This window comes from Bacteroides sp. 1001302B_160321_D4, from assembly GCF_015667765.1.
In the GTDB taxonomy this organism is placed as follows: domain Bacteria; phylum Bacteroidota; class Bacteroidia; order Bacteroidales; family Bacteroidaceae; genus Bacteroides; species Bacteroides xylanisolvens.
Genome location: NZ_JADPLO010000058.1, coordinates 1 through 46,017 on the forward strand (window position 1 = coordinate 1; position 46,017 = coordinate 46,017).

Consider the following 46,017-nt stretch of genomic DNA (forward strand, 5'->3'; position numbering starts at 1 on the left):
TCAGGGCTTGTGGCTGGTGTGCTTTTTTCGTAGGGCGTTGCCCTACGCTATATAATTAAGCCCTTTCAGGGCACCCCCAATAAATATATAATTGTAAAACCGATAAATTCTTATTTAACCGATAAATTCCCATTTAACCCTTAAATACCCATTCGTGAAACGAATTTTGAACTATTACTTATGAGGATTATATCTATATTGACATTTGTCCTGTTTTTTAGCTGTTTCTCTATTCATGCGGAAGATGGGAGCGCTTTGTGGCTTCGTTATCCAACGGGAGCAAAAGCAATAATAATGAATAAGAAACAGTCTCCCACATTAAATATCGCCGTTTCCGAATTGCGGAACTTCTGGCAGGGAGGAATCCCCATAACGCTGGAAATACAGAAAAATAAGGAACTGCGTGCATTAGGAAATGACGGGTACATCATCCGCGCTTCTAAAGACGGTAACCATCTGACAATCACTTCTTCCGGTGAGCAAGGAATACTTTACGGAACTTATCATCTGCTTCGTCTGCAAGCCACCGGGCAATTATCCGAATCAACATTGAAGTCTTTAAATGTCTCCGAAAAACCGGATTACCGGATTCGCGTCTTGAATCATTGGGACAATCTAGACGGTACAATCGAACGTGGCTATGCCGGACATTCGCTTTGGAAATGGGACGAACTCCCGTCGGTTGTTTCTCCCCGTTATGAAGCTTATGCACGCGCCAATGCTTCCATCGGTATCAATGCTACTGTGATAAACAATGTCAATGCAAGTCCTAAGATACTATCTGATGATTATTTGCAGAAAGTCAAAGTTCTGGCAGACATCTTCCGTCCTTATGGTTTGAAAATATATCTTTCAATTAACTTTTCTTCCCCGGCAGCTTTAGGTGGTTTATCCACCTCCGATCCGTTGGATAAAGAGGTGATTGCCTGGTGGAAGAAAAAAGCCAAAGATATCTATTCGCTGATACCCGATTTCGGAGGCTTTTTGGTGAAAGCAAACTCCGAAGGACAACCCGGACCGTGTGACTACGGGCGTACTCATGCCGAAGGGGCGAACATGCTTGCCGATGTATTGAAACCTTATCGCGGCATCGTCATGTGGCGTGCTTTCGTTTACTCGCCCACGGACAGCGATCGGGCCAAACAAGCCTATCTTGAATTTGAACCTTTGGACGGAAAGTTCCGCGACAATGTCATTGTGCAGATAAAGAACGGCCCGATTGATTTCCAGCCCCGCGAACCGTTCAGCCCGTTATTCGGAGCCATGAAGAAAACACCCGTGATGCCGGAATTCCAGATAACACAGGAATATCTCGGTTTTTCTAACCATCTTGCTTTTCTTGCACCTATGTGGAAAGAGTGTCTGGATAGCGATACATACATACAGGGTGAAGGCTCCACCATTGCCCGTGTGACGGATGGTTCTTTGTTTCCCCATTCATTGACAGCTATTGCCGGTGTCACCAATATCGGTGATGACATCAATTGGTGCGGACATCCTTTTGCCCAAGCCAACTGGTATGCTTTCGGTCGTTTGGCATGGAAACATTCACTTTCTTCCGAGCAGATCGGTGAAGAATGGTTGAGGCAGACTTTTCTTCCAGTTGCCGTACAGCCGTACAACGATTCCGTCAATGAAATATCTCCAAAAGAGAGACAACAACTTCACTCTCAACTCTCCCTTCTCAACTCTCAACTTCTCCAAGAGTCGAGAGAAGCAGTGGTAGACTACATGATGCCGCTCGGTTTACATCATATTTTTGCTTGGGGGCATCATTACGGACCGGAACCCTGGTGCGATATTCCCGGTGCCCGTCCCGACTGGATGCCTTCCTATTATCACCGTGCTGACAGTTTAGGAATCGGTTTCGACCGTAGCAGTACGGGAAGTAATGCTACCGGGCAATATCATTCCCCGCTGTGTGAAGAATTGGACAACGTGGATACTTGCCCGGAAAACCTGCTTCTCTGGTTTCACCATGTTTCCTGGAACCATCAGATGAAGAGTGGACGTACGCTTTGGGCAGAAATGTGTTATGCGTATGACCGTGGCGTAAAAGAAGTGAGAAACTTTCAGAAAGTGTGGGATAGTATGAAGCCGTATATCGATTCCGAACGTTTTCAGGAAGTACAACATCGTTTGAAGATTCAGTCACGTGATGCAGTCTGGTGGCGGGATGCCTGTTTACTTTACTTCGGGCAATTCAGCAAGCAACCGATACCCTATGAACTTGAACGTCCGGTACACGAATTGAAAGACATGATGGAATATCAACTCGATATAACCAATTTTGAATGTCCTCCTTACGGATTTACTAAATAAAGGAAGCTTTGTTTTTCCATGAACTAAAGCTATCCAATCAATAGAAATGATAAGAATATGTTTGTATATAGACGGCTTTTATGATAAAATTGTTACCTTTGCGGGCAATAACGAAACAGAATAAAAGAATATGAGTCAAAATACATTCTGCATGGCGGGGGGCGTAGCACGCAACCCGCTTGTGCGTTTAGCCAAACCTATCACGGCAACTATCGGAGCGAACGAACACATAGCCATTGTAGGTCCCAACGGTGGTGGTAAAAGTCTTTTTGTAGACACTCTCATCGGAAAATATCCATTGCGTGAAGGAACTGTACAATATGATTTTTCCCCTTCTGCCACCCAGACTATTTATGATAATGTGAAATACATTGCCTTTCGCGATACTTACGGAGCAGCTGATGCCAATTACTACTATCAGCAGCGTTGGAACGCTCACGATCAGGATGAGGCTCCCGATGTTCGTGAAATGCTGGGAGAAATCAAAGACGAACAACTGCAACATGAACTGTTTGAACTCTTCCGTATCGAGCCGTTACTTGATAAGAAAATCATTCTTCTTTCCAGTGGTGAATTGCGTAAATTCCAACTTACCAAAACTTTATTAACAGCTCCCCGTGTCTTAATAATGGATAATCCGTTCATCGGACTGGATGCTCCTACACGCGAATTGTTATTCTCTTTACTTGAACGCCTGACGAAAATGTCGTCCGTGCAGATCATTCTGGTACTTTCCATGTTGGATGATATCCCTTCATTTATCACTCATGTTATTCCTGTGGATAAGATGGAAGTCTTTCCTAAAATGGAACGTGAAGCCTATCTGAACGCTTTTCGTAGCAGAGATGTGACTACCTCTTTCGATGACTTGCAGAAGCGGATTATTGATTTGCCTTATGACGGCAACAATTACGACTCGGATGAAGTAGTAAAACTGAATAAAGTCAGCATCTGTTATGGTGACCGAACCATTCTGAAAGAACTGGACTGGACGGTGTCTCGTGGCGAAAAATGGGCATTGAGTGGCGAGAACGGTGCAGGAAAGTCTACATTATTGAGTTTGGTTTGTGCGGATAATCCGCAATCGTACGCTTGCGACATCAGTCTTTTCGGACGTAAACGCGGAACAGGAGAAAGTATTTGGGAAATCAAGAAACACATCGGTTATGTAAGTCCGGAGATGCACCGTGCTTATCTCAAAAACTTGCCGGCTATTGAAATCGTAGCCAGCGGTCTGCATGATAGTATCGGTCTGTACAAACGTCCTCAACCGGAGCAGATGGCTATCTGTGAATGGTGGATGGATATATTCGGCATTGCAGACTTGAAAGATAAACCTTTCCTGCAACTTTCCAGCGGAGAGCAGCGTTTGGCTTTGCTGGCAAGAGCTTTCGTCAAAGACCCCGAACTGCTCATTCTGGATGAGCCGCTTCATGGATTGGATACCTATAATCGTCGCCGGGTAAAGAAAGTTATCGAAGCTTTCTGCCAGCGTAGGGATAAGACGATGATTATGGTGACGCACTATGAATCGGAACTTCCGAACACTATAACAGACCGTATTTTCTTAAAGAGAAATCGATAACTATTTTTTGGCTGGTTATATGTAGTGAGCACCGGTTGAAATTCGCTTCTAATGAAGCGGATGTGTAAACCAAAAACAAGAACCTTTTCCCGGTTCCGATTCTACTCCGATCTTACCTCCCAATTGTGTGATGATACTTTGACAGATAGGAAGTCCCAGACCGGTACCGGGAATGAAACTATTCAGTTTCACAAACCGGGTGAAGATAGCTTCTTGTTTTTCCGGAGCAATGCCTATTCCTGTGTCCTTGACGGAGAATCGTACTTCATTCCCATTAATCCGGTAATCAATAATGATACTGCCTTTAGAAGTAAACTTCAAAGCATTGGTTACGAAATTTAGCAATACCTGATATAATCTGTTTTTGTTACTTGTGAAAATAAGTTCCGGTAATTCCGGAGCCAGAAGAATTTTTACTTGTGGTGTCGCTTTCATTTGCATAGCCTGAAACAGTTCGTTGCAGAGCTGCTGTGCATTCACCTGTTCCGGGATAACATCGAAAGTCCCGGCTTCGATTTTTGACAAGTCGAGGATATCTGATATGAGTTGTAGCAGTAACTTATTATTTTCTTCAATGATGGTAACATACTGGTGTTTCTCTTCTGCATCCTCCGCTTCTTCAAGCAGACTAGAAAAACCTACTATTGCATTAAGCGGAGTACGTATTTCGTGGCTCATATTTGCAAGAAAAGCAGATTTTAACCGGTCGGCTTCTTCGGCTTTCTCTTTGGCGCCGATCAGCATCCGTTCAGTTTCCTTCAATTGAGTAATATCAAAATTGATGCATAACATTTCGATAATGTTGTCCTGCGGCTGATAATTTCTGACTAATACATTCACCCGTGTCCAGGTATAGTTACCATTTGCCCTGCGGATGCGGACATCCCGGCATAATTTGGAACTTTCCCCTTTCACTACTTTATCCAGAAAGTCAATCATGACCGCTTGATCTTCCGGATGGAAATGAGAATGAATGCCGATGATTTCCGGTAATGGAGTACCTTCTTCTTCACCAACATTTCTATACCAGCTTCGCAAGGCATACCCATCCCGGCTCAAAGCATCGAAGTGGGCATAACCTACTTTGGCATAATCTCCCACCAAATCGAAGAAACTCTCGAATTCCTGAATTTTATTATAGGCAATTGTATCTTCGGTCTTGTCTACATTAATCAAAAGATAATTGATAGGCTCGTGATTGTGATCGTATAGAGTAGTTGCTTTGGTTACTAAATCGAGGAATCCTGTCGATTTCTCCGGTGAATAATAGCTGTCAACCTTGGAAAAGTCATACCGGAATGTGAAATCTACATTTTCATAATCTCTAAGTTTCTGCTTTATTTCATCCGGTAATATAGGATTATCGAAAAGATTGATTCCTAGAATATCTTCTTTGGTACGTATGTGGAACATTTCCAGTTCCTTCTTATTCAGATCAATCAGGCGGCCTTCTCTGTCATATAATTCAATGCCTACCGGGAGATTCTTATAAATATTATGTAGGATACGCTCGCTATTTTGTAGAGCCTGATGAGCAGATGCTATACGAATTCCCTCTTGTGTTTCGGCTATGCCATATACTTTGGTATTGCCGTCTTCGTCTGTTTCTTCAAAACACACTTTACTGCGAATCCATATGCTACCTTTAGGGGTGTCAAATAAATAGACTTCTTCAGTTGTCTGTTGCAGTTCGTCAAAAGAAGGAAAAGTGGTGTAGCTTTGATCTTCCCTAAGGATACGTTGATTGAAATCTTCAAAACTGATTACGCCGTCTTCCTCTAATCCGAGCAACTCGGAGATCAATTCAGAACATTTATACGTCTCTGTTTTTAAGTCAGCCTCCCACCAGCCTATATTCGCCTTGCTCATCAACTTATGCAGGAATGCACCTTTGTTTTGTTCGCTTATTTTCAAAATGAATTTGTATTATTGATAGTTAGACAATAATTAGCTCGTAAAAATAATCATTTTTGTTGAATTTTGCTTTAAAAAGGAAAAAGATAGTATTGCTTCATCCTAAAGAAAGTTGGGAAACAAAGTGTTTACCTATATGAGCAAGTTATTCTTTGCATATATTCTTTCAATGATTATCGAGTGGATTCTTTTTGCAGAAAGAATCATTATTTCTGGGTATTGACAACTATTTGTTTTCTAGTGAACTTTGTGAAGAAACAATCTGTTGTATATATAAAAAGAAGAAAGGAGAATTTTAGAAATGAAAAAGATAGTATTACTTCGTCACGGAGAGAGTGCATGGAATAAAGAAAACCGCTTCACGGGCTGGACAGATGTCGATCTGACAGAAAAGGGAGTTGCCGAAGCTGAAAAAGCCGGAGAGACATTGAAAGAATATGGTTTCAATTTCGATAAGGCTTATACTTCCTATTTGAAGCGTGCGGTGAAAACCTTGAACTGTGTTCTCGATAAGATGAATCTGGACTGGATACCTGTAGAGAAAAACTGGCGCCTGAATGAAAAGCATTATGGTGAATTGCAGGGATTGAATAAAGCCGAGACTGCCGAGAAATATGGAGAAGAACAAGTGCTTGTGTGGCGTCGTAGCTATGATATAGCTCCCAATCCGCTTTCGGAGAGTGATTTGAGAAACCCGCGTTTTGATTACCGTTATCATGAAGTGCCCGACACGGAGTTACCTCGTACCGAATCATTGAAAGATACCATTGAACGTATCATGCCTTACTGGGAAAGTGATATATTCCCCAGCCTGAAAACGGCCCATACTTTATTGGTTGTGGCTCATGGTAATAGCCTGCGGGGTATCATAAAACATTTGAAAAATATCTCCGATGAAGATATCATAAAACTGAATCTGCCTACTGCTGTGCCTTACGTTTTTGAGTTTGATGAAAACCTGAATGTGGCCAACGACTATTTCCTGGGAAACCCGGAAGAGATCAAAAAACTGATGGAAGCAGTAGCCAATCAGGGAAAGAAAAAATAGAAAAGTTACACATTAAAAAATGAAGTTATGAGTAAAGTAGTAGAATTATTAAGAGATAAGGCCTGTTATTACCTGGACCACACTTGCGAAACCATTGATAAATCACTGATTCACGTTCCGTCTCCCGATACAATAGATAAAGTATGGATTGATTCGGACCGGAACATCAGAGTATTGAACAGTCTGCAAACGCTGTTGGGACATGGCCGCCTGGCAAATACCGGTTATGTATCCATACTTCCTGTCGATCAGGACATCGAACATACTGCCGGAGCATCGTTTGCTCCCAATCCGATCTATTTCGATCCGGAGAATATCGTGAAACTGGCTATTGAAGGAGGCTGTAATGGAGTCGCTTCTACCTTTGGTATCCTTGGTTCCGTAGCACGTAAATATGCCCATAAAATACCTTTTATCGTCAAGTTGAATCACAATGAACTACTTTCTTATCCCAACACTTTCGACCAAGTACTGTTTGGTACAGTCAAAGAAGCCTGGAATATGGGAGCAGTAGCGGTAGGAGCCACCATCTATTTTGGTTCGGAACAGAGCCGCCGTCAGCTCGTGGAGATTGCCAATGCTTTTGAATATGCTCACGAACTGGGGATGGCAACCATTCTTTGGTGTTACCTGCGTAATAATGATTTCAAGAAAGGTGCTGTCGATTATCATGCGGCTGCCGATTTAACAGGACAGGCCGACCGTCTGGGAGTGACTATTAAAGCTGATATCGTAAAACAGAAACTTCCTACTAATAATGGTGGTTTCAAAGCCATCGGCTTCGGCAAGGTAGACGAACGTATGTATACCGAACTGGCTTCCGAACACCCGATTGACCTTTGCCGTTATCAGGTTGCCAATGGCTATATGGGACGCGTTGGTTTGATTAACTCCGGTGGAGAATCTCACGGAGAATCAGATTTGCGTGATGCTGTCATTACAGCCGTTGTCAACAAACGTGCCGGTGGTATGGGATTGATTAGCGGACGTAAAGCGTTCCAGAAACCAATGAACGAAGGGGTGGAATTATTGAATACCATTCAGGATGTATATCTTGATTCGTCAATTACGATTGCTTAATCAGGGATGAATAAAAATAAATTCTTATCTTTGACTATTAGATCGTTAACCATTAAAAATTAAGAGTATGAAGTTTTTTATTGACACAGCTAATCTGGAGCAAATCCAGGAGGCTTATGACCTCGGAGTACTTGACGGAGTGACTACCAACCCTTCGCTGATGGCGAAAGAAGGTATCAAAGGAACGCAGAATCAGCGTGAGCATTATATTAAAATATGCGAGATCGTCAACGGAGATGTAAGTGCCGAAGTGATAGCAACCGATTATGAAGGAATGATTCGTGAAGGCGAAGAACTTGCCGCGCTCAATCCGCACATCGTAGTAAAAGTTCCCTGTATTGCCGATGGCATTAAAGCTATCAAGCATTTCACGGAAAAGGGAATCCGCACGAACTGTACATTAGTCTTTTCAGTAGGGCAGGCATTGCTGGCAGCTAAAGCCGGAGCTACGTATGTTTCACCTTTTGTCGGCCGTCTGGACGATATTTGTGAAGATGGAGTAAGGCTTGTGGGAGATATCGTACGTATGTATCGTACGTATGACTATAAAACACAGGTATTGGCTGCTTCCATCCGTAATACGAAACACATTATCGAATGTGTAGAAGTAGGAGCTGACGTTGCTACTTGCCCGTTGAGCGCTATTAAAGGATTGCTCAATCATCCGCTGACTGACTCGGGATTGAAGAAGTTCCTGGAAGACTATAAAAAAGTCAATGGTTGAGTAAGCAATGAAACTTGCAATATATTAAAATGTTAGGCACGAATTACACGGATTTCACGGTTTTAAAAATGGTAGTTATCATAAAACAACTATAAAAAAAACGTGAAACCTGTGTAATCCGTGCCTAAAAAATATTTATTTTCCGGGTAGCTTCTTATTGCTCTTTTTTCCTTTCCTGTTTCTGCTTTTCTTTGTATTGAGTCGGCGTTTCTCCCGTATATTGTTTGAAAGCCGTACTGAAATAGCGTGAAGTAGTAAAACCGACCTTCTCGGCAATTTCCGTGAACGACAGGTCAGTACTGGTGATTAAGGTGATCGCTTTCTCCATCCGGAATTTATTAATGTAATCATTGGCTCCCATATCGGTCAGAGCTTTCAGCTTATTGTAAAGGGAGGCTCTGCTCATACCTATCTCTTTACAAATAAAAGTGACATCCAGATGACTGCTATCCAAATGCTCCAGGATAATTTTATTCAGTTTCAACAGGAATGTTTCATCTGCCTGGCTAAAGGTGCTTTCTTCCGGCGCAGGGACTAGTCCTGTATTCAAATATCTCTTCTTGATAGATTCGCGGTTCTTCAACCGGTTGCGAATGATTTCCATCAGCATTTCTATCTCAAAAGGTTTAGTCAGATAAGCATCCGCCCCGTTCTTGTAACCACTCAACTGGCTTTGTTTATCATCTCTTGCTGTCAGCAGAACGATAGGAATGTGACTGATCGTAATATCTTCCTTTATATTTTTGCATAGTTCATATCCATTCATTCTCGGCATCATCACGTCGCTGATGATAATATCCGGGGCATGGCTTTTGGTCAGTTGAAGGGCTTCCACACCATCCGAAGCAATCACTACCCGTTTGAAATATTCTCCCAGTGACTTTTTCAGGAAGTCCGTCAAGTCCGGATTATCATCCACTACTAAAACACTGTAAGGACTCGTGTCGAAATTATCTTCCTCCGGTTGTTGTTCTTTACTATCGTCACTCATTAATTCGTTCAAATATGCTTTCGGTTGGCAGATAATCTCTTCCGATTGTTGTCTTAAGGGCAGTTCAAAGAAGAATGTCGCACCGGCATCCTGATTATCTTGTGCACCAATGGAACCTCCGTGTAGTTCTACCAGAATCTTGGAATAAGACAGTCCGATCCCTGTGCCGCTCTGCTCTCCTGTACCCTGATAGAAACGGGTGAAGAGTTTCTGTGTATTTACTTGTTTCAATCCGTTTCCCCGGTCAATGATGGAGATACGTACGCTATTCCTTTCGGAAAGCAACTCCGACATAATTGTTATTTCTGCATCCTGCGGACTGTGTTTCAAGGCATTGATAAGCAGATTACTTAGAATAATCTCACACTTATCTTTATCAAAACTTACAGTATCGATATGTGGATCAAGCTGATAACGGATATGGACGTTCTTTGCTTCTCCTTCACTGATGAAATCTTGGGATACATGTTCAATCCATTGATTGAGAACATACGGTTGTATCTGCAATTTGCTTTCTCCAACCTCCATCTTGCGTACATCGAGTACCATATTAATAAGGTTTTTCATTCGCTGCGCTTGACGGTAGATCGCTTTTATTGGCAAATACTGTGTATCTTCGGTAGAAAGGGATTTCAACATCCGGTTAAGTGGTGCGTATATTAACGTTAAAGGTGTACGCAACTCATGACTGATATTAATAAGAAAACGTACTTTTTCTTCATATACCTGTTGCTCATGTTCTTTCATTGCCCACTTTAACTTCTCTTCTTTACGTTTCCATGCTCTTCGGAAAGCTTCGATAATAGCGGCAGCAATAAAAACGGCACAACAAAGAATAAACCACCATGTCCGATACCAGGGAGGAAGGATGGTCAATTCCAGTACTTCCTGACTGGGAATCCAATTACCATCCTTGGCGGTACAGGATGCCATGATTTTATAACTTCCCGGAGGAAGTGAACGTATGGCCAGTTCGGGATTGTATGATTCGATTTGCTGGTCATTCAGCCCCTCTATTTGGTATCTGTACACTTTCTGTCGAAAAATATCTTTCTCTTTCGACATGATTCGAATAGTGATATTACTATTCCAGGGAGCAGAAATCCCTGTTGGATGATTCGTTAATTCGTTATTTACTGACTCTCCATTAATGATGACATCTGATAATTGGAGTTGGGGAAGTTCGGAAGTGGTTAATGGTATTTTGCTGTTAATATGCAGTAACCCTTTCACTCCACCCATGTAGACGTCTCCCCGCATACTTAATAGACGAGGTTTGGAAAGATATTCGTTTTGGATTACACCGTCTGATTCACCGAATAGAACGAATTTTTTCTCTTTGATGAGCCAAGCGAAAAGCATACTGTCGGCTCCTATCCATACTTTTCCTTGCTGGTCGCATGCGATCAATGTGATTTCACTAAATAGAGAGGTCGGGATTGGTGTCTGTATTTTGGTGGCAGGATTGTAGTGTACCAATCCGTAGTTGTTTCCAATCCAGAAATTTCCCTCTTCGTCTCGTGCAACAGAGTTGATCGTTGTATCTTTCCAACATCTGTACAGGGCTTTCAGTCGGTTGGTATGGTTGTCCAGTTCATATATGTGCTTCGTATCATTTAGATAAGTGATATTCTTATAATTGTCGATCGGTAAAAGAGCACCGATAATTTCCTGCTCTTTTTGTTCTATAACGGTACTGAAAGTACGTGTATTCAAATCATATATATAGATATGTTCTCCAAGGAACAGAATATTGTGATGAGTGTTCCGAAGTAGATTTACAGCCTTGCCTCGATTGCACAAGAGTGCTGTCGTTTTAGCGTCAACAATGGTGAAAGGCTGTTTTTCTCCTGTTGCCGGGTTGAAAATAAATACTCCCTGTGAGAAAAGAGAAATTAATAATTTGCCGGGAGTAAACTGGCAGATAGAGGCTACTTTGTCTTCCCAGGTGGAAGGGTAATGGATAAATTTCTCTGTGAGTGGGTTAAAGCTGTTGATGCCTCCTCCGTCTGTACCGACCCAAATTTGGTCTTGGGATTCTTGGAAAAGACTTAGAACGGTATTGTTGCTTAGTCCGCGGTCGTTGCCGGGAGGTACATCTGTATACGTTTTCATGGAAACTTCCCGGATGCTGATTAGTCCGTTACGGATGCTACCTGCCCACATATTATTGTTGCAGTCGTTGTACAGACATAAAATAGAGTTAGCGGGGAGTGAGTAGTTGTCACTTCCGGGCATATGCTCCAACAGCGAAATACGTCTTGTTTCCGGGTCGAGAATATTAATGCCTCCTCCGTCTGTTCCAATCCAGATTTCTCCTTCCCGTTCGGCGAGACTTAGTATGACATTGTTGCTTAAAGAGGAGTTGTGGGTAGTATATGTAGCCAGTAGTTTACCGTCGCGTGTCAGACAGTTCAGCCCTCCATTGTAGGGAGCTACCCAGATTCTTTTTTGTGAGTCTATGAGTACATTCATGATTTCTTTTCCACAATCGAAAGGAGGACGTCGGCATTTTCCGGTATTCAGGTCGAGCAGGAGTAGTCCTTGCCACCGGCTGCAACAGAGTAATGTGTGTTTATCCCATAGATTTAGTAGAGTCACATTATAATTGGGTTCTAAGTCAAATGTTTGTAGGAGGCGTAAAGAGGTATCCTGATAATTATAGAAAAAGATTTTATTTTTCGAACCGAATAACACTCCGTCATCAGTCAGGCAGGCGGAGTAGGCGATGATATTATTTCCTGTCTCATCAGTCGGTATAAAAAAGTCATCGCTTTGCCTCTGATAACGTGCCACTCCTTTGTCTGTCAGAATCCATATATTGTTTTGTACGTCTTCTATCATCTGGTAGATTAAATTGTGAGGAATGGAATGAGGGTTATTTGCCTGATGAATATATTTTTTGAGTTCATGTCCGTCATATCGCCCAAGTCCGGAACGGGTTCCAATCCATACAAATCCTTGTTTGTCCGTTAAAATACATCTCACGGTAGAGGGAAGACCATCTTTTAGGGAGATTTGCTTATAGTAATAATGACCGGCTTGAAGAGTGGAAACGCCGATAAACAGTGTGATAAATGCAATGCATAGTAGTAAAAAGGTTTTTGTTCTCATGAGATCAGGTCAGTTAAACTGAAACAAAGATAGTGTATTCGGATGAATATTAGTTAAATCCCCTCTCTTATTTTTTAGTTTTTATGCTTATCTTTGCTCGAAAATATACGACTATGATTACCGAAGAACTACAGAAACTTTATCAGTCATATACGGGCGTTCCCGCTGAAAACATAACAGAATTACCGTCTTCTGGTTCCAACCGCCGTTATTTTCGGCTGACGGGTATAGAAACATTGATTGGAGTCTACGGGGCTTCTATTGATGAGAATGAGGCATTTCTTTATATGGCAGGACACTTCCGCAAATGTGGACTGCCTGTTCCCGAAGTGCGCATTGCCTCGGAAGATAAAACCTATTATTTGCAGGAAGATTTGGGCGATACTCTGTTGTTCCATGCCATAGAGAAAGGACGTGCTACCAGTGTCTTTTCCGAAGAGGAAAAAGAGTTGCTTCGCAAAACGATTCGTCTGCTTCCTGCTATTCAATTTGCCGGGGCGGATGGATTTGATTTTTCCCGCTGTTATCCTCAACCGGAGTTCAACCAACGCTCTATTCTGTGGGATTTGAATTACTTCAAATATTGCTTCCTGAAAGCTACCGGCATGGAGTTTCAGGAAGACAAACTGGAAGATGATTTCCAAAAAATGAGCGATGTCTTGCTCCGCAGTTCTTCCGCTACTTTCATGTATCGTGATTTTCAAAGCCGTAATGTGATGATAAAAGACGGGGAACCGTGGTTTATCGACTTTCAGGGCGGACGCAAAGGCCCGTTCTATTATGACATAGCCTCTTTCCTGTGGCAGGCGAAAGCGAAATATCCCGATAGCCTCCGTAAAGAACTGCTGCAAGAATATATGGAAGCTCTTCGCAAATACCAACCGATTGACGAATCCTATTTTTATAGCCAGCTTCGCCACTTTGTCCTTTTCCGTACGCTGCAAGTGCTGGGGGCCTACGGTTTCCGTGGTTACTTTGAAAAAAAACCGCATTTTATCCAAAGCGTTCCTTATGCCATCGAAAACCTGCGTGAATTGTTAAAAGAAGAATATCCGGAATATCCGTATCTCTGTAACGTTTTGCGGGAGCTTACCGGACTGAAACAATTTACGGACGACCTGAAAAAGCGGCAGCTAACTGTCAAAGTAATGAGCTTTGCCTATAAAAAAGGAATTCCTGATGACTCTACCGGCAATGGAGGAGGATATGTGTTCGACTGCCGTGCCGTGAATAATCCCGGCAAGTATGAGCGTTACAAACCTTTCACCGGACTGGATGAACCTGTAATCACTTTCTTGGAAGAAGATGGCGAAATACTCCGTTTCCTCGATCATGTCTATGCTTTGGTAGATGCCTCCGTGAAACGTTATATGGAACGCGGATTCAGCAATTTGTCCGTCTGCTTCGGTTGCACCGGCGGACAGCATCGTTCTGTTTATTCTGCCCAGCATCTGGCAGAGCACCTGAATCAGAAATTTGGTGTGAAAGTCGAACTGGTGCATCGGGAACAGAATATCGAACATACGTTTGAGGCAACAATCTAAGAAGAGTAAATATTAAAGAAGAAAGTAACCGAAAGAATGAAAGCAATGATATTTGCAGCCGGTTTGGGTAGCCGGCTGAAGCCGCTCACCGATACCATGCCGAAGGCTTTGGTTCCCATAGCCGGACATCCGATGTTGGAACATGTGATCTTAAAACTGAAAGCTGCCGGATTCACAGAAATAGTGATTAATATCCATCATTTTGGCGAACAAATACTTGATTTCTTAGAAGCCAATGAGAATTTTGGGCTTATCATACATATTTCCGATGAACGCGATCTGTTGCTCGACACCGGTGGGGGAATTAAGAAAGCCCGTTCTTTCTTTGAAAACTCCGATGAGCCTTTCCTGATACACAATGTCGATATTCTTTCAGACGTGAATCTGAAAGAATTATATGACTACCATTTACGAAGCGGTGCTGTTGCCACTTTACTGGCCAGCCAACGTAAAACCTCCCGCTATCTTCTTTTTGATACAGATAAGAGACTTTGCGGATGGATAAACAAGGATACGGAACAAGTGAAACCGGAAGGTTTTCAGTATGATTCTTCCCTTTATCAAGAATATGCATTCAGTGGCATCCATGTACTTTCGCCCGCCATTTTTCAATGGATGACCTCTCCCTCATGGGATGGAAAATTCTCTATCATGGATTTCTATCTTGCCACTTGCCGGCAAGTAAACTATGGTGGTTACTTGACAGAAAAGTTGCATCTGATTGATATAGGCAAACCGGAAACATTAGCGAAAGCAGAAGGCTTCTTATACCAAAATGCGAAATAAAGATACTGAAAGAGGCTAAAAGGCCTCTTTCTTTCTATGTAACAAAATATTAAAGTAACTTTGCTTGGATAAACAATCAATATTGTAATACTATACAAATTTTGCTGCATGGAACAGACTTTGGTAAATGGGATAGCTGATAACTTATTGCATAATATCTTTAATGACTTGTCTGTAGGCTTGGAATTGTATGATAAGGACGGTCTCATGATAGATGTCAATTATTCACGGTTGAGATCAATGGGGATAAAAGACAAAAAGGATATTTTGGGCTATAATCTATTCAACTACACCAGTTTCTCTGATGAAATCAAGGAACAGATCAGAAAAGGAGAAACAGTGCGTTTCATGGCAAAATATGATTTTGATGACTTGTGCCGTCTTTTTCCTACTAATCTGTCCGGTATAAAATTCTTCGAGATTACCGTTTCTTTTGTACATAATGATAAGTCTGAAATTACCAATTATATGGTGATAACTCAAGATATCACCGAACGTGTTTTGTGGCAAAACAAATATGACAATCTTTACGAAGAGGTTGTGCGTTCGAAAAAAGAACTTCTTGAGAGCGAACAAAGAATGATCCATTTGATTCGTCAGAATGAATTGGTATTGAACAATATTAATTCGGGATTGGCATATATTGCGAACGACTATATCGTACAATGGGAGAATATCTCGCTTTGTAGTAAAAGCCTTTCTTATGAGGCTTACAAAAAAGGAGAACCTTGCTATCTGACAGCCCATAATCGCACCACTCCTTGTGAGAATTGTGTGATGCAACGTGCCCGGAAATCCGGTCAGGTAGAGTCTATCTTGTTTAATCTGGATAACAAGCATGTCATAGAAGTCTTTGCTACTCCCATATTTAATGAACAGGGAGATGTTGACGGTGTCGTGATTCGCGTAGATGATGTTACCGAGCGGCAGCACATGATAGGTGAACTTGAAAAGGCAAGGAGTCGTGCTGAACAATCCGATAAGTTGAAATCCGCCTTTCTGGCAAATATGAGCCACGAAATCCGTACACCGTTAAATGCTATCGTTGGTTTTTCCGATTTATTGATGGTGACGGAAGATCAAGAAGAAAAAGAAGAATTTATTCAGATTATCAATGCCAACAATGAGTTGCTTTTGAAACTGATTAACGACATACTGGATCTTTCGAAAATAGAAGCCGGCTCGGTAGAACTGAAATACGAAGATTTTGATTTGGCTGTTTATTTCAACGAATTAGCTGCTTCGATGCATCGTCGTGTAGTAAATCCGCAGGTTCGGTTAGTTCCCGTGAATCCTTATGAAACCTGTACCGTTCGTTTGGATAAAAACCGGTTAGCGCAGATTCTCACTAACTTTGTAACTAATGCTATCAAATATACCTCCAAAGGAACTATTGAAATGGGGTATGAAAAGATAGACGGAGATATTCGTCTTTACGTTCGCGATACAGGTATTGGTATACCGGAAGATAAAAAAGACAAGGTGTTCCATCGTTTTGAGAAACTGGATGAATTTGCACAGGGAACCGGACTGGGACTGTCTATTTGTAAAGCCATCGTTGAGGCTTGCAGGGGAGAGATAGGCTTTGAGTCGGAATTTGATAAAGGGTCTTTATTTTGGGCGGTTTTGCCATGCCAGTTTGATTCGGTTGACAGCGAGCCGACTTCTTCACGTCGGAATAATGAGAAGGATGCAGATAATGAAAGCATTCTTGACTCCGAAGAAACAAAGAAAGTACCTAAAAGAGTGCTGGTCGTTGAAGATATTCAAAGTAACTTCTTTTTGGTATCTTCTATTTTGAAAAACAAATGCCAGTTGTTACACGCACCGAATGGACTGGAGGCAGTTGAGATTGTTCGTACCCAACCGGTGGATTTGGTACTGATGGATATGAAGATGCCTGTTATGGACGGGCGTACTGCAACCTCGGAGATCCGGAAGTTTAATGCTGAAATTCCAATTATCGCCCTGACTGCTCATGCCTTTGATGCCGACCGGGTAGCTGCGTTGAAAGCCGGTTGTGATGATTATCTGGTGAAGCCGATCAATGGTGCGAAGTTGATGCAGACTCTGAAAGAGTATGGTTGTTGAAAGGAGGGGATTAAAAATGTGCTGATCTGAAAAAGGGTATATTCTATTCTTTCTGTTTTTAATATATCGGTCACTTGTTTGTGGTGAAGGAAAAAACGCTCTGCATTTTGGATGAAAGAATGTAGGGTTGTTTGTTATCCTGGATAATTCCTGTCTAAAAATAAATAATTTCTCTGTATTGCTATCTATATGCTTACTATTTGCCCGTATGTAGTTTGCTTTATCATTTTTCTTTTGTGCGCTTGTGATGATGAACTAGCCTATAAACGGGCTTTTCCGAGGGCTTTTATAACTTGGTCGGTGAGTATGGAAGGCTTTCTCGGTGAGGAAGGATGTGTTCCTCACCGAGGAATGGCTTATTGCTCACCGAGGAAAATCATTTATTTCTTTAAAGAAAACGCATATCATCTGAAAATATATGCTGTATTGTGGTGGTAATATGCATATATATGTGGTAATATGGATGCTTTTAATTCCGGATTACCATCTTCAATAGTTTTGTTTTCTTTCTTAATCTGAAAAATAGAACATTTCTCTTGTTTGTTTGGAGGAATTGAAAGGGAGACAGCTTACTATAAAAGGCTATAAATCCGTAAAGTTTGGGATTGTTTTTTATGTTTATGGATTTAAATAGTTACCTTTGCTAAAAATAGAATATCATGTCCAAATACGTCAATCCTTTTACTGATATAGGATTTAAAATTATTTTTGGTCAACCGGCCAGTAAGAATTTGCTCATCACTTTGTTGAACGAATTACTTGCAGGTGAACATCATATTACAGAACTTACTTTTCTGGATAAGGAAGATCATGCAGACAATGTGAGTGATAAAGGTATCATTTATGATCTTTATTGCCGTACAGCAAGTGGTGAGTATATTATCGTGGAGATGCAGAATCGTTGGCACAGTAATTTTTTAGATCGTACACTTTATTATGTTTGTCGTGCTGTGAGTCGGCAGATAGAATCTCCTTCTTCAAAAGAAGTCCCTGTCCCTGAAGATCCGATGACTGCAAGAGAACCACTTGTCTCTTATGGAAAGCAGTATAGACTACCTACTATATATGGAATTTTCCTGATGAATTTCAAAGAGGAAAATTTAGAGGCTAAATTCCGTACGGATACGGTTCTTTCCGACCGTGATACAGGGAAGATTGTTAATCCGCATCTCCGGCAGATTTATTTGCAATTTCCTTATTTTACAAAGGATTTGTCGGACTGCCATACATTATATGATAAATTAATTTATGCACTGAAGAATATGAGCAATTGGAATAGAATGCCGGATGCTTTGAAAGAACAAGTGTTTGAACATCTGGCGAGATTGGCAGCAGTTGCCGATCTTTCGGAAGAAAACCGTATCGCTTATGATAAGGCATTAGATCGGTATAGGGTCAACCAAATTGTAGAGGAGGATGAACGGCGTAAAAACGAAGAGATGCGGAGAAAAGCGGCTGAAGAAGGGTTAAAGGAAGGGATGAAGGCCGGGTTGGAAAAAGGAGTGAAAAAAGGAAGGCTAGAGGGAATAAAAGAAGGGATGAAAGAAGGGATGAAGGAAGGGTTGGAGAAAGGGTTGGAGAAAGGAGAGCAAAAGAAGCAAATTGAAATTGCTCGGAAGATGAGAGAGGACGGAATATCCATTGATATAATTATCAAATATACGGGTCTTCAATCTTCTGATATAGAAAACCTATAATATATCTTCATAGGAAAATTGTTGTAGTTATATTAGGATAAAATATAAAGGAGGCGGGAATATTCAAGAATGGATACTTCCGCTTTCTTTTTTTGATTCGTAAGATGTCCAACAATGTCTATGATGGTTAGATATATCGATGAAATGGATGATTTTAGACAAAATTGGAAAAATAGTAGCTAAAATAGAACATGCATATTCAGTAACCACGTCTATATTTGCGTATGGATTTCAGCAAAAAATCTGGAATAAGCTTTTTAATCTTTAAATTTAATAATTTATAAAAATGACTTCTATGAAGAACCTATCAAAAGTTTTTCTGCTATGTTTCATCACATTGTTTGCGTTTGCAGCGCAATCTATGGGACAAGGAAAAAACATTACCGGTCAGGTAGTGGATGCTCTAAATGAAAGTATGCCTGGTGTCAATGTACAAGTAAAAGGTACTACTAATGGGACAATTACCAACATTGATGGAAAATTCTCCATTTCCGTTCCAAACTCAAAATCAGTGTTGGTCTTTACTTTTATCGGTTATTCCAAACAAGAAATAGTGGTTGGAAATCAGACTAAAATTAACGTTCAATTAAAAGAGGATGCACAAAATTTGGATGAAGTAGTTGTTGTTGGTTATGGAACGGCTAAAAAGAGCGATTTAACAGGCGCTACAGCCAGTCTTCGTCCTGATGCGAATGATGCTTCAAAAGCTGTATCTATTGACGGGCTATTGCAAGGTAAGATTGCAGGTTTAAATGTAACAGCTTCAATGTCTACTCCGGGTGCTGCTTCTTCTGTCACTATTCGTGGTGCTAACTCATTACGTGGAGATAATCAGCCGTTATATGTGATTGATAATGTGCCGCAAGCATCTACTGGTGAGTTTGCCGAGTCTGCTGTGGGAGGTGGTGACTTCCAAATAGCTCAAGATCCGTTGAGTGCAATAAATCCTAATGATATTGAGGATATTACCGTCTTGAAAGATGCTTCTGCTACTGCGATTTATGGTTCTCGTGGTGCCAATGGCGTAATTCTTATTACAACTAAAAAGGGAAAGGCCGGAAAGGCAAAAGTAAATGTCACAGCGAACTTTACGATAGCTAATGCACGTAACTTGCACGATATGTTAAATTTGGAAGAGTATGCCGATTACACTAATTCTAAATTAGACCAACCGCGATATTATCTGCAACCTAATGGTGAAATGCGTTACGTATTTAGTGGTAATGAATCCGCTTATCAGGCAGATCCGAATAATCCGGAATTATATAAGGTTATTACCTATCGCAACTGGCAAAAAGAAGCATATACATCAGCTTTCTCACAGGTCTACTCGGCTTCTGTCAGTGGAGGAACTGCCGGTATGAAATATTATATCTCCGGTAACTTTAAGGATATTAATGGTATCGTAGAAAATACAGGAATAAAACAGGGTGACTTGCGTGCTAATTTAACTGCTGAATTATCTAAAAAAGTAACTTTAAATTTGATATTGAGCGGTTCATTAAAGCAGAATGATATGATGACGGGCGGTAATACAACCGGAGGCGTTGCCGGATCTTTGGCTCGTACGGTTCTTGATACAGCTCCTTATATTGTTCCTGATGATGATCCGGGTGCTTTGGAATCAAAAATGAATGTATTTAGTTGGGTAAATGATTATGATGATATTACTAATAATAAGACATTTAATGGAAGCTTGAATCTGAATTGGAACATTAATAAATATTTCTCGTATAGTCTGCGTGCAGGGGGGAATATAATTGTCAATGACCGTAAACGTTGGTATGGGATTCAGTTACCTCCGGGAGAAAATGTGAAGGGTTTACTGGCAATCAGTAATGTCAATAAGTCTAATTATACAGTGGAAAACCTGTTAAACTTTAATATGGACTTGACTAAGGATTTTCGTCTGTCGGCAACAGCGGGTATCACTTATGATGAATATCATTTTCTGACAGAGAATGTTTCAGGCAATACTTTTTCTATCTATGACTTACGTACTAAAGGATTGTCTAATGCAGGAAAAGTGGATGTAAAACAGCCTATACAAAAAGATTATCAATTACTTTCATATTTAGGACGTGTTAATTTATCTGCTTATGATAAGTACTTGTTGACGGCTTCATTGCGTGCTGACGGATCCAGTAAATTTAAAAAGGGTAATCGTTGGGCATATTTCCCGTCTTTCTCATTAGCATGGCGTATGGAACAGGAAGCTTATATGAAGAGCATTGATTGGCTAAGTCAGTTGAAGGTACGTGTTGGTTATGGTGAGACAGGTAATCAGGGTATTGATCCATATCAGTCTCTATCTATTTATGAAAATAAGGTGGACTATGCTGATGGAGATGGGAATAAACTGACGTCTATGCAAATCAAAAGTCTGCAAAATGAGGGTTTGAAGTGGGAACGTACTTCTTCGTGGAATGTTGGTCTTGACTTTGGTTTCTTTAATGGTCGCCTGAATGGTGCATTTGATTATTACCGTAAAAACACAAAAGATTTGTTGGTTGAGCGTGCTCTGCCATATTCCAGTGGATTTGCAACAGTGATGATAAATGAAGGCTCGTTGTTGAATAAAGGTTTTGAGTTTAGTTTAAATGCTGATATTATTCGCAGTAACGGGTGGAAGTGGAATGTAGGCGGAAATATTGGTTTCAACAAGACTACGATTGAGAATTTAGGTTTGGAAGTTTCTGATATAGGTTCCTTGAAAGGAGTACGTGGTTATTTAGGTAAGACGATTGGCGATCATTTTGGACCTGCAAATGTTTTTATTGAGGGTGAGGCTCCGGGACTATTTTTCGGTTATAAGACACAGGGAATTATTCAGGAAGAAGATGTTGTTGATGGCAAAGTAGGATATATCTCATCAGATGGTTCTACCAAATATTACACTTCATCTGTTGGAAATGATATGGCAGCTGGTAATATTAAATGTGTGGATGTGAATGAAGATGGTATAGTAGATCCTAATGACATGGTTGTGATAGGTGATCCGAATCCTGATTTCACCTATGGTTTCCAGACACGTTTGGAATGGAAGAATATATCTCTTTCTGCTTCTTTTACAGGTGTTTATGGTAATGATATTCTGAATACAAATATCCGTTACGAACAGACTCCTTCCAGGCAGGCCGGAAACTTGAGAAAAGATGCTTATTATAATGCCTGGACTCCGGAGAATCGTTCTAATTTATATCCGTCGTCTACTTCAAATGTAAAAGGTGTTGTTTATGATCGTTATGTAGAAGATGGAAGTTATTTGCGTTGTTCAGATATTACGCTGAATTATATTTTGCCTAAAGCGTGGATGACTAAGATTGGGTTCCAGAATACCAGTATTTTTGCTTCAGTAAAGAATGCATTTGTTATAACCAATTATAGTGGATATGATCCGGAGGTAAATAGCTTTGCATTTGATGGCCTGCGTCGGGGTATTGATATGAATGCTTTTCCAAATATGCGTTCTTTTGTGTTTGGCTTGAATGTAACCTTTTAATTTACAATAAATGATTATGAAAATGAAGAAATTTACCTATATATTTTTATTAGCAAGCTGCTTATTATTGGCTTCTTGTGAATCGTGGTTAGATGAAGACCCGCAATATACTTTGAATACACAAATTCAGTTTTCTACTTCTGAAAAGGCACGTGCAGCATTATATGGATGCTATGGTTATTTTGCATTGACTAGTGGAGGATATGGTCAGCATTGGCAAGAAATTCCGGTACGATATAGTGGTTTCGGATGGGCACAGACTAATGGGGGGACAAATGATATGTGTGGATGGCTGCAATGTGACTATACAGATGATCTGTTGACAAATGCATGGTATGTAATGTATAAAGTAATTAATGAAACGAATGCATTTATAGCCAACGTAGAAAGTACTTCTTTGGAGGATAAAGACGAAATGGCTGCAGAGGCTCATTTCTTGCGTGCCTTGTCTTATTATAACCTTGCAATATGTTGGGGAGATGTACCCTTGAAGACAACTCCTTCTTCTCATGACGGCGTAGCTGTACCTCGTTCCTCGCGTTTAGAGGTGTTGGATGTTGTACGAAGTGACTTGGAATTTGCTTCAAAATATTTGCCGGAAACGAATTCTGATGGATTTCCAACGAAATGGACTGCAGAAGCATATTTAGGTAAGTTGTATCATACTTTAGGTTGTTTGGGTGATGCTACAGCTTGGGAAAAAGCAAAGACCTATTTTGAAGGAGTGAAAGGTAAATATGATTTGGAATCGAAATTTTCTAATTTATTTGTTGATAAGATTAAAGGTTCTAAAGAATCTATATTTCAACTGGGATTTCAGGTGAATGGTGAGTTGTCTTCTTTTAATAGGGGATCTTGGGTTTTTAATCCTGCTGCATCATCGTATGGTAAGAGTTTCCATAGAGTGAAGTGTACGAAAGCTTTTTATGATTTCTTTGCGGGAACCTATTGGGGAGATCCTCGTATTGAGACTACATTTATGGCAAAATGGAGAAAATGTACAAACAATATCGGACCTGTAGCTCAAGTAGAGCCTGTGCCGTCTGCCCGTGACTCTACCTATGAATATCCTTATTTCACTTATGATAGCGGTATAAAACCTGCCGGTTGGAAAAATAACAAGTTGTTAGTTGGTAGAATTCCTTATGAGTTATTGACTAATAAAGAGAATCCGAGCGCGGATGAAATTTTGGCTATCACGAATGATGAAACCAAATTTGATGAGAAATATCGTAAAGGATTGAAAGATTTTTTGAATGTATGTACTGCGGCGGGTAGGACAGGAGAAAGAGCGGCATGGCCTCATTTTGCAAAAGCTTTTGATATGAATATGGCAGGTATTGCCAGTCATAAAAATCTAATTTTATATCGTTATGCAGATTTATTATTGATGTTGGCTGATGTCTATAATGAATTGGATAGAAAAGACGATGCAATTAATACAGTAGATCTCGTGTTGGCGCGTGCACGTAAGTCGGGAGCTAAGGTTTCGACACAACCAGCCAAATGGGAGTCAACATTAACAAAAGATCAAGTACGTGAAAAGATATTCTTTGAAAGACTTTTTGAAGGTGCCGGTGAAACTGAAATGTATCAAATGATGCGCTTGCGTGGAACTGAATATTTGAAAAAAGCACTTACTGTGAATAATAATCACTCAATAACTAAAAAGTGGCAGGAGAATAATCCCAATGCAACGGGAGTCTGGGGTGAACGTATTTACAATAATGGAAATTTGAATGATGAGACTTTCTTGAAAAAGAATTTGTTGTTCCCTATTCCGCGTGATGAAATGAATACTAATATAGCTATTACAAAAAATAACTTCGGCTATTAAAAATAGTAGTTATAACAAGTTGTTTTTTCCCGAATGCAGAGGAGGAGTGTTTCTGCTTTTCATTCGGGTTTTCTTTATATAAATAGAAATCATTGTATATATTTTCTTGGATTTGCTGGATTGGAAATGAGTTGTAAATAGTGTTTTTGCCATTTTTCCTTCTGAAACAGACAAAAATGGAGAATATTGGAAATTAATTGGTTATTTGTGAACATGGATTTTGTTGACAGGTCTCTACCTTTGTCACTACAATCTAATATAAAGTTGTTTTATGGAAAAACTGCAATCAAACTTATTCTTTCCTTTAGCAGGAATAGCTGCCGTAGCTTCCCTTGCTTCCTGCTCAAACAAGCAAAGGCCTGCGGAGCAACTCCCTTTGAATATCGTCTACATTATGACAGACGACCACACAGCTCAAATGATGAGCTGTTACGACACACGCTACATGGAAACCCCCAACCTCGACCGCATTGCTGCTGACGGTGTACGTTTTACTCAAAGCTTTGTTGCCAATTCTTTAAGCGGCCCCAGCCGTGCCTGCATGATAACGGGCAAACATAGTTGTGCCAATAAATTCTATGATAATACCACTTGCGTATTCGACAGTTCGCAACAAACTTTTCCGAAACTGTTGCAGAAAATCGGTTATCAGACAGCATTGGTGGGTAAATGGCATCTTGAAAGCTTGCCTTCCGGCTTTGATTACTGGCAGATTGTTCCCGGACAAGGAGACTACTACAACCCGGATTTCATCACACAAAACAATGACACTATTCAAAAACATGGATACATCACGAATCTTATTACCGATGACGCCATTGACTGGATAGAAAACAAACGCAATCCGGAAAAACCTTTCTGCCTTTTGATTCACCACAAGGCAATTCACCGTAACTGGTTGGCGGATACTTGCAACCTGGCTTTGTACGAAGATAAAACCTTCCCGCTACCGGATAATTTCTTTGACGATTATGAAGGACGTCCCGCCGCTGCCGCGCAAGAGATGAATATTGTGAAGGACATGGACATGATTTATGACCTCAAAATGCTTCGTCCTGATAAAAACACCCGTCTGAAATCCTTATATGAGAAGTATGTCGGACGTATGGACGAAGGTCAACGTGCTGCATGGGACAAATTCTACACGCCGGTTATAGATGATTTCTACAGGCAGAACCTGCAAGGCAAGGAACTTGCCAATTGGAAATTCCAGCGTTACATGCGTGACTATATGAAGACCGTAAAATCACTGGACGACAATGTTGGTCGTGTACTCGACTATCTGAAAGAGAAAGGCTTGCTGGATAACACACTTGTCGTCTATACTTCCGACCAAGGATTCTACATGGGTGAACACGGTTGGTTTGATAAACGCTTCATGTACGAAGAATCCATGCGTACACCGCTTATCATGCGTTTGCCGAAAGGATTCGACCGCAGGGGTGATATCACAGAAATGGTACAGAACATCGACTATGCACCCACCTTCCTCGAATTGGCAGGAGCAGAAATCCCTTCTGATATCCAAGGGATATCCCTCGTTCCTTTACTGAAAGGCGAACATCCGAAAGACTGGCGGAAAGCTCTCTACTATCATTTCTATGAATATCCCGCTGAACACATGGTGAAACGTCATTACGGGGTACGTACAGACCGCTATAAATTGATTCATTTCTATAATGATATCAACTGGTGGGAACTCTACGACTTGCAGGCAGACCCGTCGGAAATGCACAACCTCTACGGGCAACCTGAATACGAATCGGTAGTGAAAGAACTGAAAGAAGAAATGCTGAAACTTCAGGAGCAATACAATGACCCTGTCCGCTTCTCACCGGAAAGAGACAAGGAATAACACCAACGTATATACACCATGAAAAGATACATCTTAATCATTCTCATACTGCTTTCGCCACTGACAGTGTTCTTGCAGGCTGATAACTTAACATCCCCTTTAATTTCAATAGTACCACGCCCGACACAGATTGTGCCGGGTAGTGGTAATTTCACCTTTTCTGCAAAAACGGCCTTTGCGGTAGAAAATCAGGAACAAGCCGTGATTGCCCGCAATTTTATCGACTTGTTTACCCGTGCTGCCGGAATAACTCCGGCTTTGAATGTCGGCAGCAAAGAAGGACAAATTCGTTTTGTGACGGATTCTTCTTTTAAACCCGAAGCATATCTGTTGGAGATTACACCGCAACAGATACTTATTAAAGCTTCGGATACAAAGGGTTTCTTTTATGCCCTGCAATCTATTCGCCAACTCCTGCCTGCTGCCATAGAATCAGAGCAACCGGTACAGAATATCGCTTGGAGCGTTCCCGCAATGACAGTTCAGGATGAGCCCCGTTTTGGTTTCAGAGGATTACTTTTGGACCCGGTACGTTGCTTTATTCCCAAAGAGAACGTACTGCGAATCATCGACTGTATGGCGATGTTGAAAATAAACAAACTTCATTTTCATCTGACGGACGATAACGGCTGGCGGATTGAAATAAAGAAATATCCTCGTTTGACGGAAGTAGGAGCGTGGAGAGTAGACCGTACGGATGTACCTTTTCACTCACGCCGTAACCCGGAGCGTGGAGAGCTTACTCCAATAGGTGGTTTCTATACACAGGAGGAGATTCGGGAAATTGTAGCTTATGCTGCCGACAGACAAATAGAAGTCATTCCGGAAATAGATGTACCGGCACACAGTAACGCTGCTTTGGCTGCTTATCCCCAGTTTGCTTGTCCGGTTGTGAAAGACTTTATCGGTGTACTTCCCGGCTTGGGAGGACGAAATTCCGAGATTATCTACTGTGCGGGAAATGATAGCGTATTTACATTCTTGCAGGATGTCTTTGACGAAATTCTGGCACTTTTCCCTTCCCGCTATATTCATGTCGGAGGAGATGAAGCGCGAAAGACGAACTGGGAAAAATGTCCGCTTTGTCAGAAACGGATGAGAAAGCAGCATTTAGCCAATGAGGAAGACTTGCAAGGTTATTTCATGAAGCGTATTAGTGATTATCTGCGTAAGAAAGGACGCGAGGTGATTGGCTGGGATGAATTGACAAACAGCTCTTTTCTTCCCGAAGAATCCATTATTCTCGGTTGGCAGGGAATGGGAACGGCTGCCCTGAAAGCTGCTGAAAAAGGACATCGTTTCATCATGACTCCGGCGCGTATCATGTACCTGATTCGCTATCAGGGACCGCAATGGTTTGAACCGGTAACGTATTTCGGTAACAATACCCTAAAAGATGTTTTTGATTACGAACCTGTACAGAAAGACTGGAAACCGGAATACGAATCATTGCTAATGGGTATACAGGCCTGTATGTGGACGGAATTCTGTAATAAACCGGAAGATGTGGATTATCTTTTGTTCCCTCGTCTGGCTGCCTTGGCAGAAGTGGCTTGGACAGCTGCAGGAACGAAGGACTGGACTGGATTTTTGAAACGAATGGATGTATACAATTCGCATATTGCAGAAAAAGGAATTGTTTATGCCCGCTCAATGTATAACATACAACAGACGGTGACACCAGTGGACGGACATCTGGAAGTGAGTTTGGAATGTATCCGTCCGGATGTGGAAATTTATTATACACTGAATGGGAGTAATCCGGCAATGTCTTCTCATCGTTACGACGGACCTATCTGTGTGACGAAAACGCAAATGGTGAAAGCCGCTACCTTTATGAACGGCAAGCAAATGGGAGAAACCTTAGAGTTGCCACTCACATGGAACAAAGCTACGGCAAAACCTTTGCTTGACAATAAGAAGAACGAAATGTTATTAGTCAATGGATTGCGGGGAAGCTTGAAATATACTGATTTTGAATGGTGTAACTGGAGCCGGAATGATTCTATCTCTTTCACAATAGATTTGCAGAGTCAGGAAAAACTGAATAAATTAACCATTGGTTGCATTACGAATTATGGAATGGGAGCGCACAAACCGAAAATGATTCGCGTAGAAGTTTCTGATGATAATCGTACCTACCATGCCATAGGAGAATTGAACTTTTCTCCGGAAGAAATCTATCAGGAAGGAACTTTCAGAAATGACTATTCGATAGACATGGGCGGAGTATCTGCTCGTTATGTCCGGGTGACGGCAGAAGGTGCGGGGATATGTCCCGACGAGCATGTCCGCCCCGGTCAGGAAGCGAGAGTCTATTTTGATGAAGTGATTATAGAATAGTAATCAAGTAGTTAAAAATAGCAATTAGGTGCTTTGTAAAACAATCTTGTATAAACTAATTATGATGACATGCTTATGAACATTAGCTTTAAGAAACGAACTTCTTTAATCTTATCAGCAGTACTGGCTGCCACTACTTTCACGTTAGCGCAGCAACAACCGTTACCCGAATGGCAGAGCCAGTATGCGGTGGGACTGAACAAACTCGCTCCTCACACATACGTATGGCCTTATGCCAACGCTTCCGACATTGAAAAGCCGGGAGGGTATGAACAGTCTCCTTTTTATATGAGCCTGAACGGAAAGTGGAAATTCCATTGGGTGAAGAATCCCGATAACCGTCCGAAGGACTTTTACCAACCTTCTTATTACACAGGAGGATGGGCGGACATCAATGTGCCTGGCAACTGGGAACGTCAGGGTTATGGCACAGCTATCTATGTCAACGAAACGTATGAATTTGACGATAAAATGTTCAACTTCAAGAAGAATCCGCCGCTGGTACCGCATGCGGAGAATGAAGTCGGCTCATACCGCCGTACCTTCAAAGTGCCTGCCGACTGGAAAGGACGCCGGGTAGTACTTTGTTGTGAAGGGGTCATCTCTTTCTATTATGTATGGGTGAATGGAAAATTGCTTGGATACAATCAGGGGTCAAAGACAGCTGCCGAATGGGATATTACTGACGTCCTCAATGAAGGCGAAAATGTGGTTGCTTTGGAAGTGTACCGATGGAGTGCGGGTGCTTACTTGGAATGTCAGGATATGTGGCGTTTGAGTGGTATCGAACGCGATGTGTATCTTTACAGCACTCCCAAACAGTACATTGCCGACTACAAACTGAATGCATCTTTGGACAAAGAGAAATACAAAGATGGAATTTTCGGACTTGAAGTGACCGTAGAGGGACCTTCTATTACACCTGGAGCCACTTCTATTGCTTATACCCTGAAAGACGCCGAAGGCAAAACTGTCCTGCAGGATGCCATCCGGATAAAATCCCGTGGATTGAGCAATCTTATCACGTTTGATAGAAAGAATCTACCTGATGTAAAGGCTTGGAGCGCAGAGTATCCTCATCTTTACACATTAATACTCGAACTGAAGGATGAACAAGGCAAGGTCACCGAACTGACGGGTTGCGAAGTCGGCTTCCGTACTTCGGAAATTAAGGACGGACGTTTCTGCATCAACGGTGTTCCGGTATTGGTGAAAGGAACCAATCGCCACGAACACTCCCAGCTGGGACGTACCGTGAGCAAAGAACTGATGGAACTGGACATCAAACTGATGAAGCTGCACAATATCAACATGGTGCGTAACTCGCATTATCCGACTCACCCTTACTGGTATCAGCTTTGCGACCGCTACGGATTGTACATGATTGATGAGGCAAATATCGAATCCCACGGCATGGGGTATGGGGCTGCTTCTCTTGCCAAAGACACTACCTGGCTGACCGCGCACATGGACCGCACCCACCGGATGTACGAACGTTCCAAGAATCATCCCGCTATCGTCATCTGGTCGTTGGGAAATGAAGCCGGCAACGGAATCAACTTCGAGCGTACCTACGACTGGCTGAAATCGGTAGAAAACACTCGTCCTGTGCAATACGAACGTGCTGAATTGAACTATAATACGGATATTTACTGCCGTATGTACCGCAGTGTGGACGACATCAAAGCATATCTTGCGAAGAAAGACATCTACCGTCCTTTTATTCTTTGCGAATATCTTCATGCGATGGGCAACAGTTGCGGCGGACTGAAAGAATACTGGGATGTATTTGAAAACAATCCGATGGCACAAGGTGGCTGCGTTTGGGACTGGGTGGACCAGTCATTCCGCGAAATAGATAAAAACGGTAAATGGTATTGGACGTATGGCGGTGATTACGGACCGGAAGGAATCCCGAGTTTCGGTAACTTCTGCTGTAACGGTTTGGTAGGCGCCAATCGTGAACCGCATCCGCATTTGCTTGAGGTAAAGAAAGTATACCAGAATATAAAAGCGACTTTGGCGGATCAGAAGAATCTGACTATCCGTGTCAAGAACTGGTATGACTTCTCTAATCTGAATGAGTATGTACTGAACTGGAATGTGACGGCAGACAATGGCAAGATTTTGGCAGAAGGTACGAAAACGATTGATTGTGCACCGCACGCTATCGTAGATGTAATTTTAGGCGTTGTCAAACTTCCGAATACAATTCGTGAGGCTTATCTGAATATCAGTTGGACGCGTCGTGAAGCATCTTCAATGATCGATAAGGATTGGGAAGTGGCGTACGATCAGTTTGTGCTTGCCGGTAATAAGAATTACACAGGCTACCGTCCGCAAAAAGCAGGTGAAACGATTTTCACCGTTGACAAGCAAACAGGGGCGCTGACTTCATTGAACCTGGACGGCAAAGAATTATTAGCCACTCCACTGACATTAAGCCTTTTCCGCCCGGCAACGGATAATGACAACCGGGATAAGAACGGTGCACGCCTGTGGCGTAATGCAGGATTGGATAATCTGACCCAAAAGGTCGTTTCACTGAAAGAGGGCAAGACTTCGACCACTGCCCGGGTAGAAATTCTAAATGCGAAAGCGCAAAAGATAGGAACTGCCGACTTTGTTTATTCATTGGATAAAAACGGTGCGCTGAAAGTTCTTACTACTTTCCAGCCCGACACGACCATCGTGAAATCAATGGCACGTCTGGGACTGACATTCCGTGTGGCGAACACCTACGATCAGGTTTCTTACCTCGGACGTGGAGGGAATGAAACATACATTGACCGCAATCAGTCCGGCAAAATCGGTGTATATCAGACCACACCGGAACGGATGTTTCATTATTATGTTGCTCCGCAATCTACGGGCAACCGCACCGATGTACGTTGGGCGAAGTTGGCAAATACTTCCGGCGAAGGCCTCTTTGTAGAATCAAATCGTGCTTTCCAGTTTAGTATGATTCCTTTCTCGGATGTATTATTAGAGAAGGCCCGCCATATCAATGAACTGGAACGTGATGGCTTGCTGACAGTGCATCTGGATGCCGAACAGGCAGGCGTGGGAACGGCTACTTGTGGTCCCGGAGTGTTACCGCAGTACTTGGTTCCATTAAAGAAACAGAGTTTTGAATTTACCCTTTATCCGGTGAAATAGATACTAAATCAATAGGTTATTTAGATTATATATAAAGGTGGGGGTTACACTGATTGAATGGAATATCGTAAGAAAGTATTCCATGAGAATCGTGAAATCCGTACCTTTATTTTATTTTTGTAAAACTGCAATAATTTATAGGCTATGAATAAACTACTAATCTCTCTCTTATTGTCTTCTACCCTCATCGGTGGAGTGCAGGCACAGAAAAAAGAAAACTACTACGTGAAGCATGTTGAATTTCCTCAAGATGCAACGCTCGAACAGAAAGTCGATATGGCAGCGCGGCTGGTACCCACTCCGCAACAATATGCCTGGCAACAAATGGAACTGACCGCTTTCCTTCATTTTGGCATCAACACTTTTACCGGACGTGAATGGGGAGACGGAAAAGAAGACCCTGCACTCTTTAATCCTTCAGAACTCGATGCTGAACAATGGGTGAAGAGTTTGAAAAATGCAGGTTTCAAAATGGTTATTCTGACCGCCAAGCATCACGACGGTTTCTGCCTTTGGCCAACAGCCACCACCAAACATTCCGTAGCCTCTTCTCCTTGGAAGAACGGACAGGGGGATGTCGTAAAAGAACTCCGGAAAGCCTGCGATAAATATGATATGAAGTTCGGCGTCTATCTTTCTCCGTGGGATCGGAATGCGGAATGTTATGGGGACTCTCCCCGTTACAATGAATTTTTTGTCCGTCAATTGACAGAATTACTTTCCAATTATGGTGAGGTGCATGAAGTCTGGTTCGACGGGGCGAATGGCGAAGGTCCGAACGGAAAAAAACAAGTGTATGACTGGGACGCTTTCTATAAAACCATCCAACGCCTTCAACCGAAAGCTGTGATGGCGATTATGGGAGACGATGTCCGTTGGGTAGGAAATGAAAGAGGGCTGGGACGCGAAACGGAATGGAATGCCACCGTACTGACTCCGGGAATTTATGCCCGCTCGACAGAAAACAACAAACGTCTGGGTGTCTTTAGCAAAGCGGAAGATTTAGGAAGCCGCAAAATGCTGGAGAAAGCTACGGAATTATTCTGGTATCCTTCGGAAGTGGATGTGTCCATCCGTCCGGGATGGTTCTATCATGCGGAAGAAGACGCGAAAGTGAAATCCTTGAAACATCTGTCGGATATTTATTTCCAGTCGGTAGGATATAACTCCGTGCTTTTATTGAATATACCGCCCGACCGCAAAGGCTTGATTAATGAAGCGGACGTGAATCGTCTGGAGGAATTTGCAGCTTACCGTGAACAGATATTTGCCGATAACCGGGTGAAGAAAGGGAGAAACTACTGGAATGCCATTTCGGGCAGTGAAGCCGTTTATTCTTTGGAACCGGGTTCGGAAATTAACTTAGTGATGCTTCAGGAAGATATCACAAAAGGACAGAGAGTGGAGTCTTTCGTTGTAGAGGCTTTGACTGATAACGGTTGGAAAGAAGTAGGCAAGGGTACGACAATCGGATATAAACGTATGCTGCGTTTCCCGGTCGTGAAAGCCAGTCAGTTACGGGTGAAGATTGACGAATGTCGTCTGACTGCTCATATTAACCAAGTGGCCGCTTATTATGCAGCTCCTTTGCAGGAAGTGGTTCAGGGTGAAGATTGGAATAATCTGCCTCGTGCCGGCTGGAAACAAGTCGCTGATTCTCCGTTGACGATTGACTTGGGCAAATCGGTGACATTAGCCAGCTTTACTTATGCCCCTTCGAAAGCGGAAGCGAAACCGACGATGGCTTTCCGTTATAAATTCTTTGTGAGCATGGACGGAAAGCACTGGAAGGAAGTTCCTGCCAATGGTGAGTTCAGTAATATCATGCACAACCCGCTGCCGCAAACGGTCACTTTCGGCCAGAAAGTACAGGCGCGTTATATTAAGTTGGAGGCTACTACACCTACCGCAACAACCGCGAAAGTAGGAATGGATGAAATAGGAGTGATAACAACTCCCTGATGGGATTGTTATCGCTGAAAGATATGCTTAGAGAATAGCAGTGAAGACTGGCAGTCCCGATTTCTAGTGAATCGGACGCCAGTCTTTTTTTCTAAACCAAATGAAGCTTTTGCTGTTATTAATAAAAAAGGACAGAAGTTATGCTTGTACTAGATTTAGGAAAATGGATGAACAAAATCCTGATAGATTGGGGAATAGACCCGACAGTTGCCGACCGTTTTGATGAGACTATTATTGCTGTGCTGATGATAGCAATTGCTATCGGTCTGAATTATCTCTGCCAGGCGATTCTTATAGGAGGAATGAAGCGGTACACCCGTCGGAAACCGCACCTTTGGAATACGTTGCTGATGAAGCGCAAAGTGTTTCACAACCTGATTCATACGGTTCCGGCTTTTCTGGTTTATTCTTTACTGCCAATGGCTTTTATTCGTGGCAAGGACTTATTGCTTATTTCCCAGAAAGCTTGTGCCGTTTACATAATCTTTTCTTTGCTGTTGGCCATTAATGGGATTCTATTGATGATAATGGATATCTACGACGGGAAGGAGTCAATGAAGAACCGTCCGATGAAAGGATTCATTCAGGTGTTGCAGGTGCTTCTGTTCTTTGTCGGTGGAATCATTATCATTGCCATTATTGTGAATAAGTCCCCAGCCAGTTTGTTTGCGGGATTAGGGGCTTCGGCCGCCATACTGATGCTGGTATTCAAGGATTCCATACTAGGATTTGTGGCGGGGATCCAGCTTTCCGCCAATGATATGGTTCGTCCGGGCGACTGGATAACGCTTCCTTCCGGTGCTGCCAATGGCACAGTGCAGGAGATTACTCTGAATACAGTCAAGATTCAGAATTTCGATAATACGATTTCTACCGTTCCCCCTTATACCTTGGTTAGCAGCCCTTTCCAGAACTGGCGGGGAATGGTGCAATCAGGAGGACGAAGGGTAATGAAGAATATAACCCTGGATTTGACTACGCTCCAATTCTGTACGCCCGAAATGCTCGACCGTTATCGGAAGGAAATCCCTTTGATGGCGGATTATCAGCCTGAAGAAGGTGTAGTACCTACCAATTCCCAGGTTTATCGTGTATATATCGAGCGTTATTTGTGCAGCTTGCCTGTGGTGAATCAAGATTTGGACTTGATTATCAGCCAGAAAGAAGCCACGATGTATGGAGTACCTATTCAAGTTTACTTCTTCTCCCGAAACAAAGTTTGGAAAGAATACGAACGTATCCAGTCGGACATCTTCGACCATTTGCTGGCAATGGTTCCCAAGTTTGACTTGAAGGTTTATCAGTATTCGGATTAATATAACAAAATTCGTTTTATAATGTCCGGAATCGTTTGTATTTATGCCTGTTTTCACGTATCTTCGTCTAGTGATTCATAAAAAGCCGATAAAAAGATGAAATATCCTATTGGAATACAGAGCTTTGACCGCCTTCGTGAAGACGGTTTTGTTTATGTAGACAAGACTGCCTTAGTTTACAACCTTGTGCAAACGGGTTCAATCTATTTCTTGAGTCGTCCCCGTCGTTTTGGGAAGAGTCTGTTGGTGAGTACACTTGCCTGTTATTTTCAGGGGCGGAAAGAACTTTTCGACGGACTGGCAATTGCTGACCTTGAAAAAGACTGGTTGCAATATCCTATTTTCCGCATTGACTTTAACGGTGGGCCATACACCCAACCGGGAGTGCTCGAAGCAACTATCGAAGGGTATTTAGGCAATTGGGAAGACATCTATGGCAAAAATCTGAACTATACTACCACAGGTGACCGCTTCAAGGAACTGCTCCGCCGTGCTTATGAACGGACAGGGCAGCGTGCGGTAGTACTGATTGATGAATATGACAAACCAATTCTCGATGTGTTGGATACCGGAACTTACACCTGCAACCATGTAGGAGAGAAACTTTTGCTTGAAGACCATCACAGGGAAATTCTGAAATCTTTTTATTCCACCTTCAAAGGAGCTGACGAATACTTGAAATTCGTACTGTTGACGGGAGTTACGAAATTTTCGCAAGTAAGTGTGTTCAGTGGCTTCAACCAACCAAAAGACATTAGTATGGATGAACGCTACGAATCACTATGCGGAATCACTCAGGAAGAATTGGAGAAATACTTCGCAGAACCCATCTCGCGATTGGCAACTAAATACGAATGTACGGTGGAGGAAATGAAGGACTGGTTGAAACGGCAGTACGATGGCTATCATTTTAGTACGAACATGGCCGCCATCTATAATCCGTTTAGCATACTTAATGCCTTTGATATGAATGAAATCCGTGACTACTGGTTCGCCACCGGTACCCTGACTTATTTGATACGTCTGCTACAACACAGTCGCGAACAGATGAATGAACTAACAGGAAAATTCTACGACCCAACTATGTTTATAGACTACAAAGCGGATGTGGAACAGCCCCTACCAATGATTTTTCAAAGCGGATACCTCACAATCAAGGAATATAATAAAAAAATGGGAACCTATCTGCTCGATTTCCCAAACAACGAAGTACGGAAGGGATTCTTGTCTGTATTAGCAGCCAATTATATGAAGCCGAAGAGTAAAGAAGTGACGAGTTGGATAACAGATGCCGTGATGGACCTTGAACGCGGTGATACAGATGCGTTCCGCCGTTCCCTCACCTCTTTTTTGGCAAGTATTCCCTATGACTCCCACGGCTCGTTGAAAGATATAGATATAACAGAAAAGCATTTTCAATACACTTTTTATCTATTGCTTCGACTGATAGGCGTATATTGCACCGCCATCCATTGCGAGGACCGCCAAAGCTACGGACGGGTGGATTGTACGCTGGAGATGGAGGATTACGTCTATATCTTTGAATTCAAAATGGATGGAACAGCACAGGAAGCTCTGGAACAAATAGAGAAGACTGGCTACGCCAAGCCTTATCTGGCAGACAAACGAAAAGTGATTTGCATCGGAGTGAACTTCTCATCTGTCACACGGACAGTAGAAGACTGGGAAGAAGTTTCTATCGTATGAGAAATATCATAATTATTTTCCAAGATATATTTGTTGTTCATTCATTATTATAGAAAGAACTAACGAGACGGTACTTTATTAATATAAAATCAGCTCGAAGTCTGCATAAATAGGTAAATGGTCGCTGACACCGCCTTGATACTTCATCCCCTTATAAGTGCGGAAAGGTTCTTTATCACCATATTTTTCGTCATCTTTCAGTAAAAAGGGGAGAAGGCATACATTTGCTTTTTCTTCGCTGGTGAAAAAGTGATTTGATTGATTTAATAGAGTGCCTGATACAATCAAGTGATCGAGTAATCCCCATTCACCACGATATTTGTAAGAACCGAAGTCTTTTGATTTAGCTTTCCGGGCGAGTAGGTGATATAGTTTTAATGAGGAGGGGGCAACTGTTGAGAAGTTGGTGGAGCCGGTTGTTGAGGCTAGATTATTGGTAGTAACAGGAGGTGCTTCAGCTTCCAATATTTTCTGAATAGATTGATTGGTCGGGTAATCGTTGAAATCCCCCATAATAATGACTTGCGGAAGAGAACGAATGTTCATGATGCTATCAACTTCCATACGCAGAGTGTGAGCTGCATATAAGCGATAGGGTTCCGATTCTTTGGCTCCACCCGAGCGGCTGGGGAGGTGGCAGACAAATACGTCGAGCGTATCTCCCGTCAGTAGAAGTCCGCTGACGTGTAGCAAATCTCTTGTCGGGCGGTATTGCTTCAACGGAGGGATGGAAATGGAACGGGAAGATAATAGTTTGAATAAATCCCGTTGATAAAGCAAGGCTACGTCAATTCCTCTTAAATCAGGGGAGTTGGTCATTACATAACGATAACTAAGCTCTTTTAAAGGAGAACGGCGGGTCAGGTCACGAAGCACTGTATCATTTTCTACTTCACATAATCCGACTAATGCAGGCGGACTCCATTCACCAATCGCCGTAATTACACGGGCAACGTCAACCAGCTTTTTCTTATATCTGCTATAATTCCAATGACGCATCGCGTTGGGAAGAAATTCGTGATCGTTCTTTAAACTGTCGTGGTGTGTATCAAACAGGTTTTCTATGTTCCAACTTACAACGCGGAAAGGGATTCTTTCTTGTTGAGAGGGGACTTGTGTGTCGTGATAGCCTTGTCCTTCGTGAGAATCTTGTGCGATAACATAAGAAGGAGCAAAGAAACTTACGGCTATTAAATTCATTGCAAAAAAGAGCATGGCAACAGCTACTCTCTTTTCACTGTTACCATACTCTTCTTTATGTTGACTTATCTGTCTGTTACTTCTTGGCAGGAACATGTGCCAAGATATCCAATAGATGTTTCCAGAATTTCTCAACGGTAGGAATAAGCATCCGTTCGTCAGGAGAGTGAACACCTGTCAGTGTCGGTCCGAAAGAGATCATATCCAGCGTTGGATATTTATCAAGGAACAGGCCACATTCCAATCCTGCATGAATGGCTTTAACTTTCGCGTCTACACCAAACAGACGCTTGTAAGATTCAACAGCCACTTCGAGGATAGCCGAGTGGGGATTCGGTTTCCATCCCGGATAACCTTCGCCAAACGTAACATTGGCTCCCGCCAGTTGGAATACGGCACGAACCGTGTTCGCCATATCGTTGCGTGCGGATAGTATCGAGCTCCGCTGACTAGTTTCAATGCGGATGACATGATTCGGCTTCATCTTGACAGATGCCAGATTGGTAGAAGTTTCCACCAGTCCGGGAATATCCTGGCTCATGGCGTATACACCGTGAGGAGCTGCATACAGAACTTTTAATAAACGGGTAGTGGTATCCTGGTCGATAGCCGTCTTGCGGGGAGTTTCCGATTCGAGAACCAACTTTAAGTCGGGCTCTACAACGGATAATTCGTCTTCCATTTCGCTGGTGAAGATATTTAGTTCGGTGCGGACATCATGTTTGGCATCTTCGGGAACAGCACAGATAGCGTATGCCTCGCGGGGAATAGCGTTGCGCAGGTTACCACCGTTGATTTCACAAAGATACAGATCATGCCTGCCAGCCATGCGTGAAAGGAAACGGTTCAGTATTTTGTTGGCATTTCCCCGTCCCAAATGAATATCACCACCGGAGTGACCGCCTTTTAAACCTTTCACTTCCACCTTGAAGAAGAAATATCCGGCAGGAACTTCCACTTCCTTATAAGTAAATTCTGCAACGGAGTCAATACCTCCGGCACAGCCGATAAAGATTTCCCCTTCATCTTCCGAATCGAGGTTCAGAAGAATATCACCGCTCATAAAACCTTCCTGCAGGGCGAAAGCTCCGGTAAGCCCCGTTTCTTCGTCTACGGTAAACAGACATTCCAACGGACCATGTTCAATGCTGTCGTCAGCCAGAATAGCCAGCTCGGTAGCTACACCGATACCATTGTCGGCTCCGAGGGTAGTGCCTTTGGCTTTCAGCCATTCACCGTCAATTTCCGTTTCGATGGGATCGGTGAGGAAGTCATGTTGAACGTCATTGTTCTTTTCGCACACCATGTCGATATGTGATTGCAATACGACGGTTTGAAGATTTTCCTTTCCCGGAGTAGCGGGTTTTTTAATCAATACGTTGCCGGCTTCGTCCACCTTGGTTTCCAGGTTATGTTTTGCTCCGAATGCCTTCAGGTAGGCAATCATTTTCTCTTCCTTCTTCGAAGGGCGTGGCACTTGGCAGATTTCTTCGAAATACTTGAATACGCCAGCCGGCTTTAAGTCTTTTTTTTCCATGCTGTTTTTATTTTATAATAGGAATAGAAGGGCTGTTTTCGCTTCTTCTATTGCTAAATATGGTTAATTTGATTGACTTATCTGAACTCATATCTCATTAAAGCCTATCTTTGCACTCACAAAATTAATAGAAATGGTTGAGACTATACTGATAACTTTGTTAATAGTTGCTATTTCCCTGGTATTATTAGGGGTGAAAGTATTCTTTACGAAGGGTGGGAAATTCCCGAATGGTCATGTGAGCGGGAATAAAACGTTGCGTCAGAAAGGAATCGGATGCGCACAGTCGCAGGATCGCGAAGCACAAAAGAAACCGCGTTTTTCTATTGATGAGTTGGAAAAAGCCTTGAACGATAGTATGAATTAAATTTATTAAAAACAATACTTATTAATTATGAATAGAATGAACTACCTCATGAACGGTTTGGCTGCTCTTGCGTTTATCGTTTTATTTTCACAATGTGCTGGCAAAACTGACAATCAAACTACAAGTACTCCGGCACAGGCTAATGCCGAACTGTCAGGAATGAAAATTGCCTATGTTGAAATCGATACACTGCTTGCCAAATACAATTTTTGTATTGACTTGAATGAGGCGATGGTAAAGAAGAGCGAGAACGTTCGTATGACATTGAATCAGAAGGCTACCTCTTTGAACAAGGAAAAACAAGATTTCCAGAAGAAAGTAGAAAACAATGCTTTCCTGTCACAAGATAGAGCGCAGCAAGAATACAACCGTCTGGTGAAGTTGGAACAAGATTTGCAAGAGTTGAGTAACAAACTTCAGAATGGTTTGATGGAAGAGAACAACAAGAATAGCTTGCAGTTCCGCGATTCTATCAACGCTTTCCTGAAAGAATATAATAAGACTCACGGATATAGCCTGATTTTCAGCAACACAGGTTTTGATAACCTGCTTTATGCTGACAGCACTTTTAATATCACAAAAGAAATTGTTGACGGGTTGAATGCAAGATATTCACCTGTGAAGAAATAATAGTGAAGGATAAAAAATAAACGTTCCGTTTCCTGATAAAAAGGACGGAACGTTTTCAATATTTTTTTCGATTTCCGCCTGTTCAAGACTGTAAAGCTATGAACAGGCTTTTTTTATGCCCTTTCTTTTTCTTCTTCCTGCGGAATACGGAAAGCAGTGTAAAGTTCGAGGATAGCAGCAATCGTGAGGCAGGCAATCCATTCATTGCCTCGGGTGGTAAACATAAAGGCTCCAGTCAGGATCAGCGCCAATGCTCCGAATATCTGCTGAACGCGTAGGCGTTTCAGTGTTTTGCCTTTTCCTTTGACAGGCGTGTTCACTTGTGCCAATGCGAAAAGTCCGGCTCCGATAGTATATATGTAAGGAGCATAGATCCATCCGGTGATAAATACAGCAGCTCCGGTGAGAGCCATGATGGCGCCTACGACAAAAAGGGCGGGTACTAATTGTTTCATTCTTTAATCTTCAAAAACGTAAATATCTTCGTTGGGTTTCTTCATCAGATACTTTTCACGGGCGATCTGCTCGATGGCGTCCGGATTGGTCGTTATTTCGTTGAGACGCTTGGTGTTCTCTTCGTAATCTGCCCGATATTTTTCTATCTCTTCTTTCAACTGGCTAATCTCCCGTTCATATCCGAAACGACGAACCAGGCTGTTCTCGTCCAGAAAGCCAATGATAACAGCAAACGCAACGACCGTAATGAGATACTTCCGTCTGCGTATGAAACTCCAGATACTGATTAGTTTACCCATAATTTCTCCTTTTAATATCCGCAAAGATAAAACTAATAACTTAAAAACTTATCGCTTTAGCTTCAAAACTTCTCTCTTTATCCCTTATTACATCTCACTTTTTTTGTGTACATTTGCAGAGTAAGCGAAAACAGGCTTCACTCGGCATAGTTCAAGCTAGCTTGACTCTGCTCTCATTTGCACTGTTTTTGCAGAGTAAGCGAAAATTCAAAAAAACAGAGAGAATCCCGGATATGGAAAACTATATTGTTTCAGCCCGTAAGTACCGTCCGTCCACGTTCGAATCGGTGGTAGGACAGCGGGCGTTGACTACTACGCTGAAAAATGCAATTGCTACCCAAAAACTGGCTCATGCTTATTTGTTTTGCGGACCACGTGGGGTAGGAAAGACCACTTGTGCGCGTATCTTTGCCAAAACCATCAATTGTATGACGCCTACTGCCGACGGAGAGGCTTGCAATCAGTGTGAGTCATGTGTAGCTTTCAACGAACAGCGATCATACAATATTCACGAACTCGATGCTGCTTCCAACAATTCGGTAGATGACATTCGCCAGTTGGTGGAGCAAGTACGCATCCCGCCGCAGATTGGTAAGTATAAGGTATATATCATCGACGAGGTGCACATGCTTTCGGCATCTGCTTTCAATGCGTTCCTGAAAACGCTGGAAGAACCTCCCCGTCATGCTATCTTTATCCTGGCTACGACGGAGAAGCATAAGATTCTCCCTACCATTCTTTCCCGTTGTCAGATTTATGACTTTAACCGGATAAGCGTGGAAGATACGGTGAATCATCTGTCGTATGTTGCTTCGAAAGAAGGAATCACGGCGGAGCCGGAAGCACTGAACGTGATAGCTATGAAGGCAGACGGTGGTATGCGTGATGCTTTGTCTATCTTCGACCAGGTTGTAAGTTTTACCGGAGGAAATATCACCTATAAGAGTGTGATTGATAATCTGAACGTTCTTGATTATGAATATTATTTCCGTCTGACGGATTGTTTCCTCGAAAACAAGGTAAGTGATGCTTTGTTGCTTTTCAATGATATATTGAATAAAGGCTTTGACGGAAGTCATTTTATTACCGGATTATCGTCTCATTTCCGTGACCTGTTGGTGGGGAAAGACCCGGTGACATTGCCTCTACTGGAGGTGGGAGCGAGCATACGCCAACGCTATCAGGAACAGGCGCAGAAATGTCCGTTACCTTTCTTGTACCGGGCCATGAAGCTTTGTAATGAGTGTGATTTGAATTACCGCATCAGCAAAAATAAGCGTTTGCTGGTAGAACTGACCTTGATACAGGTTGCACAGCTTACCACCGAGGGGGATGACGTGAGTGGTGGGCGTGGCCCTACGAAGACCATAAAACCCATATTCACACAGCCTGCCGCAGCTCAGCAGCCGCAGGTCGCTTCTGCAACTCAGGTTCAGCAGGCTTCCCTTCATACGTCTCCGTCTTCAGTAACAACACAGGCTGTTAATGGCACTACTGCCCGGCATCCGCAAGCATCTGCAGCAGTGCAACCGGGAGCATCAGCTTCTTCTGGTGCGGCTTCGTCTGCTCCGTCGCAAGGAGCGGGAGTTGCCCCGACTGTCAAGGAAGAACGGAAAATTCCGGTGATGAAGATGTCTAGTTTGGGCGTGTCTATCAAGAATCCGCAGCGCGATCAGACAACGCAGAATACAGTTACCACTCATGTTCCCAGAGTACAGCAACCGGAAGAAGATTTTATTTTCAATGATCGGGATTTGAATTATTACTGGCAGGAATATGCCGGTCAGTTGCCGAAAGAACAGGATGCTCTTACTAAACGTATGCAGATGCTCCGTCCGGTATTGCTTAATAACTCAACGACTTTTGAAGTGGTAGTTGATAATGAGTTTGCTGCAAAGGATTTTACAGCTTTGATTCCTGAATTGCAGAGTTATCTTCGTGGTAGGCTGAAAAACAGCAAAGTGGTGATGACAGTGCGGGTAAGTGAGGCTACGGAAACAATACGTCCTGTGGGACGTGTCGAGAAATTCCAGATGATGGCTCAAAAGAATCAGGCGTTGATGCAGCTGAAAGATGAGTTCGGACTGGAGTTATACTAATGTACTTACTTCTATCGGATTACCATCTTCCAGGAACGAAGGCTTTTATCTATATCGGATACCGGTATGAAAATATGGTCTATACTTTTGATTTTTTATCTTAATGTAAACGTTGATTCATACGGTCTTCGTATCCGTCTGAAGATCTTTTTCCCGGCATGACAATCCACAGGATTATATATATGATTACTCCGGCGAAAGCAGTGAAGAATGTAGCTAATATATACACTATTCTTAGTAAGGTAGGGTCCCATCCGAAATATTCGGCTATTCCGGCGCATACACCTGCGATCATTCGGTTGGAAGAACGGGTTAATTTCTTTTCATTTTCCATGATGTACTTTGTTTTAGTGCGAATACTATACAAATATAAATAATATCATTGGGATAATCGAATAAAATCGGCAGATTATGGCAGAAAAGTATGGATACCCGGTCATGAAACAACAACGGGAAGGCAAGGGGAGCAATCCATAAATGCTAATCTGGGCGATATATAAAAATGCAGCTTGTTTATTTATTATAGGAGCATTTTTGTATTTTTGTAGCCGCTTAATAAAAAACAGGAAAGAGTAAATAAGCGTTGTGAAAGTCAAATGATGCATAATACGATAAACTCACTTAAAGCCAAGTCAAACATGAGCAATAGTTCCATAAATGAACTGTTTGCTCATAGCTCTTTATTGGAACTGCCCAAAAAACATATCCTAACGTCCTCTTTCCAGAATGATAAAAACTTTTATTTCATTGAAAAAGGTATAGCACGCTCATATTGTGTAATTAACGACAAAGAACTCACCTCATGGTTTAGTACAGAAGGAGATATCGTTTTTTCGACGAACAATTTTTATGGGAACCAACAAGGGTACGAATATGAAGTTGTTCAGTTATTGGAAAATACGGTATTATATGCCGTGCCGATAAAAGATTTAGAAAAGCTGTATCAGACTAATATAGAAATAGCGAACTGGTCAAGGATTTTGCATCAAGAGGCTTTTATAATGAATGAAAAGCGTTTAATTTCAAGACTGTATAAGTCAGCGGAAGAACGATATATAGAATTGTTGCAAACACGTCCGGATCTCTTCCAAAGAGTAAATTTGGGTTATATTGCATCTTTTTTAGGCATCTCTCAAGTTACGTTGTGCCATTTGAGGAACAAGATTAAATAATAGGGTTGTTTCGTTTCCTTCGCATTGCTTTATTCTGCTTTTTTAAGTAGTTTAAAAAAAATGTCATACCATTGTCCTAACTTTGCAATTGAAAAAATTGAATACCAAATGAAAAATGTGAATCATATAGTATGGGCTGATTTAATTCGTGTGATAGCCATTTTAATGGTCATCTGTATCCATTGTTCAGACCCTTTCAATGTTTCTCCTGAAGCTCGTTTAAATCCGGAGTATAACTTATGGGGGAGTATTTATGGAGCTTTCTTGCGTCCGTGCGTACCGTTGTTTGTGATGCTGACAGGAATGTTATTATTACCGGTAGAACAGGAAATCGGACAATTTTATAAAAAAAGGATGCTTCGTGTAATAGTCCCTTTTATTGTATGGTCTTTATTATATAACTTGTTTCCGTGGTTTACGGGTATTTTAGGGCTGAATAATTCTGTTTTGTCTGAAATGTTTGCGTATGCAGGAGAGTCTCCAAGTCAAACTTGGGATAGTTGCTTGCATAATATTCTTATGATTCCTTTTAACTTCAATACATATACAGTTCCTTTATGGTACATATATATGTTGATAGGATTATATTTGTATATGCCTTTTTTTTCTGCATGGCTGAAACAAGCAACAGAGAAACAAATGAAAATATTCTTATCCGTTTGGTTTATCACATTATTTCTGCCTTATTGCCAAGAATATATATCCAGCTATATAGGAGGTACTTGCGCTTGGAATGACTATGGCACTTTATATTATTTTTCAGGTTTTAGCGGTTATCTGCTTTTAGGCTATTATTTGAAAGACAGAAACAAGTTGTCGATGAAAAAGACTGTTGTTTTATCTCTTATTCTTTTTAGTGTCGGTTATGCCATAACGTATTATGGATTCAGGAATATGACTTCACAACCTGATATTACAGAGCGCCAAATGGAATTATTCTTTTTATACTGTTCGCCCAATGTCTTTTTAATGACGGTTGCCTGGTATTTATTAATTCAAAAAGTAAAGGTAACGTCTCCCTTAATTATATTAGCCTTAAAGAATATAACAAAATGTGGACTGGGCATCTATATGGTACATTATTTTGCTGTAGGAATAGGTTATTTAGCGATTGACAGAATTGATTTACCTATATTCATGCGTATTCCAGCGACAGCTTTATTTGTGTTTATCGTATCGTGGTGTATAGTTGCATTATTTTACAAAGTGCTGCCTAAGGCTGCGAAATGGATAATGGGATAGTTTAGTTTTGCTACATAAATGTAAAACAGATAAAAGAAAAAAGGGAGCAGTCCGAAAATTAAGGGGAGTGATTTGGGGCAATCACATTCTTAAAATAGATTCATTCTTGCACGTTTTTGATTCTTTTCACCACAGAGGACACGGAGGGCACAGAGGTGAATTTGTTTTATGACTTATGGTTGTGACCCTAATTTTGATGCGTAATCCTCCTACCATAAAGTTGAAAAAACATGAAAACATCTGCCACCTGCAACGAAAAGCGTGTAATGTACTAGTTGATAAATAGTTGGAGCGTTGCAGATACCTGCGGCAGATAGGTTGCAGATAAAGTATCTGCAACACAGTATAAACCTTACATAAGCTAATTCTCCATGAGTGCAAAAGTTTATTGTATACATTGACTTCCCGTTTCCAGGCGGGGAACTGTCGTTTCCGGCA

Annotated in this window: 29 protein-coding genes; 22 read left to right on the forward strand and 7 right to left on the reverse strand. The window is 41.9% G+C overall.

Going from position 1 to position 46,017, the window contains the following annotated elements; all coding sequences use genetic code 11:
* Window positions 1-180 precede the first annotated feature (180 nt).
* Both KFO40_RS19545 and KFO40_RS19550 read left to right on the forward strand, forming a co-directional pair.
* Entirely contained in the window at window positions 181-2,322 is a 2,142-nt protein-coding gene (locus KFO40_RS19545; RefSeq protein WP_211146712.1) for an alpha-glucuronidase family glycosyl hydrolase, read from the forward strand.
* A 130-nt stretch (window positions 2,323-2,452) separates the two neighbouring features.
* Window positions 2,453-3,907 carry an ATP-binding cassette domain-containing protein gene (locus tag KFO40_RS19550; protein ID WP_118220083.1) on the forward strand — a complete coding sequence of 485 codons (1,455 nt, stop codon included), beginning with the start codon at window positions 2,453-2,455 and terminating at the stop codon, window positions 3,905-3,907.
* A gap of 48 nt (window positions 3,908-3,955) precedes the next feature.
* Here the strand turns inward: KFO40_RS19550 and KFO40_RS19555 are convergent, their stop codons facing one another.
* The gene (locus KFO40_RS19555) at window positions 3,956-5,776 is read right to left on the reverse strand and encodes a PAS domain-containing protein (RefSeq protein WP_192920712.1); all 1,821 of its coding nucleotides are present in this window, start codon (window positions 5,774-5,776) and stop codon (window positions 3,956-3,958) included.
* 346 nt (window positions 5,777-6,122) lie between these two features.
* On the opposite strand from KFO40_RS19555, the gene gpmA reads away from it, so the two are divergent.
* From gpmA to fsa, 3 genes are all read left to right on the forward strand, one after another.
* The gene (gene gpmA / locus KFO40_RS19560) at window positions 6,123-6,869 is read left to right on the forward strand and encodes a 2,3-diphosphoglycerate-dependent phosphoglycerate mutase (protein WP_211146713.1); all 747 of its coding nucleotides are present in this window, start codon (window positions 6,123-6,125) and stop codon (window positions 6,867-6,869) included.
* Window positions 6,870-6,896: 27 nt separating this feature from the next.
* A complete protein-coding gene (locus KFO40_RS19565; protein ID WP_004312676.1) occupies window positions 6,897-7,949 on the forward strand; it encodes a class I fructose-bisphosphate aldolase in 1,053 nt (350 codons plus the stop codon).
* Between the two features lie 67 nt (window positions 7,950-8,016).
* Window positions 8,017-8,673, forward strand: coding sequence for a fructose-6-phosphate aldolase (gene fsa / locus KFO40_RS19570; protein ID WP_004312675.1), 657 nt, complete (start codon window positions 8,017-8,019; stop codon window positions 8,671-8,673).
* Window positions 8,674-8,827: 154 nt separating this feature from the next.
* On the opposite strand, the gene KFO40_RS19575 is transcribed toward fsa, so the two are convergent.
* A complete protein-coding gene (locus tag KFO40_RS19575) occupies window positions 8,828-12,778 on the reverse strand; it encodes a response regulator (protein ID WP_195436576.1) in 3,951 nt (1,316 codons plus the stop codon).
* A gap of 113 nt (window positions 12,779-12,891) precedes the next feature.
* Between KFO40_RS19575 and KFO40_RS19580 the strand changes: the two genes are divergently transcribed.
* The 12 genes from KFO40_RS19580 (at window position 12,892) to KFO40_RS19635 (ending at window position 36,577) form a co-directional block, all read left to right on the forward strand.
* Window positions 12,892-14,322, forward strand: a complete 1,431-nt coding sequence (locus tag KFO40_RS19580) for a phosphotransferase (protein WP_008026060.1) — start codon at window positions 12,892-12,894, stop codon at window positions 14,320-14,322.
* Window positions 14,323-14,358: 36 nt separating this feature from the next.
* On the forward strand, window positions 14,359-15,108 hold the full coding sequence (locus tag KFO40_RS19585; protein ID WP_004300821.1) for a nucleotidyltransferase family protein: 750 nt from the start codon (window positions 14,359-14,361) through the stop codon (window positions 15,106-15,108).
* A 108-nt stretch (window positions 15,109-15,216) separates the two neighbouring features.
* Window positions 15,217-17,199 (forward strand): response regulator, encoded by a 1,983-nt coding sequence (locus KFO40_RS19590; RefSeq protein ID WP_134993058.1) that lies wholly within the window; start codon window positions 15,217-15,219, stop codon window positions 17,197-17,199.
* A 659-nt stretch (window positions 17,200-17,858) separates the two neighbouring features.
* Window positions 17,859-18,896 (forward strand): PD-(D/E)XK nuclease family transposase, encoded by a 1,038-nt coding sequence (locus KFO40_RS19595; RefSeq protein WP_087317811.1) that lies wholly within the window; start codon window positions 17,859-17,861, stop codon window positions 18,894-18,896.
* Window positions 18,897-19,191: 295 nt separating this feature from the next.
* On the forward strand, window positions 19,192-22,398 hold the full coding sequence (locus KFO40_RS19600; RefSeq protein ID WP_032851522.1) for a SusC/RagA family TonB-linked outer membrane protein: 3,207 nt from the start codon (window positions 19,192-19,194) through the stop codon (window positions 22,396-22,398).
* A 22-nt stretch (window positions 22,399-22,420) separates the two neighbouring features.
* A complete protein-coding gene (locus tag KFO40_RS19605) occupies window positions 22,421-24,235 on the forward strand; it encodes a RagB/SusD family nutrient uptake outer membrane protein (protein ID WP_008026069.1) in 1,815 nt (604 codons plus the stop codon).
* 271 nt (window positions 24,236-24,506) lie between these two features.
* The gene (locus KFO40_RS19610; RefSeq protein ID WP_004316231.1) at window positions 24,507-26,090 is read left to right on the forward strand and encodes a sulfatase; all 1,584 of its coding nucleotides are present in this window, start codon (window positions 24,507-24,509) and stop codon (window positions 26,088-26,090) included.
* Window positions 26,091-26,108: 18 nt separating this feature from the next.
* Window positions 26,109-28,433 carry a glycoside hydrolase family 20 protein gene (locus KFO40_RS19615; protein WP_141409454.1) on the forward strand — a complete coding sequence of 775 codons (2,325 nt, stop codon included), beginning with the start codon at window positions 26,109-26,111 and terminating at the stop codon, window positions 28,431-28,433.
* Window positions 28,434-28,502: 69 nt separating this feature from the next.
* Window positions 28,503-31,592: a glycoside hydrolase family 2 TIM barrel-domain containing protein gene (locus tag KFO40_RS19620; protein WP_211146714.1), complete on the forward strand. Its 3,090-nt coding sequence runs from the start codon at window positions 28,503-28,505 to the stop codon at window positions 31,590-31,592.
* A 144-nt stretch (window positions 31,593-31,736) separates the two neighbouring features.
* Window positions 31,737-33,554 (forward strand): alpha-L-fucosidase, encoded by a 1,818-nt coding sequence (locus KFO40_RS19625; protein WP_134985311.1) that lies wholly within the window; start codon window positions 31,737-31,739, stop codon window positions 33,552-33,554.
* A gap of 140 nt (window positions 33,555-33,694) precedes the next feature.
* Window positions 33,695-34,870 (forward strand): mechanosensitive ion channel family protein, encoded by a 1,176-nt coding sequence (locus tag KFO40_RS19630; RefSeq protein WP_008017581.1) that lies wholly within the window; start codon window positions 33,695-33,697, stop codon window positions 34,868-34,870.
* Between the two features lie 96 nt (window positions 34,871-34,966).
* A complete protein-coding gene (locus tag KFO40_RS19635; RefSeq protein WP_211146715.1) occupies window positions 34,967-36,577 on the forward strand; it encodes an ATP-binding protein in 1,611 nt (536 codons plus the stop codon).
* Between the two features lie 78 nt (window positions 36,578-36,655).
* On the opposite strand, the gene KFO40_RS19640 is transcribed toward KFO40_RS19635, so the two are convergent.
* Both KFO40_RS19640 and KFO40_RS19645 read right to left on the reverse strand, forming a co-directional pair.
* Window positions 36,656-37,873: an endonuclease gene (locus tag KFO40_RS19640; protein ID WP_087322397.1), complete on the reverse strand. Its 1,218-nt coding sequence runs from the start codon at window positions 37,871-37,873 to the stop codon at window positions 36,656-36,658.
* Window positions 37,854-39,314, reverse strand: a complete 1,461-nt coding sequence (locus KFO40_RS19645) for an aminoacyl-histidine dipeptidase (protein ID WP_087322395.1) — start codon at window positions 39,312-39,314, stop codon at window positions 37,854-37,856. Before KFO40_RS19645 ends, KFO40_RS19640 begins: the two co-directional genes overlap by 20 nt.
* A 133-nt stretch (window positions 39,315-39,447) precedes the next feature.
* Here KFO40_RS19645 and KFO40_RS19650 point away from each other — a divergent pair, with 133 nt between their 5' ends.
* Both KFO40_RS19650 and KFO40_RS19655 read left to right on the forward strand, forming a co-directional pair.
* The gene (locus tag KFO40_RS19650) at window positions 39,448-39,681 is read left to right on the forward strand and encodes a hypothetical protein (protein ID WP_008026083.1); all 234 of its coding nucleotides are present in this window, start codon (window positions 39,448-39,450) and stop codon (window positions 39,679-39,681) included.
* A 27-nt stretch (window positions 39,682-39,708) separates the two neighbouring features.
* The gene (locus tag KFO40_RS19655) at window positions 39,709-40,311 is read left to right on the forward strand and encodes an OmpH family outer membrane protein (protein WP_032812121.1); all 603 of its coding nucleotides are present in this window, start codon (window positions 39,709-39,711) and stop codon (window positions 40,309-40,311) included.
* Window positions 40,312-40,424: 113 nt separating this feature from the next.
* Here the strand turns inward: KFO40_RS19655 and KFO40_RS19660 are convergent, their stop codons facing one another.
* Both KFO40_RS19660 and KFO40_RS19665 read right to left on the reverse strand, forming a co-directional pair.
* A complete protein-coding gene (locus KFO40_RS19660; protein WP_004316221.1) occupies window positions 40,425-40,766 on the reverse strand; it encodes a hypothetical protein in 342 nt (113 codons plus the stop codon).
* Window positions 40,767-40,769: 3 nt separating this feature from the next.
* A complete protein-coding gene (locus KFO40_RS19665; protein WP_004316220.1) occupies window positions 40,770-41,066 on the reverse strand; it encodes an FtsB family cell division protein in 297 nt (98 codons plus the stop codon).
* Window positions 41,067-41,299: 233 nt separating this feature from the next.
* Here KFO40_RS19665 and KFO40_RS19670 point away from each other — a divergent pair, with 233 nt between their 5' ends.
* Window positions 41,300-43,165 (forward strand): DNA polymerase III subunit gamma/tau, encoded by a 1,866-nt coding sequence (locus KFO40_RS19670; RefSeq protein WP_008026087.1) that lies wholly within the window; start codon window positions 41,300-41,302, stop codon window positions 43,163-43,165.
* 100 nt (window positions 43,166-43,265) lie between these two features.
* On the opposite strand, the gene KFO40_RS19675 is transcribed toward KFO40_RS19670, so the two are convergent.
* A complete protein-coding gene (locus KFO40_RS19675) occupies window positions 43,266-43,499 on the reverse strand; it encodes a PspC domain-containing protein (protein ID WP_117685175.1) in 234 nt (77 codons plus the stop codon).
* A gap of 304 nt (window positions 43,500-43,803) precedes the next feature.
* Between KFO40_RS19675 and KFO40_RS19680 the strand changes: the two genes are divergently transcribed.
* Window positions 43,804-44,337 (forward strand): Crp/Fnr family transcriptional regulator, encoded by a 534-nt coding sequence (locus tag KFO40_RS19680; protein ID WP_008645828.1) that lies wholly within the window; start codon window positions 43,804-43,806, stop codon window positions 44,335-44,337.
* A gap of 60 nt (window positions 44,338-44,397) precedes the next feature.
* Window positions 44,398-45,579, forward strand: coding sequence for an acyltransferase (locus tag KFO40_RS19685; RefSeq protein WP_083444190.1), 1,182 nt, complete (start codon window positions 44,398-44,400; stop codon window positions 45,577-45,579).
* The last annotated feature ends 438 nt before the right edge of the window (window positions 45,580-46,017 follow it).

Coding starts and splice junctions, on each gene's coding strand:
- KFO40_RS19675 (WP_117685175.1), bottom strand. CDS start 43,499: ATGGAAAATGAAAAGAAATTAACCCGTTCTTCCAACCGAATGATCGCA.
- fsa (WP_004312675.1), top strand. CDS start 8,017: ATGAAGTTTTTTATTGACACAGCTAATCTGGAGCAAATCCAGGAGGCT.
- KFO40_RS19625 (WP_134985311.1), top strand. CDS start 31,737: ATGAATAAACTACTAATCTCTCTCTTATTGTCTTCTACCCTCATCGGT.
- KFO40_RS19645 (WP_087322395.1), bottom strand. CDS start 39,314: ATGGAAAAAAAAGACTTAAAGCCGGCTGGCGTATTCAAGTATTTCGAA.
- KFO40_RS19610 (WP_004316231.1), top strand. CDS start 24,507: ATGGAAAAACTGCAATCAAACTTATTCTTTCCTTTAGCAGGAATAGCT.
- KFO40_RS19655 (WP_032812121.1), top strand. CDS start 39,709: ATGAATAGAATGAACTACCTCATGAACGGTTTGGCTGCTCTTGCGTTT.
- KFO40_RS19640 (WP_087322397.1), bottom strand. CDS start 37,873: ATGTTCCTGCCAAGAAGTAACAGACAGATAAGTCAACATAAAGAAGAG.
- KFO40_RS19665 (WP_004316220.1), bottom strand. CDS start 41,066: ATGGGTAAACTAATCAGTATCTGGAGTTTCATACGCAGACGGAAGTAT.
- KFO40_RS19580 (WP_008026060.1), top strand. CDS start 12,892: ATGATTACCGAAGAACTACAGAAACTTTATCAGTCATATACGGGCGTT.
- KFO40_RS19550 (WP_118220083.1), top strand. CDS start 2,453: ATGAGTCAAAATACATTCTGCATGGCGGGGGGCGTAGCACGCAACCCG.
- KFO40_RS19605 (WP_008026069.1), top strand. CDS start 22,421: ATGAAGAAATTTACCTATATATTTTTATTAGCAAGCTGCTTATTATTG.
- KFO40_RS19585 (WP_004300821.1), top strand. CDS start 14,359: ATGAAAGCAATGATATTTGCAGCCGGTTTGGGTAGCCGGCTGAAGCCG.
- KFO40_RS19555 (WP_192920712.1), bottom strand. CDS start 5,776: ATGAGCAAGGCGAATATAGGCTGGTGGGAGGCTGACTTAAAAACAGAG.
- KFO40_RS19650 (WP_008026083.1), top strand. CDS start 39,448: ATGGTTGAGACTATACTGATAACTTTGTTAATAGTTGCTATTTCCCTG.
- KFO40_RS19630 (WP_008017581.1), top strand. CDS start 33,695: ATGCTTGTACTAGATTTAGGAAAATGGATGAACAAAATCCTGATAGAT.
- KFO40_RS19670 (WP_008026087.1), top strand. CDS start 41,300: ATGGAAAACTATATTGTTTCAGCCCGTAAGTACCGTCCGTCCACGTTC.
- gpmA (WP_211146713.1), top strand. CDS start 6,123: ATGAAAAAGATAGTATTACTTCGTCACGGAGAGAGTGCATGGAATAAA.
- KFO40_RS19600 (WP_032851522.1), top strand. CDS start 19,192: ATGAAGAACCTATCAAAAGTTTTTCTGCTATGTTTCATCACATTGTTT.
- KFO40_RS19590 (WP_134993058.1), top strand. CDS start 15,217: ATGGAACAGACTTTGGTAAATGGGATAGCTGATAACTTATTGCATAAT.
- KFO40_RS19660 (WP_004316221.1), bottom strand. CDS start 40,766: ATGAAACAATTAGTACCCGCCCTTTTTGTCGTAGGCGCCATCATGGCT.
- KFO40_RS19615 (WP_141409454.1), top strand. CDS start 26,109: ATGAAAAGATACATCTTAATCATTCTCATACTGCTTTCGCCACTGACA.
- KFO40_RS19565 (WP_004312676.1), top strand. CDS start 6,897: ATGAGTAAAGTAGTAGAATTATTAAGAGATAAGGCCTGTTATTACCTG.
- KFO40_RS19635 (WP_211146715.1), top strand. CDS start 34,967: ATGAAATATCCTATTGGAATACAGAGCTTTGACCGCCTTCGTGAAGAC.
- KFO40_RS19680 (WP_008645828.1), top strand. CDS start 43,804: ATGAGCAATAGTTCCATAAATGAACTGTTTGCTCATAGCTCTTTATTG.
- KFO40_RS19575 (WP_195436576.1), bottom strand. CDS start 12,778: ATGAGAACAAAAACCTTTTTACTACTATGCATTGCATTTATCACACTG.
- KFO40_RS19595 (WP_087317811.1), top strand. CDS start 17,859: ATGTCCAAATACGTCAATCCTTTTACTGATATAGGATTTAAAATTATT.
- KFO40_RS19620 (WP_211146714.1), top strand. CDS start 28,503: ATGCTTATGAACATTAGCTTTAAGAAACGAACTTCTTTAATCTTATCA.
- KFO40_RS19545 (WP_211146712.1), top strand. CDS start 181: ATGAGGATTATATCTATATTGACATTTGTCCTGTTTTTTAGCTGTTTC.
- KFO40_RS19685 (WP_083444190.1), top strand. CDS start 44,398: ATGTCATACCATTGTCCTAACTTTGCAATTGAAAAAATTGAATACCAA.